Source organism: Nocardioides sp. NPDC127514 (assembly GCF_040302125.1).
In the GTDB taxonomy this organism is placed as follows: Bacteria; Actinomycetota; Actinomycetes; order Propionibacteriales; family Nocardioidaceae; genus Nocardioides.
This window is the reverse complement of record NZ_JBEORF010000027.1, coordinates 1-56,161: the sequence shown is the minus strand read 5'-3', so window position 1 is coordinate 56,161 and position 56,161 is coordinate 1. Positions and strand designations below refer to the sequence as shown.

General features: G+C 70.1%; 56 protein-coding genes (1 of these 56 cut by a window edge). 32 read left to right on the top strand and 24 right to left on the bottom strand.

Features of this window, described 5'->3' with window-relative positions; all coding sequences use genetic code 11:
- The 8 genes from ABTX24_RS21030 to groL form a co-directional block, all read left to right on the top strand.
- Positions 1-190: the end of a GNAT family N-acetyltransferase gene (locus tag ABTX24_RS21030; RefSeq protein WP_350842323.1), read on the top strand. 332 nt of this gene lie to the left of the window's left edge; 190 of the gene's 522 nt are visible here — the last part of the coding sequence; the start codon falls outside the window, past its left edge; it ends in the stop codon at positions 188-190.
- A 72-nt stretch (positions 191-262) separates the two neighbouring features.
- Complete coding sequence (locus ABTX24_RS21025; protein WP_350842321.1) at positions 263-961, top strand: response regulator transcription factor; 699 nt, start codon at positions 263-265, stop codon at positions 959-961.
- Positions 958-2,373, top strand: a complete 1,416-nt coding sequence (locus ABTX24_RS21020; RefSeq protein WP_350842320.1) for a sensor histidine kinase — start codon at positions 958-960, stop codon at positions 2,371-2,373. The genes ABTX24_RS21025 and ABTX24_RS21020 overlap by 4 nt, the downstream gene beginning before the upstream one ends.
- A gap of 109 nt (positions 2,374-2,482) precedes the next feature.
- Positions 2,483-3,055 (top strand): hypothetical protein, encoded by a 573-nt coding sequence (locus ABTX24_RS21015; protein WP_350842318.1) that lies wholly within the window; start codon positions 2,483-2,485, stop codon positions 3,053-3,055.
- Entirely contained in the window at positions 3,052-4,218 is a 1,167-nt protein-coding gene (locus ABTX24_RS21010) for an efflux RND transporter periplasmic adaptor subunit (RefSeq protein WP_350842316.1), read from the top strand. Before ABTX24_RS21015 ends, ABTX24_RS21010 begins: the two co-directional genes overlap by 4 nt.
- Entirely contained in the window at positions 4,211-4,900 is a 690-nt protein-coding gene (locus ABTX24_RS21005; protein WP_350842314.1) for an ABC transporter ATP-binding protein, read from the top strand. The genes ABTX24_RS21010 and ABTX24_RS21005 overlap by 8 nt, the downstream gene beginning before the upstream one ends.
- Positions 4,897-6,108 carry an ABC transporter permease gene (locus ABTX24_RS21000; protein WP_350842312.1) on the top strand — a complete coding sequence of 404 codons (1,212 nt, stop codon included), beginning with the start codon at positions 4,897-4,899 and terminating at the stop codon, positions 6,106-6,108. Before ABTX24_RS21005 ends, ABTX24_RS21000 begins: the two co-directional genes overlap by 4 nt.
- Before the next feature lie 207 nt (positions 6,109-6,315).
- Positions 6,316-7,950, top strand: a complete 1,635-nt coding sequence (gene groL / locus ABTX24_RS20995) for a chaperonin GroEL (protein WP_160026878.1) — start codon at positions 6,316-6,318, stop codon at positions 7,948-7,950.
- 180 nt (positions 7,951-8,130) lie between these two features.
- On the opposite strand, the gene ABTX24_RS20990 is transcribed toward groL, so the two are convergent.
- Positions 8,131-8,322, bottom strand: a complete 192-nt coding sequence (locus ABTX24_RS20990) for a hypothetical protein (RefSeq protein WP_350842310.1) — start codon at positions 8,320-8,322, stop codon at positions 8,131-8,133.
- On the opposite strand from ABTX24_RS20990, the gene ABTX24_RS20985 reads away from it, so the two are divergent.
- The 6 genes from ABTX24_RS20985 (at position 8,312) to ABTX24_RS20960 (ending at position 13,775) form a co-directional block, all read left to right on the top strand.
- A complete protein-coding gene (locus tag ABTX24_RS20985) occupies positions 8,312-9,184 on the top strand; it encodes an alpha/beta hydrolase family protein (protein ID WP_350842308.1) in 873 nt (290 codons plus the stop codon). The two genes, ABTX24_RS20990 and ABTX24_RS20985, sit on opposite strands and share 11 nt — an antisense overlap.
- Positions 9,185-9,471: 287 nt before the next feature.
- Positions 9,472-10,047, top strand: a complete 576-nt coding sequence (locus tag ABTX24_RS20980) for a hypothetical protein (RefSeq protein WP_350842306.1) — start codon at positions 9,472-9,474, stop codon at positions 10,045-10,047.
- Between the two features lie 10 nt (positions 10,048-10,057).
- A complete protein-coding gene (locus ABTX24_RS20975) occupies positions 10,058-10,600 on the top strand; it encodes a nucleotidyltransferase family protein (RefSeq protein WP_350842304.1) in 543 nt (180 codons plus the stop codon).
- A 73-nt stretch (positions 10,601-10,673) separates the two neighbouring features.
- Positions 10,674-11,552, top strand: a complete 879-nt coding sequence (locus tag ABTX24_RS20970) for an AAA family ATPase (protein WP_160026884.1) — start codon at positions 10,674-10,676, stop codon at positions 11,550-11,552.
- A complete protein-coding gene (locus ABTX24_RS20965) occupies positions 11,549-12,652 on the top strand; it encodes a vWA domain-containing protein (protein ID WP_350842302.1) in 1,104 nt (367 codons plus the stop codon). The genes ABTX24_RS20970 and ABTX24_RS20965 overlap by 4 nt, the downstream gene beginning before the upstream one ends.
- Positions 12,645-13,775: an XdhC family protein gene (locus ABTX24_RS20960; RefSeq protein WP_350842300.1), complete on the top strand. Its 1,131-nt coding sequence runs from the start codon at positions 12,645-12,647 to the stop codon at positions 13,773-13,775. Before ABTX24_RS20965 ends, ABTX24_RS20960 begins: the two co-directional genes overlap by 8 nt.
- A gap of 19 nt (positions 13,776-13,794) precedes the next feature.
- On the opposite strand, the gene ABTX24_RS20955 is transcribed toward ABTX24_RS20960, so the two are convergent.
- A complete protein-coding gene (locus tag ABTX24_RS20955; RefSeq protein WP_350842298.1) occupies positions 13,795-14,253 on the bottom strand; it encodes a GNAT family N-acetyltransferase in 459 nt (152 codons plus the stop codon).
- 151 nt (positions 14,254-14,404) lie between these two features.
- Here ABTX24_RS20955 and ABTX24_RS20950 point away from each other — a divergent pair, with 151 nt between their 5' ends.
- From ABTX24_RS20950 to ABTX24_RS20920, 7 genes are all read left to right on the top strand, one after another.
- Positions 14,405-15,631, top strand: coding sequence for a helix-turn-helix domain-containing protein (locus ABTX24_RS20950; protein WP_160026892.1), 1,227 nt, complete (start codon positions 14,405-14,407; stop codon positions 15,629-15,631).
- Between the two features lie 114 nt (positions 15,632-15,745).
- Positions 15,746-16,261 (top strand): (2Fe-2S)-binding protein, encoded by a 516-nt coding sequence (locus tag ABTX24_RS20945; RefSeq protein ID WP_160026894.1) that lies wholly within the window; start codon positions 15,746-15,748, stop codon positions 16,259-16,261.
- The gene (locus ABTX24_RS20940; RefSeq protein ID WP_350842296.1) at positions 16,258-18,735 is read left to right on the top strand and encodes a xanthine dehydrogenase family protein molybdopterin-binding subunit; all 2,478 of its coding nucleotides are present in this window, start codon (positions 16,258-16,260) and stop codon (positions 18,733-18,735) included. The genes ABTX24_RS20945 and ABTX24_RS20940 overlap by 4 nt, the downstream gene beginning before the upstream one ends.
- Entirely contained in the window at positions 18,732-19,586 is an 855-nt protein-coding gene (locus tag ABTX24_RS20935) for an FAD binding domain-containing protein (protein WP_350842294.1), read from the top strand. The genes ABTX24_RS20940 and ABTX24_RS20935 overlap by 4 nt, the downstream gene beginning before the upstream one ends.
- A gap of 3 nt (positions 19,587-19,589) precedes the next feature.
- On the top strand, positions 19,590-20,279 hold the full coding sequence (locus ABTX24_RS20930) for an SRPBCC family protein (protein WP_350842292.1): 690 nt from the start codon (positions 19,590-19,592) through the stop codon (positions 20,277-20,279).
- Between the two features lie 126 nt (positions 20,280-20,405).
- Positions 20,406-21,887, top strand: coding sequence for a flavin-containing monooxygenase (locus tag ABTX24_RS20925; protein ID WP_350842290.1), 1,482 nt, complete (start codon positions 20,406-20,408; stop codon positions 21,885-21,887).
- A gap of 164 nt (positions 21,888-22,051) precedes the next feature.
- Positions 22,052-23,020: an AraC family transcriptional regulator gene (locus ABTX24_RS20920; protein WP_350842288.1), complete on the top strand. Its 969-nt coding sequence runs from the start codon at positions 22,052-22,054 to the stop codon at positions 23,018-23,020.
- A 3-nt stretch (positions 23,021-23,023) separates the two neighbouring features.
- Here ABTX24_RS20920 and ABTX24_RS20915 read toward each other — a convergent pair whose 3' ends face one another.
- From ABTX24_RS20915 to ABTX24_RS20890, 6 genes are read right to left on the bottom strand one after another with little or no spacing between them, the layout of a single operon-like run.
- Positions 23,024-23,755: a tetratricopeptide repeat protein gene (locus tag ABTX24_RS20915; protein WP_350842286.1), complete on the bottom strand. Its 732-nt coding sequence runs from the start codon at positions 23,753-23,755 to the stop codon at positions 23,024-23,026.
- Positions 23,752-24,654, bottom strand: a complete 903-nt coding sequence (locus tag ABTX24_RS20910) for a vWA domain-containing protein (protein ID WP_350842284.1) — start codon at positions 24,652-24,654, stop codon at positions 23,752-23,754. Before ABTX24_RS20910 ends, ABTX24_RS20915 begins: the two co-directional genes overlap by 4 nt.
- A complete protein-coding gene (locus ABTX24_RS20905) occupies positions 24,651-25,724 on the bottom strand; it encodes a VWA domain-containing protein (RefSeq protein ID WP_350842283.1) in 1,074 nt (357 codons plus the stop codon). Before ABTX24_RS20905 ends, ABTX24_RS20910 begins: the two co-directional genes overlap by 4 nt.
- Complete coding sequence (locus ABTX24_RS20900; RefSeq protein ID WP_350842281.1) at positions 25,715-26,218, bottom strand: hypothetical protein; 504 nt, start codon at positions 26,216-26,218, stop codon at positions 25,715-25,717. The genes ABTX24_RS20905 and ABTX24_RS20900 overlap by 10 nt, the downstream gene beginning before the upstream one ends.
- Positions 26,205-27,092, bottom strand: coding sequence for a DUF58 domain-containing protein (locus tag ABTX24_RS20895; RefSeq protein ID WP_350842279.1), 888 nt, complete (start codon positions 27,090-27,092; stop codon positions 26,205-26,207). The genes ABTX24_RS20900 and ABTX24_RS20895 overlap by 14 nt, the downstream gene beginning before the upstream one ends.
- A 25-nt stretch (positions 27,093-27,117) precedes the next feature.
- On the bottom strand, positions 27,118-28,131 hold the full coding sequence (locus ABTX24_RS20890; protein ID WP_201451222.1) for an AAA family ATPase: 1,014 nt from the start codon (positions 28,129-28,131) through the stop codon (positions 27,118-27,120).
- Positions 28,132-28,319: 188 nt separating this feature from the next.
- Here ABTX24_RS20890 and ABTX24_RS20885 point away from each other — a divergent pair, with 188 nt between their 5' ends.
- Entirely contained in the window at positions 28,320-28,757 is a 438-nt protein-coding gene (locus ABTX24_RS20885) for a hypothetical protein (RefSeq protein ID WP_350842277.1), read from the top strand.
- A 12-nt stretch (positions 28,758-28,769) separates the two neighbouring features.
- Here ABTX24_RS20885 and ABTX24_RS20880 read toward each other — a convergent pair whose 3' ends face one another.
- Complete coding sequence (locus tag ABTX24_RS20880) at positions 28,770-29,381, bottom strand: alpha-ketoglutarate-dependent dioxygenase AlkB (RefSeq protein ID WP_160026920.1); 612 nt, start codon at positions 29,379-29,381, stop codon at positions 28,770-28,772.
- Between the two features lie 89 nt (positions 29,382-29,470).
- Between ABTX24_RS20880 and ABTX24_RS20875 the strand changes: the two genes are divergently transcribed.
- Positions 29,471-30,241 carry a GntR family transcriptional regulator gene (locus tag ABTX24_RS20875; RefSeq protein WP_350842275.1) on the top strand — a complete coding sequence of 257 codons (771 nt, stop codon included), beginning with the start codon at positions 29,471-29,473 and terminating at the stop codon, positions 30,239-30,241.
- Positions 30,242-30,254: 13 nt separating this feature from the next.
- On the opposite strand, the gene ABTX24_RS20870 is transcribed toward ABTX24_RS20875, so the two are convergent.
- The gene (locus ABTX24_RS20870) at positions 30,255-30,605 is read right to left on the bottom strand and encodes a DUF8819 family protein (RefSeq protein WP_160026922.1); all 351 of its coding nucleotides are present in this window, start codon (positions 30,603-30,605) and stop codon (positions 30,255-30,257) included.
- 64 nt (positions 30,606-30,669) lie between these two features.
- Between ABTX24_RS20870 and ABTX24_RS20865 the strand changes: the two genes are divergently transcribed.
- On the top strand, positions 30,670-30,927 hold the full coding sequence (locus ABTX24_RS20865; RefSeq protein ID WP_350842274.1) for a DUF4031 domain-containing protein: 258 nt from the start codon (positions 30,670-30,672) through the stop codon (positions 30,925-30,927).
- Positions 30,928-30,969: 42 nt separating this feature from the next.
- Here ABTX24_RS20865 and ABTX24_RS20860 read toward each other — a convergent pair whose 3' ends face one another.
- The 8 genes from ABTX24_RS20860 to ABTX24_RS20825 all read right to left on the bottom strand — a co-directional run bounded on the left by ABTX24_RS20860 (position 30,970) and on the right by ABTX24_RS20825 (position 37,648).
- A complete protein-coding gene (locus ABTX24_RS20860; RefSeq protein WP_350842272.1) occupies positions 30,970-32,211 on the bottom strand; it encodes an MFS transporter in 1,242 nt (413 codons plus the stop codon).
- Between the two features lie 40 nt (positions 32,212-32,251).
- Complete coding sequence (locus ABTX24_RS20855; RefSeq protein ID WP_350842270.1) at positions 32,252-32,869, bottom strand: HD domain-containing protein; 618 nt, start codon at positions 32,867-32,869, stop codon at positions 32,252-32,254.
- A 17-nt stretch (positions 32,870-32,886) separates the two neighbouring features.
- Positions 32,887-34,083 (bottom strand): phosphoglycerate dehydrogenase, encoded by a 1,197-nt coding sequence (serA, locus tag ABTX24_RS20850; protein ID WP_350842268.1) that lies wholly within the window; start codon positions 34,081-34,083, stop codon positions 32,887-32,889.
- A gap of 74 nt (positions 34,084-34,157) precedes the next feature.
- Positions 34,158-35,009 carry a L,D-transpeptidase family protein gene (locus ABTX24_RS20845; RefSeq protein ID WP_350842266.1) on the bottom strand — a complete coding sequence of 284 codons (852 nt, stop codon included), beginning with the start codon at positions 35,007-35,009 and terminating at the stop codon, positions 34,158-34,160.
- 138 nt (positions 35,010-35,147) lie between these two features.
- Positions 35,148-35,804, bottom strand: a complete 657-nt coding sequence (locus tag ABTX24_RS20840; protein ID WP_350842264.1) for an exonuclease domain-containing protein — start codon at positions 35,802-35,804, stop codon at positions 35,148-35,150.
- A gap of 57 nt (positions 35,805-35,861) precedes the next feature.
- The gene (locus tag ABTX24_RS20835) at positions 35,862-36,281 is read right to left on the bottom strand and encodes a hypothetical protein (protein WP_350842262.1); all 420 of its coding nucleotides are present in this window, start codon (positions 36,279-36,281) and stop codon (positions 35,862-35,864) included.
- Between the two features lie 37 nt (positions 36,282-36,318).
- A complete protein-coding gene (locus ABTX24_RS20830) occupies positions 36,319-36,615 on the bottom strand; it encodes a DUF2087 domain-containing protein (RefSeq protein WP_160026936.1) in 297 nt (98 codons plus the stop codon).
- Positions 36,616-36,619: 4 nt separating this feature from the next.
- Complete coding sequence (locus tag ABTX24_RS20825) at positions 36,620-37,648, bottom strand: TIGR01777 family oxidoreductase (protein ID WP_350842260.1); 1,029 nt, start codon at positions 37,646-37,648, stop codon at positions 36,620-36,622.
- Positions 37,649-37,739: 91 nt separating this feature from the next.
- On the opposite strand from ABTX24_RS20825, the gene ABTX24_RS20820 reads away from it, so the two are divergent.
- The gene (locus tag ABTX24_RS20820; RefSeq protein WP_350842259.1) at positions 37,740-38,369 is read left to right on the top strand and encodes a hypothetical protein; all 630 of its coding nucleotides are present in this window, start codon (positions 37,740-37,742) and stop codon (positions 38,367-38,369) included.
- Complete coding sequence (locus ABTX24_RS20815; RefSeq protein WP_350842257.1) at positions 38,366-38,989, top strand: TetR/AcrR family transcriptional regulator; 624 nt, start codon at positions 38,366-38,368, stop codon at positions 38,987-38,989. Before ABTX24_RS20820 ends, ABTX24_RS20815 begins: the two co-directional genes overlap by 4 nt.
- A 6-nt stretch (positions 38,990-38,995) precedes the next feature.
- Here ABTX24_RS20815 and ABTX24_RS20810 read toward each other — a convergent pair whose 3' ends face one another.
- The 3 genes from ABTX24_RS20810 to ABTX24_RS20800 form a co-directional block, all read right to left on the bottom strand.
- A complete protein-coding gene (locus ABTX24_RS20810; RefSeq protein ID WP_350842255.1) occupies positions 38,996-40,237 on the bottom strand; it encodes an HNH endonuclease signature motif containing protein in 1,242 nt (413 codons plus the stop codon).
- Positions 40,238-40,653: 416 nt separating this feature from the next.
- A complete protein-coding gene (locus tag ABTX24_RS20805) occupies positions 40,654-41,556 on the bottom strand; it encodes an aminoglycoside phosphotransferase family protein (protein ID WP_350842254.1) in 903 nt (300 codons plus the stop codon).
- A gap of 53 nt (positions 41,557-41,609) precedes the next feature.
- Positions 41,610-41,906: a DUF1905 domain-containing protein gene (locus ABTX24_RS20800; RefSeq protein WP_160026948.1), complete on the bottom strand. Its 297-nt coding sequence runs from the start codon at positions 41,904-41,906 to the stop codon at positions 41,610-41,612.
- Positions 41,907-41,980: 74 nt separating this feature from the next.
- Between ABTX24_RS20800 and ABTX24_RS20795 the strand changes: the two genes are divergently transcribed.
- The 3 genes from ABTX24_RS20795 to ABTX24_RS20785 are packed head-to-tail and all read left to right on the top strand — an operon-like array spanning position 41,981 to position 43,388.
- Positions 41,981-42,445, top strand: coding sequence for a pyridoxamine 5'-phosphate oxidase family protein (locus tag ABTX24_RS20795; protein WP_350842252.1), 465 nt, complete (start codon positions 41,981-41,983; stop codon positions 42,443-42,445).
- Positions 42,435-43,088, top strand: coding sequence for a hypothetical protein (locus ABTX24_RS20790; RefSeq protein ID WP_350842250.1), 654 nt, complete (start codon positions 42,435-42,437; stop codon positions 43,086-43,088). Before ABTX24_RS20795 ends, ABTX24_RS20790 begins: the two co-directional genes overlap by 11 nt.
- 42 nt (positions 43,089-43,130) lie before the next feature.
- The gene (locus ABTX24_RS20785; RefSeq protein WP_160026954.1) at positions 43,131-43,388 is read left to right on the top strand and encodes a hypothetical protein; all 258 of its coding nucleotides are present in this window, start codon (positions 43,131-43,133) and stop codon (positions 43,386-43,388) included.
- 3 nt (positions 43,389-43,391) lie between these two features.
- Here the strand turns inward: ABTX24_RS20785 and ABTX24_RS20780 are convergent, their stop codons facing one another.
- From ABTX24_RS20780 to ABTX24_RS20770, 3 genes are all read right to left on the bottom strand, one after another.
- Positions 43,392-48,041, bottom strand: a complete 4,650-nt coding sequence (locus ABTX24_RS20780; RefSeq protein ID WP_350842249.1) for a family 78 glycoside hydrolase catalytic domain — start codon at positions 48,039-48,041, stop codon at positions 43,392-43,394.
- 108 nt (positions 48,042-48,149) lie between these two features.
- Positions 48,150-49,799, bottom strand: a complete 1,650-nt coding sequence (locus tag ABTX24_RS20775; protein WP_160026956.1) for a DNA repair helicase XPB — start codon at positions 49,797-49,799, stop codon at positions 48,150-48,152.
- A 9-nt stretch (positions 49,800-49,808) separates the two neighbouring features.
- A complete protein-coding gene (locus tag ABTX24_RS20770) occupies positions 49,809-51,803 on the bottom strand; it encodes a helicase-associated domain-containing protein (protein ID WP_350842246.1) in 1,995 nt (664 codons plus the stop codon).
- Positions 51,804-52,085: 282 nt separating this feature from the next.
- On the opposite strand from ABTX24_RS20770, the gene ABTX24_RS20765 reads away from it, so the two are divergent.
- From ABTX24_RS20765 to ABTX24_RS20755, 3 genes are read left to right on the top strand one after another with little or no spacing between them, the layout of a single operon-like run.
- Positions 52,086-52,913 (top strand): PP2C family protein-serine/threonine phosphatase, encoded by an 828-nt coding sequence (locus ABTX24_RS20765; protein ID WP_141795102.1) that lies wholly within the window; start codon positions 52,086-52,088, stop codon positions 52,911-52,913.
- Positions 52,910-54,829, top strand: a complete 1,920-nt coding sequence (locus ABTX24_RS20760) for an FHA domain-containing protein (RefSeq protein WP_350842244.1) — start codon at positions 52,910-52,912, stop codon at positions 54,827-54,829. Before ABTX24_RS20765 ends, ABTX24_RS20760 begins: the two co-directional genes overlap by 4 nt.
- Before the next feature lie 46 nt (positions 54,830-54,875).
- Positions 54,876-56,027, top strand: a complete 1,152-nt coding sequence (locus ABTX24_RS20755) for an RDD family protein (protein ID WP_350842242.1) — start codon at positions 54,876-54,878, stop codon at positions 56,025-56,027.
- The last annotated feature ends 134 nt before the right edge of the window (positions 56,028-56,161 follow it).

Genomic DNA, 56,161 nt, shown 5'->3' with positions numbered 1-56,161 from the left:
CGCGCGCGAGTGGGGTGCGGAGGAGATCCGGATGACCGTGATCCGCCAGCGCGAGGACCTGATCGCGTTCTACGAGCGGCGCGGGTTCGGGCGTACGGGACGCTTCGAGCCGTTCCCCTACGGCGACGAGCGCTTCGGCCGCCCGCTGCGTGACGACCTCGAGTTCGCCGAGCTGGCGAAGCCTCTCTGACCCGGCCCCGACCAGGCTCTGCCGAGCTGGGGCTTTCATGTCCTCTCAGGATCCCGAGGGATCCTGAATCGCGTGACCACGACCTCAGCCGAACCTGTCCGGGTGCTGCTCGTCGACGACGAGCCGGACGTGCGCGCGAGCCTGAAGGGCGGCCTCGCCTTCGAGGGGTACGCCGTGACCACCGCCGCGGACGGGGGCGAAGCGCTCGGGCGGCTCTCCGAGGACGTACCCGACCTGGTGATCCTCGACATCGGGCTGCCCCACATCGACGGCCTGGAGGTGTGTCGGCGGGTGCGCTCGCGGCACCTCGACGTACCGATCCTCCTGCTCACCGCCCGCGACGGCACCGAGGAGCGGGTGACCGGACTCGATGCCGGGGCCGACGACTACCTGGTCAAGCCGTTCGCCCTCGAGGAGCTGCTGGCCAGGATGCGCGCGCTGCTTCGCCGTCGAGGCGGCGCCGGGGACAGGCTGCTCCGCTTCGCCGGGATCGTCGCCGAACCTGCCCTGCGCGAGGTCACCGTGGACGAGCGCCGCGTGGACTTGACCCGCACCGAGTACGACCTGCTCGAGCTCTTCCTCCAGAACCCGCGCCGCGTGCTCTCCCGCGACACCATCCTTCGCGAGGTCTGGGGGCTGGACTTCGACTCCGGCTCCAACACGCTCGATGTCTTCGTCGGCTGCCTGCGCCGCAAGACCGAGGCCGGCGGCGGGCCCCGCCTGATCCACAACGTCCGCGGTGTCGGGTACGTCCTGAAGGAGCCGTCGTGAGGCAGTGGCCGATCCGGGCTCGGATCGCGCTGCTGTCGGCGGTGGTGGTGGCGCTGGCGATCGTGCTGGCCAGCGTGTTCGCGTGGACCGCCACCCGAGCGACCCTGCTGCGACAGATCGACAGCTCGCTCGGCGACCGGCTGCTCATCCGGGGCTCGATCGACGCGAACGGAACCCGGATCACCGCGCTCAGCGAGGGCCTGACCGAGCGGATGTGCGAGGACCCGCCGGCGCTGCCGCCGGAGCTGGAGGCGGAGGACGCACCGGTGCCGCAGGTGCAGCTGCTCAGGGGTGACGGATCGATCTGCCTGCTGGGGAAGAAGGAACGGCTGGTCGAGCCCGACGCCGAGGAGCTGGTGGTCGCCGAGTCCGGTCGCGGCGAGGTCGTCCGCGACACGACCACCGACCAGGGCACCCGGGTCAGGGTGCTGACCAAGGCGGTGGAGCCGGGGCTCGCGGCCCAGTCGGTGCGCTCGCTGGAGGAGGTCGACGCGACCCTGCGGAGCCTGGCCGGGCTGCTCGGCCTGGCCAGCCTGCTCGGGGTGCTGTTCGCGGCGTTCGCCGGCATGCTGCTGGCCCGCTATCTGGTGGGCCCGATCGAGCGGCTGACCACGGCCGCCGAGTACGTCGCCGCCACCGACGACCTCGACGTACCGCTCGACGTCGACAGCGCCGAGGGCTCCCGCGACGAGGTGGCCAGGCTGAGCACCGCCTTCCGCGCCATGATGACCCGGCTGGCCGGATCCCGGCGGCGTCAGCAGCAGCTGGTCGTCGATGCCGGACACGAGCTGCGGACCCCGGTGACGAGCCTGCGTACCAACGTCGAGTGGCTGATGCGGCTCGACGACAGCGGCCGCCCGCTGCCGCCCGAACAGCGGCGCCGGGTGGCGCAGGCCGTGCTGGGCCAGGTCGAGGAGCTCGCCGACCTGGTCACCGAGCTGAGCCACATGGCCCGGGGCAACGGCGACAACGGCGACGATGCGGCGACGGGCCCGGTCCAGGTCGACGAGGTCGTGCTGCGAGCCGTCGAGCGCGCCCAGCGCCGCGACCCGGCGCGCCGTTTCGATCTCGACCTCGAGCCGCACCGGATCACCGGCGATCCGGCGGCCCTCGAGCGGGCGGTGGTCAACCTGCTCGACAACGCGCTGAAGTTCTCCGACGGGCCGGTCTCCGTCGTGGTTCGCGACGAGGAGGTGTACGCCGCCGACCGCGGCCCGGGCCTCTCGGACGCCGAGGCGACGCACGCCTTCGAGCGCTTCTGGCGCGCCGAGACCGACCGCGAGCTGCCCGGTTCGGGCCTGGGGCTGGCGATCGTCGCGGAGGTCGCCGCGCGCCACGGCGGCACGCCGTTCTTCCGCGCTCGCGAGGGCGGCGGGAGCGAGGTCGGCATCCGGTTCTCCGGCCGTCGCTGAGCTCTCTGAGTCTCTTCACGGACCTCTCAGGTTGCCCAGCGAAGACTCACAAAGCGGACTCCTAGCGTCGTCTCATCCGAAGGACGGATGAGACGACCAGGAGGACGAGATGCGACGGATGACCGTGGCGATCGGTGCCGCGTTGTTGGCGATCACGCTGGCTGCGTGCGGCGGCGGCGGCGCCGACGACGGTGGCGTGGCCACCCTCAGCGACAAGGACGCCGGCAGCTCGGCGAGCCCCTCGGCGAACGCCGAGGACGTCGAGCAGCAGTGGCTCGACTTCGCGGCCTGCATGCGGGAGAACGGCGTGGACATGCCCGACCCGGAGTTCACCGAGGACGGCGGCGTGCGGATCCAGGGGCAGGGCGGCAAGGGTGCGATGCCCGACCCCGAGGTCCGCGACAAGGCGATGAAGGCGTGCGAGGACAAGCGCCCCGAGGGCGGCATCGGAGGTCCGCGTGATCCCGAGGAGGTCCAGGAGATGCAGGACCGGGTGCTCGAGTTCGCCGCGTGCATGCGGGAGAACGGCGTGAACGTGCCCGACCCGGACTTCAGCGGCGGCGGCGTGATGATGCGGATGCCCGAGGGCATCGACCCCGAGGACCCGAAGGTGCAGGCCGCGGAGAAGAAGTGTGCCGAGGAGTCCGGCATGGACGAGATGCGGAAGGGCGGTTCCCAGTGAGCGCCACCCAGAAGGACGTCGACACCGAGACCAACGCCGCGGGGACGGCGCCGGAACCGAGGCCGGCCGCGTCCCGTCCGCCGCGTCGCCGCGGCCGGGGCCGCACGGTGCTGGTCGGCGCCACCGCGCTGCTGGTGGTCACCGGGCTCGGGGTCGCCGGCTTCGCGGGCTACACCCGCCTCCTCGCCCCTGCCGAGGGGGCGGCGGAGGAGGCGCCGGCCTCGAGCACGGCGACCGTGGAGCGGCGTACCCTCGCCGACACCGAGCAGGTCAGCGGCACGCTGGAGTACGACGACTCCTTCGACGTCGTCAGCACCGCCCAGGGCACGCTCACCGAGCTGCCGGAGGAGGGCAGCGTCCTGGAACAGGGCGATGTGGCGTACCGCGTCGACGACGTGCCGGTCATCCTGCTCACCGGGGCCACCCCGATGTGGCGGCCCCTCGACCTGGGCTCCGAGGACGCCAAGGACGTACGCCTCCTGGAGCGCAACCTGAAGGAGATGGGCTACGACCCGGGCACCGTCGACAAGGACTTCACGGAGTCGACCCAGTCGGCGCTCTACGACTTCCAGTCCGACCACGGCCTGGAGGAGACCGGTACGGCCGACCCGGCCGACTTCGTGATCACCCCGGGAAAGATCCGGATCGGGGCGCACAAGGCGACGCTCGGCCAGCAGGTCGGGCCGGGCGGTGGCGCGGGGCTCTACCAGGCCGCCAGCACCGATCAGGTCGTCGCGGTCGGTCTCGACCCCGACTCCGAGGCGCTCGCCAAGGTCGGCGCCGCGGCGACCGTGACCCTGCCCAGCGGCAAGGAGGCGAAGGCGAAGATCACCTCGGTCGGCGCCCTAGAGCAGTCGACGGGCAACGAGGGCGAGACGACGTCGGTCATCCCGATCACCCTCACCCTCGATGATCCGAAGCTCGCCGAGGGGATGAGCCTGGCCACTGTGTCGGTCGACCTGACCAGCGAGACGAAGAAGGACGCCCTGGCGGTGCCGGTCACGGCCCTCGTTGCTCTGGCCGAGGGCGGGTTCGGAGTCCAGAAGGTCACCGGAGACACCGAGACGCTCACCGGCGTCGAGGTCGGGCTCTACGCCGACGGCTACGTCGAGATCACCGCAGGGCTGGCCGAGGGCGACACCGTGGCGGTGCCCGATGAGTGAGCGCACGAGCGTCCTGGAGATGCGCGACGTCCGCAAGAGCTACGGGGACCTGGAGGTCCTCCATGGTGTGAACCTGCAGGTCAGCGCGGGGGAGCAGGTCGCCATCGTCGGCCCCTCCGGGTCGGGGAAGTCGACCCTGCTGCACATCGTCGGCACCCTGGAACGCCCCACCAGCGGAGCGGTGGTGATCGACGGGTACGACACCACCGAGCTCTCCGAAGCCGAGCTGGCCGGGCTCCGCTCGCACCGTGTCGGGTTCGTCTTCCAGAGCTTCCACCTCATCGACGGGCTCTCCGCGACCGAGAACGTCGCCCAGGGTCTCCTCTACAGCGGCGTACGCCGCCCCGAGCGCATGCGCCGGGCCCGCGAGGTGCTGGAGCGAGTGGGCCTCGGCCATCGGCTCGACCACGACCCGCGGATCCTCTCCGGTGGCGAGCGACAGCGGGTCGCGGTCGCGCGGGCGCTGCTCAACCGGCCGGCCATCGTCTTCGCCGACGAGCCCACCGGCAACCTGGACAGCCACTCCGGCGAGGAGGTGCTCAACCTCTTCGACGAGCTTCACCGCGACGGCACCACGATCGTGGTGATCACCCACGAGCACGAGGTCGCCGCCCGGATGGCCCGCCAGGTCGAGATCCGTGACGGCCAGATCACGCACGACTCCCAGGTGGTGGCCGCATGAGCCGCCTGCGTACGCGGGTCGAGCCGTCCCGGGTCTCGATCGCCGACCAGGCCCGCGCCGGAGGAAGGGCGCTGCGGGCGCGCAAGCTGCGCAGCCTGCTGTCAGCCTTCGGCATCGCGATCGGCGTGGCGACCGTCGTGGCCGTGCTCGGTATCTCCCGCTCGTCCCAGGCCGACCTGCTCGAGCAGCTGGACTCGCTGGGGACCAACCTGCTGGAGGCCAAGGCCGGGGAGGGGTTCGGGATGGGCGGTGACACCGCGATGCCCCAGAGCGCAGCCACCCAGGCGCGCAACATCGAGCCCGTCGAGGACGTCGCCCAGGTCACCGACCTGTCGGCGGTTCCGTTGCGCAGCTCGCTGGCCGACCCCTACCGCACGAACGGACTCTCGGCGAAGGCCGCTACCCCCGACACCCTCGCCACCCTCGCGGGAGAGATGGCCGAGGGCCGGTTCATCGACGCAGCGGTCGACGACTTCCCGGTCGTCGTGCTGGGATCGGTGGCCGCGGAACGGCTCGGGATCACCTCGGTCGGGAGCGGGGTCTCGGTCTGGATGGACGGACGGGCCTGGCAGGTCGTCGGCATCATGGAGCCGCTGCCGCTCTCCCCGGACCTGGACCGGGCGGCCCTCGTCGGCTACGACGCCGCGGAGGTCTATCTCGACGACGAGCTGGACCCCTCGCTGCTCTATGTGCGTACGGCTCCGGACGCGGTGGACGCGGTCAGCGGCGTACTCGCGGCCCAGGTCAATCCCGAGGCGCCCGAGAACGTCGACGTCTCGCGGCCCTCCGACGTGATCGCCGCCAAGGCGGCGGCCGAGGACGCCTTCACCTCGCTCTTCCTGGGCCTGGGCGCGGTCGCATTGCTGGTCGGCGCGGTCGGCACGGCCAACGTGATGGTGATGTCGGTGCTCGAACGGCGCCGCGAGATAGGCCTGCGCCGGGCACTGGGTGCCACCGGACGCCACATCCGTACGCAGTTCCTGGTCGAGGCGGTGCTGCTCTCCCTGGCCGGCGGGGTACTGGGGGTGCTGGCCGGCGCCGTGGTCACCTTCGGGTACGCCCGGTGGAAGGCGATCACCTTCGCGATGCCACCGGAGTCGGTCGGCTACGGCCTGGCCGCGGCGCTCCTCATCGGCGTTCTGGCGGGCGTCTACCCCGCCGCGAGAGCCGCGCGGCTCTCGCCGACGGAGGCGTTGAGAGCGGCATGACCGGCACCCGTCGGCGCTTGCACTCGCAGGGGTCGAGTGCTAAACATGAGGCTGGCACTCTTACCATGAGAGTGACAACAACCGGACCGGTGACGTTGAGGCGTCGCGAGCGGCAGGGAAGGGTTCTGCCGGGAGTGGCGTCGTCCGTCGCGGGCAACCCATCGGACCGGATCCAACGAACTTCCCAAGTGAAGGATCGCAGGAGCAATGCCGAAGCTCATCGCTTTCAACGAGGAGGCCCGTCGGGGTCTGGAGAAGGGTCTCAACACCCTCGCCGACGCCGTCAAGGTCACCCTCGGTCCCAAGGGCCGCAATGTCGTGCTCGAGAAGAAGTGGGGTGCCCCCACGATCACCAACGATGGTGTTTCCATCGCCAAGGAGATCGAGCTCGAGGACCCCTACGAGAAGATCGGTGCCGAGCTGGTCAAGGAGGTCGCGAAGAAGACCGACGACGTCGCCGGTGACGGCACGACGACCGCGACCGTTCTCGCCCAGGCGCTGGTCCGCGAGGGCCTGCGCAACGTCGCCGCGGGTGCCAACCCGGCCGGCCTGAAGCGCGGCATCGAGGCGGCCGTCGACGCCGTCTCCGAGCAGCTGCTCGCGCAGGCCAAGGACATCGAGACCAAGGAGCAGATCGCTGCTACCGCCTCGATCTCCGCTGCTGACACCACCGTCGGCGAGATCATCGCCGAGGCGATGGACAAGGTCGGCAAGGAAGGCGTCATCACCGTCGAGGAGTCGAACACCTTCGGGCTCGACCTCGAGCTGACCGAGGGTATGCGCTTCGACAAGGGCTACATCTCGGCCTACTTCGTGACCGACCCGGAGCGTATGGAGACCGTCCTCGACGACCCGTACATCCTGATCGTCAACTCGAAGATCTCCAGCGTCAAGGACCTGATCCCGGTCCTGGAGAAGGTCATGCAGACCGGCAAGCCGCTGGTCATCCTGGCCGAGGACGTCGACGGCGAGGCTCTCTCGACGCTGGTCGTCAACAAGATCAAGGGCACCTTCAAGTCCGTCGCCGTCAAGGCTCCGGGCTTCGGTGACCGCCGCAAGGCCATGCTGCAGGACATCGCGATCCTCACCGGTGGTCAGGTCATCTCCGAGGAGGTCGGCCTCTCCCTGGAGACCGCCGGCATCGAGCTGCTCGGCCAGGCCCGCAAGGTCGTCATCACCAAGGACGAGACCACCATCGTCGAGGGTTCGGGCGACCAGGGTCAGATCGAGGGCCGGGTCAACCAGATCCGCGCCGAGATCGAGAAGTCGGACTCCGACTACGACCGCGAGAAGCTCCAGGAGCGCCTCGCCAAGCTGGCCGGCGGCGTGGCCGTCATCAAGGTCGGCGCGGCCACCGAGGTCGAGCTCAAGGAGCGCAAGCACCGCATCGAGGACGCCGTCCGCAACGCCAAGGCTGCTGTCGAGGAGGGCATCCTCGCCGGTGGTGGTGTCGCGCTGATCCAGGCCGCTGCCGCTGCCTTCGAGAAGCTCGAGCTCGACGGCGACGAGGCCACCGGTGCCTCGATCGTCAAGGCCGCCATCTCGGCGCCGCTGAAGCAGATCGCCATCAACGCCGGCCTCGAGGGCGGCGTCGTGGCGGAGAAGGTCGCCGGCCTCCCGCAGGGCCACGGCCTCAACGCCGCCACGGGCGAGTACGTCGACCTGCTGGCCGCGGGCATCATCGACCCGGCCAAGGTGACCCGCTCGGCGCTGCAGAACGCCGCGTCGATCGCCGCGCTGTTCCTCACCACCGAGGCCGTCGTGGCCGACAAGCCGGAGAAGGCCGCCGCTGGTGGCGACCCGACCGGTGGCATGGGTGACATGGGCGGCATGGGCTTCTGAGTCCGTCCCGCTAGCGCCACAAGAGGGCCCCTCCTTCGGGAGGGGCCCTCTTGCGTTTTGGTGGTGAACGTTCCTTCGTCAAGGTATGCAGGGAAACGACCGCTTCCCCGGCGGACCTCCGCAGGGGAAGCGATCCTTCGGCTGCATACCTTGACGAAGGAACCGCACGCTGCCCCAGGATCACCGGGCTACTCTCGACGGCATGAGGCCGAAGGCGATGGCGGCGCTGGCGATCTCGGCCGTGCTTCTCGCCGGGTGTGGTGGTGAGCCGACCGCCGCGCCCTCGTCTCGGGCAGCGAGCCCGACGGCCTCGTCGGCGACTGCGACGCCGTCACCGAGCCCGTCGGAGACGCTGCCGCCAGTGACCGACAAGGTCTCGCTCCCGCAGCTGATGCGAGAGGACTTCCCGGGCGGGGAAGTGAAGATGCTGCGGGAGTCGGGGAGCACGGATGCCTACCGGCGCTTCGAGGTCAGCTACCCGAGCGGTCCGCTGACGATCACCGGGGTGCTCTTCCGGCCACGGGGCGCCGGGCCGTTCCCCGGAGTCGTCTTCGCGCACGGCCACATCGACACCGACATCTACGTCACCGGCCAAGGGCTGATGCGGGAGCAGGACCGGCTGGCGCGGGAGGGCTACGTCGTCCTGCACACCGACTACCGCGGCCACGCCGGATCGTCCCCCATCCCGGAAGGAACCGAGGAGGACGAGAGCCGGCTCGGCTACACCCGGGACACCATCAACGCCGTCCAGGCGATGAAGCGACTTCCGTACGTCGACCCCGACCGCACCGCGCTGCTCGGCCGCTCCATGGGCGGGGGAGTGGTGATGAACGCGCTGGTCGCCCAGCCGGGGGTGGTGCGGGCCGGGGTGACGTACGCGTCGGTCTCCTCCGACATCGTCGACAACATCAACCGGTGGGCGGTGCCGTCGCGGCCCGACGAGGTGGCCCGGCTCTATCGGCAGTACGGCGATCCCGAGACGGAGCCGGAGTTCTGGGAGGGGCTGTCGGCGCGGACGTACTTCGACCGCATCGAGGTCCCGGTCCAGATGCATCACGGGACCAATGACGAGTCCTGCCCGATCCGGTGGGCCTACACGACCCGGGACCTGATGGAGACCGCAGGTGTGCGCCAGCGGCTGTGGGTCTACCCCGGGGAGCAGCACGCCTTCGGGCCGCAGTGGGACCTCTCGATCCGGCGGGTCATCGGGTTCCTCGATCGTCATCTGGCATGACCTGACCAGGCGATCAGGAGGGGCCCAGCGGTCCCATCCTTTTGGGGACTTTCGACACTGTCTCGACAACAGCTCGGTAACGCAACATTGGTGCTCCACACAGTGGCCGACTGCGGGGAAGCGTCTGGATCTGGGGGGCTTTGAAGCCCAAGGGAATATCCGGGTGAAGTTCTGCAGCGGCGGGCGGGGTCAGGGCTCTTCGAAGCCAGGGCCCCGCCTGCGTGTGTCGACCCGAGTGTGTCCGACGGGTCCACGACTGGCACCCAGTGATGGGGCATGATGTTGGCATGAGCGTCGACCTCGGACAGAAGACCGGGATGCAGCCGCCGCGGTCACCGTGGCGATGGGTCGCAGCCGTGATCGCCGCCGCGGTCGTGCTCGTCGCCATCGTCGCTTCCTTCGGCCTGCTCAGCTCCGATGACACCGCTGAGGACCCCGACGCCGCACCTCCGTCGCCGACCGCGACGGTCACCGAGACCGCGCCGGTCCCCTCGTCATCCGCTCCTGCCGGAGGCGCCGGGGCGACCGAGCTGACCGTCGTCGCGGACGCCGCCCGATGCATCCCGCCGACCTCGAAGTGGCTCTCCCAGAACGCCGCGCTCGCCTTCGAGGGCACCGCGGAGAGCGTGACCGAGAGCGAGGCCGTGCTGCGGGTGAAGACGTGGATGTACGCGGACGGCGTCGGTGGCACCGACACCGTCCGGATCACGCTGCCCGCGCCGAGCACGATCCCGATGCCGGAGTTCGAGAAGGGCAAGAACTACCTGGTCGCGGCCAAGGGTGATGCCAAGGTCATCGGCTGTGGCTACAGCGACGTCAAGAGCGCGAAGCTGCAGAAGCTCTACACCGCCGCGTTCAAGTGACGCTCGGCGGATGATCGCGGGCGTACTGCTTGCTGCCGGCGCCGGTCGGCGGATGGGCATGCCCAAGGCGCTGGTCGACGACTGGCTGGTGCGGTCGATCGAGGTGCTGCGGGAGGGCGGCTGTGACGACGTACTCGTCGTGCTCGGCGCCGCCGCCGACGAGGCGCGGGCGTTGCTCCCGGCCGATCAGCGGGTCGTCGTCGCCGAGGACTGGGACGAGGGGATGGGAGCGTCGCTGCGGGTCGGCCTGGGTGCGCTCGGGCCGGATGTCGAGGCGGCCGTGGTTCATCTCGTGGACCTGCCGGACGTGGGGCCTGATGTGGTCTCTCGGGTGCTCTCGACAGCCTCGACAACCGGCTCGACCGCGGGTCTGGCGCGGGCGGCGTACGCCGGGGTTCCGGGTCACCCGGTGCTGATCGGGCGCGACCACTGGGCAGGGGTCATCGAGGCAGCCGTCGGGGACCAGGGCGCCCGGGGCTACCTGAAGACCCACGACGTACGTCTGGTGGAGTGCGGCGACCTGGCGGGCGGGAACGACATCGATCGGCGCTGAACGAAAATTCGTTCGTCCCCTCATAGGAGGTTGTCCAACCCTGAGCCAACGCTTCGCGTTCTAGGCTCAGGTCATGGACCTGACGCCCCAGGAGATCGCTGACCGCCTGGCGGCGACCGGATACCTGGCCGACCCGGAGCTGGCGACGGTGACGTTCCTCGCGCTCCGGATGCAGCGGCCGCTGCTGCTCGAGGGTGAGCCCGGGACCGGGAAGACCGCACTCGCGGAGGCCGTCGCCGAGGCGCTCGACCTGCCTCTGGTGAGGCTGCAGTGCTACGAGGGGATCGACGCCACCCAGGCGCTCTACGACTGGGACTTCGCCCGCCAGATCCTGCACCTGCGTGCCCTGGAGGCCGCCGGAGGCGCGGGGGAGGTGGAGGAGGCCGAGAAGTCCCTCTACGACGAGCGGTTCCTGCTCGCCCGCCCGGTGCTGGCCGCGCTGCGCCAGGCACCGTCCGTACTGCTCGTCGACGAGGTCGACCGGGCCGACGACGAGTTCGAGGCGTTCCTGCTCGAGGTGCTGTCCACCTACCAGGTGACGATCCCGGAGTTCGGGACCGTCGCGGCAACGGTCCCGCCCGTCGTCGTGCTCACCTCCAACCGCACCCGCGAGCTCCACGACGCCCTCAAGCGCCGCTGCCTCTACCACTGGATCGACCACCCGGGCCTGGCCCGCGAGGTCGAGATCGTACGCAGCCGGGCCCCCGAGGTCGCCGACGAGCTCGCCCGCCAGGTGGTCACCGTCGTCCAGCAGCTGCGCGGCGCCGAGGGCGCGAACGCCCTGCTCAAGCCCCCAGGCGTCGCCGAGACCCTTGACTGGGCCCGAGCCCTGCACCACCTCGGAGTCGCCGAGATGGACCTGGAGAGCGCCGCCGCGACCCTCGGCGCACTCGTCAAGCACCGCGAGGACGCCGACCGCGTCCGGGCGGCACTGGACCGGCTGCTGGCATGACAGCACACGAGGCTCCCGAGATCCTGCTCGGCTTCACCCGAGCGCTCAGAGCGGCCGGGGTGCAAGTGACCCAGGACCGCACCCACGGCTTCCTGCACGCGACCGCGATCCTCGACGCCGGCGACCCGACCGCCACCTACACCGCCGGACGGGCCACGCTGTGCGCCGGACCCGATGACCTGCGCCGCTACGACCAGGTCTTCGAGGCCTGGTTCGGATCGACCGCGACGCTGCCGGGACCGCAGGGGCCACCGCGTACGGTCTCGGTCACCTCCACCCTCCCCGAGACCGAGCCGCAGGAGGGCGAGGGAGAGGGCGAGGAGACCGACGACCTCATCAGGGCACGCGCCAGCGAGATCGAGACCCTGCGTCATCGCGACGTCGCCGACCTGAACCCGGCCGAGCAGGAGCGAGTAGCAGCGCTCATCGCCCGGCTGAGGCCCCGGGCGCCACGACGGAGGACGCCGCGGCAGGACCCCTGGCGACGAGGGCGCGTCGACGCCCACCGCACCCTGCGGGCCAGCCTGCGGCACCTCGGCGAGCCGGCCGGGATCCACTACCGCAGGCGTGGCGAGCGGCCGCGGCGGGTCGTGTGGCTGATCGACGTGTCCGGGTCGATGAGCTCCTACGCCGACGTGCTGCTGCGGGTCGCCCATCGGGTGAGCTCGACGACCGGGAGTGGCGCGGTGTTCACGATGGGGACCAGGCTCACCAACGTCACCCGCGCGCTGCGCCACCGTGACCCCGACCGTGCGCTCGTCGCGGCCGGCGAGACGGTGCCCGACTGGTCGGGCGGGACCCGGCTCGGTGACAACCTGCAGGCGTTCCTGCGGCGACATCAGGGTCTGGCCAGAGGCGCGGTGGTGGTCATCGCGAGCGACGGCTGGGAGCGCGGCGACACCGCGCTCCTGGAGGAGCAGGCGGCGAGGCTGCATCGCCTCGCCCACCGCGTGGTGTGGGCCAACCCACACCGTGGCAAGGTTGGATATGAACCACTGCAGCGAGGCATCGTCGCGGTGCTGCCGCACGTGGACGACTTCGTCGCCGGACATTCCCTGGCGACGTACGAGGATCTGGTGGAGGTGATCGCGCGTGCGTGACGTACTCGACGATCTGATGAAGTGGTGGGAATCCGGCGAGACCGTGGCGGTGGCCACCGTGGTGGCGACGTTCCAGTCAGCTCCGCGGCCGCCGGGCGCCTCGATGCTCGTCGGCCCCGACGAGAGCGCGGTCGGCTCGGTCTCCGGCGGCTGTGTCGAAGGCGCCGTCTACGAGGTCGCCCGCGAGGTCGCCGAGACCGGCGTCCCGGAGCTCAACCGCTACGGCGTCTCCGACGACGACGCCTTCGCGGTCGGGCTGACCTGCGGCGGCATCCTCGACGTCTTTGTCGAGAAGGTGTCCCAGGAGACGTTCCCGGAGCTCGGCGAGCTCGCCGAGGACGTACGCAGCGGCAGCCCCGTCGCCCTGGCGACCGTCATCGAGCACCCCGACCCCGAGATCCTCGGCCGCCGCGTCCTCATCCGACCCGAAGGGGTCAAGGGATCGCTGGGCAGCGCCCGGATGGACGACGCCGTCCACGACGACGCGCTCGGTCTGCTCGCGCACGGCACCAACCAGACACTGTCCTACGGGATCGACGGCGAGCGCCGCGGCGAAGGCATGCGGGTCTTCGTCTGGTCCTTCGCGCCCAAGCCCCGGATGCTCGTCTTCGGGGCGATCGACTTCGCCGCGGCTGTCGCTCGCGTCGGTGCGTTCCTCGGCTATCACGTCACCGTCTGCGACGCCCGCCCGGTCTTCGCGACCAACTCGCGCTTCCCCTCGGCCGACGAGGTCGTCGTCGACTGGCCCCATCGCTTCCTGACCCAGGAGGTCGAGGCCGGCCGCATCGACCAGCGCACCGTGATCGCCGTCCTCACCCACGACCCGAAGTTCGACGTACCTCTCCTCGAGGTCGCCCTCCGTCTCCCCGACATCGCCTACGTCGGCGCGATGGGCTCCCGCCGCACCCACGACGACCGTCTCGCCCGCCTGGTCGACGCCGGTCTCACCGACGAGGAGATCGCCCGGCTGAGCAGCCCCATCGGCCTCGACCTCGGCGCCCGTACGCCGGAGGAGACCGCCATCTCCATCGCCGCCGAGATCATCGCCGGCCGCTGGGGCGGCTCGGGCGAGCGCCTGGCCACCACCAACGGCCGCATCCACCAGGACGTGGAGTACCGCTGAGTGGGTGTCCGGGGCGGCTCTACAGCTCCTTCTCGTAGTAGAGCGCCCGCGGCCCGGAGCCGCGCCCCTCGTGATTGTCGAAGCCGAACTTCTCGTACAGCGCACGGGCCGAGACGTCGTCCTCGCTCGTCCCCAGGTCCATGTACGTCGCGCCGCGGGCCTTCGCCTCGTCGATGATCGCCTGCAGCAGGATGGTGCCGAGGCCGTGCCCGCGGCGGTCGGGCACGATGTAGAGCTCGGCGAGGTAGGCCTCGAGCTCGTCGGCCGTGGTCTGCAGGCGGAAGCGGGTGATGCCGTGGCCGACCGCGGGGTCGCCCATCAGCATCACCGTCGTGTCCCCACTCTCGACGAGCCGGCTGAAGTGCCGGGCGAGCTCGTCGACGGGCGGGGCGGGGTAGGCGTACTCGGTGTTGAAGTCGACCTGCAGTCTGGCCGCGGTCTCGAAGTCGGCCCAGGTCGTGGCTGTGCGCGTGGTCATGCACCCACTGTGACACCGCCGCCCGAACGCTGTGGCGCCTGTGATCGGAGTGCGTACGGAGCGGGTACCACCGAGGGGATCGTGAGGCACGTCACAGGGTGCTACCTTGGCAGAACCGAGCCTCAATGGGCCGAGCTCCAAAGGGGGAGTGATGGTTCGTAGCGATCTGCAGGAGCGCCGTATCAGCGCGGCGCGGGCGTGGACCGCCTTCGTGGAGAGCGGCGATGCCGCCGAGGACTTCGTCCGGCCCGAGATCCTGAGCAGCTGGACGCGCTCGGCGACGACCGTCAGGACGGACGTACGCGAGGCGCCGCTGGCCGATGAGGACGAGACCCGCGAGATGTGGCGCGGCTCGCCGCTCCAGGTGGCGGTCGAGCGGGTCGAGGAGGAGCTGCGGTGCACCGCCGACGACGGCGACCTGGTCATCGCGGTGACCGACCCCGACACCCGGGTGCTGTGGACGTACGGCGGCCGGGTGATGCGACGGAAGGCGGAGTCGGTCAACTTCGTGCCGGGTGGCCGCTGGGACGACGAGAGCGCCGGCACCAACGCGCTCGACCTCGCCAACCGCACCAACTCGCCGTCGATGGTCTTCGGCCCCGAGCACTACGCCGAGGTCGTGCACAACTGGGTCTGCTGGGCCGCGCCGCTCCACGACCCCGTCACCGGCAAGCACCTCGGTGTCCTCGACCTCTCCACCACCTGGGACCGCACCCATCCGATCGGGCTGGCCACCGCCCGGGTGATGGCGCGGCTCATCGAGAGCGCGCTGCCGAAGATGCCGACCCAGCGTGACAGCGACGAGGCGATCGAGCAGCCGGGGCTGGTGCTGACGCTGCTCGGCACCGCCGAGACCTGGCTCGACGGGCAACGGCTGCTGCTCAACCGCCGCCAGACCGAGATCCTCGCCCTGCTCGCGCTCCACCCCGAGGGCCTCTCGCTGGAGCGGCTGCACGCGATGGTCTACGGCGACCAGGCGGTCACCTTCTCGACGCTCAAGGCGGAGGTCTCCCACCTGCGCCACGCCCTCGGCGGCCAGGTCGCGTCGCGGCCCTACCGCCTGCTGATGCCGGTCGCGACCGACGTCGAGCAGGTGCTCGCCCTGGTCCGGCACGGCCGGGTGGCCGCTGCTGTGGAGGCGTACGGCGGTGATCTTCTGCCCGGCACCAACAGTCCGGCGCTGGCCGAGATGGCCGAGTACGTCGCGGTCGCGCTGCGCGAGGCGCTGATCGCCGACCCGCAGCCCGACGCGGTGCTGAGCTACAGCGAGCTGGCTCCGTACGACACCGAGGTCGTCGACGTCTGTCTGCGCCACCTGGGCGGCAGCGCGCACCCCGCGTTGCCCCTGCTCAGGGCACGCCTGGCTGCCAGCCGCTGACCAAGAACGGGTACGCCACCCGAGCAGCCAACCGACGCCCAACCCTGCGCGTCCTAGTGTGATCTGGCCCACACAGCTTTCCACTAGAACAGTGACGTCTGGCAGGGAGACAACATGGCCCGGATCAGCATGCGCGTCGACGGTATGAAGGTCACCGACGACGTCGAACCACGAACGCTGCTCGTGCAGTACCTTCGCGAAGGACTCGGCAAGACCGGCACGGTGATCGGTTGCGACACCAGCAACTGCGGCGCCTGCACGGTCCATCTCGACGGCGACTCGGTGAAGTCGTGCAACGTGCTCGCGGTCCAGGCCGACGGATGCGAGGTGACCACGATCGAGGGCCTCGCCGACACGGTCGAGAGCGACCTCCACCCGGTCCAGGAGGCGTTCCGTGAGTGCCACGGCCTGCAGTGCGGATTCTGCACGCCGGGCATGATCATGCAGTCCGTCGACCTGCTCAAGCGCAACCCGCAGCCCAGCGAGGAAGAGATCCGTGAGGGCATCGAGGGCAACCTGTGTCGCTGCACGGGCTACCACAACATCGTCCGCGCGGTGCAGTACGCCAGCGGCCACCTGGCCACGGCTGCCGGCCCCAAGGGCGCGACCGAGGAGGTGGACGCGCTGTGACCGCCGTAGAAGCTCGTCCGGAGCAGACCAACGAGATCGGCCGCGACCGCCGCCGCAAGGAGGACGCGCGCCTGATCACGGGACGGACGCGCTGGACCGACAACATCAACCTGCCCGGGATGCTGCACCTCGCGATGGTGCGCAGCCCGTTCGCGCACGCGCGGATCACCGGCATCGACACCAGCGCCGCGGAGGAGTCCGAGGGTGTGGTGACCGTGCTGGCCGCCAAGGACTTCGACGAGAGCCTCGGCGTCTGCATCAACGCCTGGCCGATCACGCCCGACCAGAAGACGCCGGCCCACCCGCCGGTCGCCACCGACCGGGTCACCTTCGCCGGTGAGATCGTCGCGGTCGTGGCCGCCCGCTCAGCGGCCGCGGCCCGGGACGCCGCCGAGATGGTCGAGGTCGACTACGAGGAGCTCCCCGCGGTCGTCTCCCTCGAGGAGGCGGTCAAGGACGAGGTGCTCGCGCACCCCGACCTCGGCACCAACAAGTCCGCCCTGTGGGTCTTCGACAGCGCCCAGGCCGGCACCGGCGGCAGCGTCGACGAGGCGATCGCCTCCGCGAAGAGCGACGGGATCGTCATCGAGCGCACCTACCGCCAGCAGCGGCTGATCCCGGCGTTCATGGAGCCCCGCAGCGTGGTGTGCGACCCGACCGGTGAGCAGATCACGGTGTGGAGCGCCACCCAGATCCCGCACATCCTGCGGTTCGCGTTCGCCGCGACCACGGGCGTGCCCGAGTCGAAGATCCGGGTGATCGCGCCCGACGTCGGCGGCGGCTTCGGCGGCAAGCTCCAGCAGACGCCGGAGGAGATGATCGTCTTCGCGATGGCTCGCCGGCTCGGCAAGCCGGTGAAGTACACCGAGACCCGCTCCGAGTCGCTGCTCTCCGCTCACCACGGGCGAGACCAGATCCAGAAGCTGACCCTCTCGGCCACCAAGGACGGCCAGGTCACCGGCCTCAAGGTCGAGCTCGACGCCAACCTGGGGGCGTACGTCGCCATCGTCGGCGGCGGTGTCCCGGTCCTCGGCGCCTTCATGTTCAACGCGATCTACAAGTTCCCGGCCTACCAGTTCAACTGCCAGACGGTGTTCACCAACACCACCTGGACCGACGCCTACCGCGGCGCGGGGCGGCCGGAGGCGACGTACGCCATCGAGCGGCTGATGGACGAGCTGGCCGCCGAGGTCGGGGTCGACCCGCTCGAGATCCGGGAGAAGAACTGGATCAAGCACGAGGAGTTCCCGTTCACGACCATCGCCGGTCTGACCTACGACTCCGGGAACTACGAGGCGGCGACCGCCAAGGCGAAGGAGATGTTCGGCTACGACGCGCTCCGGGCCGAGCAGGCCGAGCGCCGCGCCAACAACGACCCGGTCCAGCTCGGTATCGGCATCTCCACCTTCACCGAGATGTGCGGCCTGGCTCCGTCCCGAGTCCTCGGCAGCCTCGACTACGGAGCCGGCGGCTGGGAGCACGCCCAGGTGCGACTGACGCCCACCGGCAAGGTCGAGGTCATCACCGGGGCCAGCGCCCACGGCCAGGGCCACGAGACCGCGTTCAGCCAGATCGTGGCGGACCGTCTCGGGGTGGCCTTCGAGGACGTCGAGGTGCTCCACGGCGACACCCAGATCGCGGCCAAGGGCTACGACACCTACGGGTCCAGGTCGCTGGTCGTGGGCGGGGAGGCGCTCGTGCGGGCTGCCGACAAGGTGCTCGAGAAGGCCAAGCCGATCGCGGCCCACCTGCTCGAGGCGAGCGTCGACGACATGGAGTTCACCGGCGGCAGGTGGACGGTGCGCGGCACCGACCAGGGCATGTCCATCGGCGAGCTGTCCACGGCGGTCTTCGCCGCGCACAACCTGCCCGACGGGGTCGAGGCCAACCTCGACTCCGAGGCCACCTTCGACCCGGAGAACTTCAACTTCCCGCACGGGACCCACCTGTGCGCGATGGAGGTCGACACCGAGACCGGCCAGGTGAAGATGCGGAAGTACGTCTGCTGCGACGACATCGGCAACATCATCAACCCGCTCATCGTCGCAGGTCAGGTGCACGGTGGCCTGGTCCAGGGCATCGCTCAGGCGCTGTGGGAGGACGCGGTCTACGACGACGCCGGGACCCTGGTGTCGGGCTCGTTCGTGGACTACCTGCTGCCGACGGCCGCCGACACGATCAGCTTCGACATCGACCACACCACCTCGCCCGCCACCACCAACACGCTCGGCACCAAGGGCGTCGGTGAGGCCGGCACGATCGCCTCCACGCCCGCCGTGGTCAACGCGGTCGTCGACGCGCTGCGCCCGCTGGGCGTGCACGACGTGACCATGCCCTGCACGCCGGAACGGGTGTGGCGGGCGATCAACGAGGGCTCGTCCGGTGGCGAGACCACCGGCGCGGCCGCAGCACACTTCGATCCGTCGACGGGCATGTCCGGGAACGTCGACCGCACGGAAGGAGAGGTCCAGTGATTCCCGCATCGTTCGACTACGTCGCCCCGACCACGGTCGAGGAGGCGCTGGCCGCCCTCGCGCAGTACGGCGACGAGGCCAAGATCATCGCCGGCGGACAGAGCCTGCTGCCGGTGCTGAGGATGCGCCTCAACGCTCCGGAGTGGGTCATCGACCTCGGTCGTATCGACTCGCTCCGCGGCGTACGCGACGAGGGTGAGTCGATCTTCGTCGGCGCCATGACGCGCCACTGTGACGTCGCGGCCGATCCTCTGGTCGCCGAGCACGCGGCCCTGGTCGCTCGTGCCACGGCGACGGTCGCCGACGAGCAGGTACGCCACCGCGGCACGTTCGGTGGCGCGCTCGCCCACGCCGACCCGGCGGGCGACCTCGGAGCCCCGGCCCTGGCCCTGGACGCCGAGTTCGTCATCGCCGGGCCGGCCGGGGAGCGGGTCGTCCCAGGTGCCGAGTTCTTCCAGGGGCTCTTCGACACGGCCGTCTCCGAGGACGAGCTGCTCATCGGCGTACGCATCCCGAAGCACACCGGATGGACGGCCCACTACGAGAAGTTCGTCCGGGTCGCCCACCAGTGGCCGATCTGCGCGGTCGGCGCGACCCTCAAGGTCTCCGGCGGGGTGATCGAGGGCGCGGCGATCGGTCTCACCAACATGGGCTCCACTCCGTTGCGTGCCGCCGGCGTCGAGCAGGCGCTGGTCGGCCAGCAGGCCACCGAGGAGGTCGTACGCAACGCCGCGGCCCTGGCCGCGGACGGCGCCGAGCCGCCCTCCGACCTCAACGGTGACGCCGACTACCGGCGTCATCTGGTCACGGTGCTGACCCGGCGCGCGATCACGAAGGCCCTCGGGGGCTGAGGCGTGGACCTGACGCACGAGTTCACGGTTCCGACCTCGGTCGAGGAGACCTGGAACAGCTTCCTGGACATCGGCTCGCTCGCCGAGTGCTTCCCGGGAGCCCAGGTCACCTCGGCCGAGGGCGACACCTTCACCGGCACGGTGAAGGTCAAGCTCGGCCCGATCGCCATGGTCTACGCCGGCTCCGGCACGTTCGTCGAGAAGGACGAGGCCGCTCGCCGCCTGGTCGTCGAGGCCAAGGGGCGGGACAAGCGCGGCAACGGCACCGCCGGTGCCAACGCGACCTTGACCATGGCCCCGGAGGGCACCGGCACGAAGGTCGAGATCGTCACCGACCTCGCCGTCACCGGAAAGCCCGCCCAGTTCGGGCGCGGGGTGATGCAGGACGTCTCCGACAAGCTTCTCGGCCAGTTCGTCGCGTGCCTGGAGCAGAAGTCGGCCCCGGCTGCGCCGGAGCCGCCTGCTGTGGAGGAGCCGTCGGGCGAAGGGATCGCTGAGCCCGCGAAGCCTGCGCCGACAGCTGAGTCGCCCGCACCGCAGGCACCGAGGCACGCGGCGACCAAGCAGCCCGAGGCACTCGATCTGGGTGCGACGGTCGTACCGGTGCTGATCAAGAACTACGGCAGGAAGATCGCCGTCGGGGTGGCCGTGATCGCGGCGGTGGTGATCGTCTACAGGCTCCTGCGGGGCTGAGGCCGGTCTGCGCTACGAATCCGTCGCGCAAACCGGATACCTCTCGCGCACCGTGGATAGCGGAGCGCTACGCGACCTCTCTAGCGTTTTGCGTACGCAGACCCTGCTGCGAGAGGAAACAGAAAAGTGAAGATCGCGGTCATCGGTGCCGGGTTCGCGGGCGTTGCCTCGGCGAAGGTGCTCACCGAGCTCGGTCATGACGTCACCGTCTACGAGAAGGCCCCGGATGTCGGCGGCGTCTGGAGCCGGACCCGTCGTTACCCGGGCCTGACGACGCAGAACAACAAGGACTCCTACACGCTCTCGGACCTGAGGATGCCGAAGGTGTTCCCCGAGTGGCTCAGCGGCGAGCAGGTGCAGAGCTACCTCGAGATGTACGTCGAGAAGTTCGAGCTCGCCCCGATGATCAAGCTCTCCACCGAGGTGCGGAGTGCCCAGCCGGCTGGAGGGGGCGGCTGGGACATCACCTTGGCGGGTGACGACGGCGAGACGACCGAGCATCACGACCATCTGGTCGTGGCCAGCGGCGTCTTCTCGGAGCCGTTCGCCCCCGCGTACGACGGGGTCGACGAGCTGGAGGCCGCCGGAGGCAAGATCCTCGCGGCGAGCGAGCTGCACGACCTGGAGACCGTCAACGGCAAGCACGTCCTGGTCGTCGGCTACGGGAAGTCGGCCTGCGACGTCGCCGTCGAGATCGCCAAGGAGGCGGCCTCGACCACCGTGGTCGCGCGCCAGCTGCTGTGGAAGATGCCCCGCAAGATCAAGGGCGTCCTCAACTACAAGATGCTGCTGCTCACCCGCCTGGGGGAGGGGCTGTTCCCCTACCAGAGCATCCGCGGGGCCGAGAAGGCCCTGCACGCGGGGGGCTCGAAGATGGCCGGGTCGATGGTCGGCAGCGTCGAGTCGGTCACCACCAGCCAGCTCAAGCTGAAGAAGCTCGGGCTGCTGCCCAAGGGCCAGTTCACCGACATCGCCCGCTCGACGGTCTCGCTGGCCACCGAGGGCTTCTTCGAGGGCGTCGAGGCCGGGGACATCGCCGTCGAGCGTGACACCGAGATCGCCGCCTTCGTGACCAAGGACGGCAAGCCGTACGCCGAGCTCGCCAACGGGCGCGCGGTTCCCGCCGACGTCGTGGTGACCGCGACCGGGTTCAAGCAGGAGCTCCCGTTCTTCTCCGAGGAGATCCAGGACCAGCTCACCGACGACAACGGCGACTACCAGCTCTACCGCCAGATCCTGCCGCTGAGCGTGAAGGACCTGACCTTCGCCGGCTACAACTCCTCGTTCTTCTCGCCGCTCTCGGCCGAGATGAGCGCCGTCTGGATCGGCTCGCACCTCGGTGGCGGTCACGAGGTTCCGCCCGCGGAGGAGATGGAGGCCCATGTCACCGCGCGGCTGGCCTGGATGCGGGAGCGCACCGACGGCCACCACGCCCGCGGCACCAACATCATCCCGTTCTCGATGCACAACATCGACGAGGTTCTCGGTGACGTCGGCATCGACGTCAGCAAGCGGGTCAAAGCAGTGCAGTGGCTGCTGCCGATCGACCCGAAGGCGTACGCCTCCATCACTCCCAGGCTCGTGGAGAAGCTGGCAGCGAGGAGCTAGTACGGCGAGATGCCGGTTACTCCAGGGTGGGACCGGCATCTCGTTCGGGACCGGGGCAGGACCTCGGCTGGGACCTTAGACAGTGATTGCGCCGTGTTCGCGTTGACGCGGCGCCGGCTCCGCTACGCTCTTCGGTCAATCGAGCCACGCGCCAGGAGCCTCCATTGCCCCGTCCCCTGCTGGGCCGCCACACGGTTGTCGCCACCACTGACGTGGACCAGGCCAGAGAAGCCGTGGCCGAACGATTCTGTGCTCACTACCTGGCGCTGACCAAGGCCGGCTCCCACCTCGACATGGTGCACAACGCCGCGCCGCTGGGTGAGGACGTGATGCTCAACTACATGCGCTACGGCGACGAGGTGCGGATCACTCCCGGCACCTTCGACGACTTCTACCTGATCCAGCTCCCGCTGGCCGGCACCGCCAAGGTCAAGGTGGGGGAGCACGTCGTCCTCGCCGACCGCACTCGCGCCTCGATCGGCTCGCCGACCGAACCGGTCGACATGCTCTGGTCCGACGGCTGCGAGAAGCTGCAGGTGTACATCCGCCGCAGCGCCGTCGAGGAGGCGGCCGCAGGCATCGGCGGCTCCGGGCCGGTGGTCTTCGACCCCACGCTCGACCTCGGCCGGCCCGAGGTGCGCGACTGGCTGAAGATGGTGCGGCTGGCCTACGACAACGTCGAGGCCGGGGGCACGCTGATGAGCTCCCCGCTGGTGGCCGCGCCCTACGAGCAGGCGCTCATCGGGGGACTGCTGACGATCCAGGCCAACACGTCCCTGGAGATCGTCTCCGAGACCGGATCCTCCACCATCTCCCGGGCCGTACGCATGGCCGTGGACCTCCTCGAGGCCCACCCCGAGCGCCCCTGGAAGGTCGCCGAGCTGGCCCAGAAGGTCGGCGTCTCCACCCGCACGCTGCAGGAGGCGTTCCAGCGCGACCTCGACACCACTCCGCTGGAGTACTGGCGTCGTACCCGGCTGGACCGTGCCCACTCGGATCTGCTCGCCGCCGACGCGACCGCCACCTCGGTCACCGCCGTGGCCGCCCAATGGGGCTTCTTCCACCTCGGACGGTTCTCCCAGGCGTACCGGGCACAGTTCCAGGAGCTCCCGTCTCAGACGCTCATGCGCTGAGCGTCACCACTGGGGTTCGTCGCTGAACCCGCCGTAGTCGTCCAGGTCGGCGTCGTCGCGGCGGTAGGCCTCGCCGTCGCCGTTGCGCCGGTCGAGCTTGTCCTCCTTCTCGTCCTGGTTCTGCGGCTCCTCGGGCGGGTCTTCCTGCTCGTTGGGCTTGATCCGCACCTTCGGGGTCAGCTTCTCCTTCAGGCGCTCCTCGACGGACTCGCCCTGCTGGGACTGCTCGGGGCCCTGGCCGGCGTCGGTGGGGCAGTCGCCCTCCTTCAGCGTGGCCAGAGCGTCCTCGTAGGCCGCCTTCGCGCCGGCCTGGTTGCCGGCGTCCCGGGCACGGTCGCCGATCGCTTCCTGGGTCAGTGACATGTTGATGCGTACGGTGCACTCGTGGTCCTCGGGCACGCGCTCCAGCGCCTCGCCGTAGTAGGCGACCGCGCGGGCGTTCTCGCCGAGCAGGAAGGCCGCGTTGCCGGCGTCGAAGTGAGCGATCCACGGCTGCAGGAAGTTGAGGTCGCGGTTGGCCGAGTAGTGCTCCATCGCGGTCGCGGCGTCGCGTACGTCCCAGGCGTCCCGGCCACCGCGGTCGTGGTGACCCATCAGGATCACCTTCCCCAGGAAGGCGAGGCCGATGACCACCGGCACGATCCCGGCGAGGAGCAGCGCGCGCCGCACCTGCTCGCGAGGGGTGCGTAGCGGTTGCGGCTCGGTCGAGTCGACAGGCGTCTCGGTGACGGTCACGACAGCACCTCCTCGGCCTCGTGCGCACGGCGGCGATGGCCCCACAGCTCCCACAGCAAGAGTGCCAGGAGCGGGAAGCCGAAGAGCCAAGCCCGGGACGTCTCGCCGCCGGCGGAGGTCTCCTCGGTGAGCATCTCGGAGTCCCAGGTCGAGGCCTCCGTTGTGACCTCCTTGGTCTCCTTCGTCGTGCGGTGAAGGGTCTGAAGACCCATCTGACCTGCGATCTCGCGCAGGTTGGCGATGTCGATCCGGGACCGGGCGTCCTGGCCGTCGCCGTCCTTGAGGTAGCCATCCTGGGGACGTTCGTCGTCCCACGGCATCCGGCCGCCCTCCTCGGTGCCGTAGCCGAGCACCACACCGCCGGCCGAGAGGTCGTCGACCTCGGCGAACGACTGCTGGTCGACGCCCCCACGGGTGTTCTCGCCGTCGGAGGCGAACACCACGATCCGGCGCCGCTCGGGGTATCGCTCCTGGTCACGCTCCAGGGCCTCGATCATTTCGTCGCGCGGAGCGTCGACCATCGAGCCCGACCCGTCGAAGGCCCGCTCGGCGTAGAGACCGTCGACCCAGGCGTTGAAAGCTGTCGTGTCGTAGGTGAACGGCATCTCGGTGCGGACGACCTCGCCACCGAAGGTGATCGCGCCGAACCGCACGGAGGGCAGGGCCGCGGAGAGCGCCTTGAGGTCTTTCTTGAGCTGCGTCATCCGGGCCTCGCCGCCGGGTGCGTCCTCGGCGACCATCGACCGTGTCCGGTCGACCACGACGAGAACATCGAGATCTGCCGTACGCATCTCGGCCGGCGCCGCGCCCCAGCTCGGGCGCACCAGGACGACGACGGTGAGCAGGACGATCAGCGCGCGGCGTACGAGCGTCAGTATCTGCCATCCCGATGCACTCATCGGGCCACCTCGCTCGGTGGCCGGGTCTGTCGGGGCAACGAGCCTCCCGCCTGCCGGGGTGCCGGGCCCGGGGACAGCCGCCCGGAGCGGACCAGGGCGTAGACCCACCCGGCGATCAGCATGAGGACCCCGAGGACGATCGTCGCGATCGGCCAGCCGGGAGCGTCGCGGATCTGGTACTTCGGCGGCTCGACGACCTCGTCGGCGGAGAGCCGGTCGATGCCGGCCAGGATCGAATCGATCGAACCGTCGTCACCGAGCAGCGAGAAGGTGCCGCCGGTGTCGGTCATCGCCTTGTCGAAGGTGGCGCGCTTGTCCTCCTGGAAGCTGAGGTCGGCGGAGCCGATGCCGTAGAGCTGGACGTCGCGCTCCTTGGCGAACTCGGTGGCCTCGGGCAGCGTGTAGACCGGCGGGCCGCCCTGAGGATCGTTGTCGGAGGCGACGATGACCGCCCGGCCACGCTCGGAGTTGGACAGGTCGAAGCGCTTGACGCAGGAGACGATCCCGTCGCTGATCAGGCTCGCCCGCTCCTTGCCGAGATAGGTTCCGGCGACGTACTCCTGGTCGCCGAGCGCGAAGGCCCGGCCGGCCCGCGCCAGCTCGTCCTGCACCCAGCCGTAGTCGTCGGTGAGCGGGAAGACGGTGACCGCGGCGTCGCTCCACAGCACGAGGCTGACCCGCTCGCCGTTGAGGCCGGCGACGAGCCGGGAGTAGGCCTGGGTGACCTCGGTGTCCTCGTCGAACATCGAGGTCGAGGCGTCCAGGCAGAGCACGATGTCGCGGGTGGAGTAGCGGTTCTGGGTGATGTCGGTGGTCTGCGGCCGGGCGATCAGCCAGATGCACCCGATCACCGCGAGCGCGATCCCCGCGGTCTGCCACCACGACAGCCACCGCTGCTGGGTCGCGAGCTCACGGAACCGGGGGAGCCGCTTGAGGCGCTCGGTGTGGGCGACGAGCACCGCGTCGGCCGGGCGGCGATGCACCCGGGCGGCGAAGACGACGATCGCGGCGATCGCGATGATGGTGAGGACCAGCACGATCGCGCCGAGGACGGGCCATCTCAGATCCATGTCGTCACCACCTGACGGGCACGGTTCAGCGCCTCGGGGAAGCGCTCGGCAGCCTTGCCCTCCTCCTCGGAGGCGAAGGCGGGCGGGTACATCACCTCGACGGCCATCGCCAGCGGGCGGGTGCGAGGGTCGCTGCGTACGGTCGCCTTCAGGTCGGCGAGGACCATCTTGTCGGCCGGGATCTGGCTGACCTCGGCGACGTAGTCGCGCACGGTGCGGCTCAGGTGCTGGTGGCCGACTCGCGCCGGGACGTCACCACGGTGCACCGCCCGCTCGATCCGGTCGATCTCGGCGAGGTGCTCGGCACGGAAGTCACGAGGCGCGGGCACCCAGGGCGTCTCGACCTCGACGACCGGGCGGCGCTTGCGGGTCAGCAGGATGACCGCGAGGTAGTAGAGCGCCACCGCGGCGAGCACCGCGAGCGCGAGCACCAGCCACCAGCCCGAGTGGGCCAGCGGCTGCTGGAACTCCTCGGGGACGCTACCGGCGCGCATGACGGTGCCTCTCCAGGAGATGGAAGACCGCGCCGATGGCGGTGGCGTCGTCCTGGACCCGCTGGTAGGCGATGCCCAGACGGTCCAGGGTGCCGCGCAGGCCGTGCTCCTCGGCAGCGGCCAGCTCGGCGTACTGCGCCTGGAGGACCGCGTCGCCGGTGAGCCATCCCGGCAGGGCGGAGACGGTGTCGACGTCGACGGTCGGTGCGCCGCCGGGCACGGCCGTGGTGGGGTCGAGGTCGTCGATGCCGGCGACCAGGACCTCGTGCTGGACGGTGAGACGGCGCAGGACCGCGGCCATCTCGTCGCTGACCGAGTGCTCGTCGGTGACGACGAGCAGGATCGCGCGGCGGCGTACGTTGGTGGCGATGTGGCGCAGCACGGCGACGATGTCGGCCTCGGCGGAGTCGGGGGTGATGGCCTCGTGGGCCTGCCCGAGCGCCCGCTCGAGCGCGACCTCGGTGTCCGCGGACTTGGTGAGCTTCTGGGTCTCCGAGTCGCCGTAGGCGACCGCGACCTTGTCGCCGTGGCGTACGCCCAGCCAGCCGACCAGGCCCGCGGTGAAGATCGCCAGCTCACGCTTGGTCGTGGTGCCGGTCGCCTGGGCCGCCATGCTCCGGCCGGTGGAGATCGCCAGCAGCACCAGATGCTGGCGCTCGGCGGTGAATCGCTTGACCAGCAGGCTCCGGGACCGGGCCGTCGCCTTCCAGTCGATGTCCTTGACGTCGTCGCCGGGGACGTACTCCCTCAGGTCGTGGAAGTCCATGCTGCGACCGGTCTGGACGCTGGCGTACTCCCCGTCGAGCAGGCCCAGGACCTTGCGGTGGGCATGGATCATCAACCGCGTGCGGATCCGGGGAAGGTACGTCGCCATTCTGTGCCTGACTTCCTGGCGCCACTCAGGGGCTCGGGACAGCGCGGACCAGCGCGTCGACCAGCATCTCGGGCTGGACCTTCTCGGCCAGCGCCTCGAAGCTGAGGTGGAGCCGGTGGCGCAGGATGCTGTGGCGCAGCTCGCGCACGTCCTCGGGAGTGACGTACGAGCGTCCGAGCAGCAGCGCCGCCGCGCGCGACGCCTGCAGGAACGCGATCGAGGCACGCGGGGACGCGCCGATCTCGACGTAGGAACCCGTCTCCGGCCCGAGGAGCTGGCGGGCGTTGCGGGTCGCCTGGACGAGAGCGACGATGTAGCGCTTGATCGCCGGGTCGACGTAGACGCGCTTGGTCAGGTCTTGGAGCCAGATCACGTCGTCGGGGTCGGCGACCGGGCGGGTCACCTCGTGGTCGGGGCCGAGCGTGCCGGCCTCGATGCGCTCGAGGACGACGAGCTCCTCGGCGTCGCTGGGATAGTTGACGATCTCCTTGAGCAGGAACCGGTCCATCTGCGCGTGCGGGAGGACGTAGGTGCCCTCCTCCTCGATCGGGTTCTGCGTGGCGAGCACCATGAACGGGCGCGGCAGCGGGTGGATGTGGCCCGCGATGCTCGTCTGGCGCTCCTGCATCGCCTCGAGCATGGCGCTCTGCGTCTTGGCGGAGCTTCGGTTGATCTCGTCCAGCAGCACGAAGTTGGCGTGCACCGGGCCGAGCTGGGTCTCGAACTCGTGGTTGCGCTGGTCGTAGACCTGGGTGCCGATGATGTCGCTCGGCAGGAGGTCGGGGGTGCACTGGATCCTGGAGAACTGCGCCTTGACGGTCTGGCTCAGCGTGCTCGCGGCCAGCGTCTTGGCCAGCCCGGGAACGCTCTCGAGCAACACGTGACCCTCGGAGAGCAGCGCGATCAGCAGCGCCGTCCTGAGCCGCTCCTGGCCGACCACACGGCTGCTGAAGGCGGTGCTGACCCGCCCGACGATCTCCTTCGCCCTGGCGATCTCCTCAGCGGACGGCGGGGCGATGGGTGGTGCGGTGGTGGTCAAGGCGGCTCCAGAGGCGTCGGCTGTCAGTCCCATCCTTTCCTACCAGCGTACGGAACGCATCTGGGACCCACCTCGGGACGGTTGAGACGGGTGCTGGGGCGGGCTTCGAGGTACGGGAACGGTACGGGTTCGAGGCGAGTGTGGGACCGACCACGATGGGCCGCAAGACTCCCTCAGAAAGGTTCACCGTGCCCCACCTCTCCACCCGGCTACGAGTCATGCTCGTGGCCTTTGCCCTGGTTGCCGGACTCGCGCCGATCGGTGTTGCCGTCGCAACCAAGCCGGTCCCCGCTGAAGCAGGTCCGATCCGGATCGACCTCGCGGCGATCGAGTCGGACACCGCCTCCTTGAGATACCAGCGGAACTACCTCGCCAGGCACCGAACCTGGCGGGCGTGGTCGCCGCGGCTCGCGGACGTGAGCAGCCGGTTCAACTCGATCGAGGCACAGTTGATGGGGCAGGCGAGGACCGCCGTGGCGTCGTACGAGGCGGCCTTCCTGACCCGCGCGAGAGGTCACAGGTACGTCAGTGCGATCAGGGTCCTCGACTCGTTCATCAGCAGGATGGATGCCGCGATCGACAACTACCGGCGCACCGGGGTGCTCGCGATGCGACCCTTCGGCTGATCCCGGCGGAACTCAGAAGACGTTGCGCGGGCGGAACTGGACCGAGATCCGCGGGCCGGCGGAGGCGACCTTGGGGATGGCGTGCTCCCAGGTGCGCTGGCAGGAGCCGCCCATGACGACGAGGTCGCCGTGGCCCATCTGGATGCTCATGCCCTTGCCTCCGCCGTGGGGGCGTAGCGCGAGGCGGCGGGGGTCGCCGACGGAGACGATCGCGACCATCGTGTCGTCGGTGCGGCCCCGGCCGATCTTGTCGCCGTGCCAGGCGACCGAATCGTGGCCGTTGCGGTAGTAGCAGCACCCCGCGGTCACGAACGGCTCGCCCAGCTCGGGCAGGTAGTGGGCGGTGAGGCGCCCGCGGGCTTCGGCGAGACGAGGGTGGGGGAGCGGGTCGCCCTGCAGATAGGTGTGCAGGAGCCGGGGCACGTCGACGACGCGGTCGTACATCTGCCGGCGCTCCTCGCGCCACGGGACGTCGCTGACCAGCGCCGCGAAGACGTCGTCGGGATCGGGCAGCCAGCCGCGGGCGATGTCCACCCAGGCGCCGCGGTCCAGGTGGATCCGCTCGTAGGTCGTCTCGGTGGTCTCGTCGTCTGTGGGGGCGAAGAGTGTTCCCTGGAAGTCCACCCCTTCACCATACCTCGTGATCGAACACGTGTTCTACTCAAATCAGACATTCTTATTTCGTTGCAGCTGGTCTGCCTCATCTCGCTGCAATGTCACAACTTGACGAAACTCCGGACGTACGCGAGGTGTACACCTACGCTCTGCTCATGGTCCGGTCGGTCGAGGGAGAGCGGTCGCTCAAGCACGTCCAGATCCGTGAGTACGTCAGGGAGCTGGTCATCGGCGAAAGCCCTGGTGCCTCCGCGCCCTCCGAGCGCGAGCTGGTCCAGAAGTTCAGCGTCGCCCGAGCCACCGTGCGGCAGGCGCTCGACGCGCTCGTCGCCGACGGTCTGCTGGTCCGGATCCCGGGCCGGGGCACCTTCGTGGCGCGTCCGCCGCGGGCGGCGAGTCCGGTGCTCGGGTTCAGCGAGGAGATGGCTCGCCGGGGGATGCAGGCATCCTCCGAGACGCTGCTGCTCGGCCGGGAGAAGGCCGGGCCCACCATCGCCCGCGCGCTGAACATCAAGGAGGGCGCCGCCGTCGTCCACTGGCGGCGTCTGCGCCGCGGTGACGGGGTGCCGATCTGCATCGAGGACGTCTATCTCGACGAGGCGATCGTGCCGGGGATGCTCGAGCGGACCGCGCCGACCAGTCTCTACGCCGAGCTGGCCAGTCGCCAGATGCGGCCGTCCTGGGTCGACGACACGTTCCGTGCCGATGTGGCCAACATCGAGGAGGCCACCCTGCTCGGCCTCTCGGTCGGTGTCCCCGTGCTCCGCAGGCAGCGGAAGTCGGTCGCGGGGGACCGCTATGTCGAGGTGTGTCGCTCGGTCTACCGTGCCGACCGCTACGCGCTGCACCTACAGCTCGGCCCGTCCTGACCTGCTGAGCTGGTCAGAGATCGCCGAGCGGCGCGACCACGTCGCCGCTCTCCTCGCAGACCCAGATCGGGTCCGGACCTCCCAGGTCGGGAGTGATGTGGAGCGAGTGCACCGGCGACTCCGGCGGACACGTCGTGCACACCGGCCAGCGCGCGGAGGCCTCGCCGTCGAAGAGCAGGTCCTGCACGTCCTGGGCGACCAGGCCGGCGACGTACGCCTTGCCCTCCGGCCACTGCTCCACCCACCAGCCGCGCTCGGTCATCGCGTCCTCGAGAGCGGAGACGGCTGCCGCACCGGCGAGTCCGCGGGCATCGAGGTCATGGAGCACCCTCGCCCGAGCCTCGAACAGCACTGTCGTGTTCATCAGGACCCATTCTTGCCGACCGGTCAAGGCTGTGGCCTCAGGATGGACACGGTAAGAATGGCCCGTGATCCTCATCGACCCGCCGAACGTACCCAGTCGCGGCCGGATGTGGTCTCACCTCGCCAGTGACACCTCCTACGAGGAGCTGCACGCCTTCGCCAGCCGGATGGGCATCCCCGCCCGAGGCTTCGACCGGGACCACTACGACGTACCCGCCGAGGTCTACGACGACATGGTCGCCGCGGGGGCGGTCGAGGTCACCTCTCGGGTCTTGGTCGCTGCGCTCATCGCCGCCGGCCTACGCCGTCGCAAACCTCGCTAGCCCGAGGCGTCACGTACGTCGGCCGAGAGGGCACCACGGTGACTACTCGGCCGGCGCGGCCGACTTCTCGCCCGGCGGGAGTGACGCCTCGGCGGGGGTGGACATCCGTCGCGTGGTGAGCCAGATGGCCGCCGCGATGAGCAGGCCCAGGCCGCCGCCGAGGATGAAGCCGCCCTGCCAGCCGATCAGGTCGATGGCGAACCCGGCGGTGGGGGCGCCGACGGCGCTGCCGAGGGTGATGGCCGAGCCGTGCCAGCCCATCACCTCGCCGCGTACGGTCGAGGGGACGCTGCTGGTGATCGCCTCGAGCGCGGCGGTCAGGGTCGGTGCGCAGAAGAAGCCGCTGAGCAGGAGCAGGACGGCGAAGGAGATCGGGTCCCAGGCGAACGCGGTCAGCACCGTCGTCGCACCCAGCAGGACGAGCATCACCGCGGTGGAGGGGTGGCTGTTGAGGGCGCCGTAGATGAGTGCGCCGAGCAGCGATCCGAGCGCCCAGATCGCCATGACGATCCCGAGCAGGGCGGTGCGGTCGAAGTCGCGCATCGCGGCCACGGTGCCGAGGTCCTCGGCGATGAGGATGAGCGAGGCGGTGAAGGTGCCGGCGAGCAGGAGCGTGACGCCCGGGTTCACCCACGAGGGGAGCCCGAAGCGGCGCTTCGGAACGGCGTCGCTCGGGACGGCGTCGCTCGGAAGGGTCGGCTCGCCCTCGGTGATCACCGGGTTGAACAGCCACAGCACGACGGCCGCGGCGATCCCGAGCCACTGGATCAGCAGCATCGCCCAGGCCGTGCCGAAGTAGCTGGCGCCGAGCACGCCGATCACCGGACCGACCATGAAGCCCAGCTCGGTCATCATCGCATCGGCGCTCAGCGCCGCGGTGCGCTGCCCGGGACCGACCGAACGGATCATCACCTGGCGTACGACCGAGAAGGACGGGACCGTGAAGAGCCCGGCGACGGCGACCAGCGCGAGCAGCGGGAGGTAGCCCACCCAAGGAGCGATCGACCAGGCGATCGGGAGTACGGCCAGCGGCAGCAGGAGCGTACGCCGCAGGCCGAGTCGGTCGAGGAGCCGGCCGAGCCAGGGAGCGGAGATCGCCATCGCGATCGCGAGCACCGTCGAGACCAGGCCCGCCTCGGCGTAGGAGCGATCCAGCGGGCCGACCACGTGGAGGGTCACGATGACCGAGGACGCCGGCATCGGGATCCGCAGGAACAGGCCCAGCACGAGGATGCGGCGCACGTCGGGGATCCGCCACAGGTCGGCGTACGTCTGGAAGCTCACCGATGAATTCTGTCACCGGAAAGCGGTTCTTTACGAATTGTTATCGATCGCGTGACAGGTATGTGTCCAGGGTCTCCATCTCGGCCGAGATGTTGGCCCGCGCGGCGGCCTCCCAGCTGATTCTCGCGAAGGGTGTCGAGAAGAGCGACTCCTTCTCCAGCAGCCGCTCGAGGACCTGGGCGCGACCGACGCGAAACTCCTCGTCGGAGAGGTGCTGGTACTCCTCGCGGACGGTCGCGGCGTACTCCGCATAGCGCTCCGCCGGCGCTGCCAGGATCGCCAGATCGGCATCGGAGAGCACCCGGCCGCTGTGGTCGTCGGGGGCGGGATCGTGGGTCTCGGTCAGCCGCACCAGCCGGGCGACCTCGGCCACGGCGTCTTCCTCCAGGTAGGCGCCCAGCGCGTCCTCGGCCCAGGCGGCCGAACGCTCCTCGGCGTCCCGCTCCCCGTCGTAGACGGAGTCGTGGAAGAACGCCGCCAGGGTGACCGTCAGCGGGTCGAAGCGCTCTCCCTCCGCCCGCAGCTCCTCGATCCGGTCCAGCACCTCGGTGAGGTGCCGGCGGTCGTGATAGCGGCGGGTCGGTTCGTCGTACGCTGCCAGGACGTCTTCGAGAAGGTCGGTCGCCTCTGGCAGCGGCCAATGTTGCGGGAGCTCCATGAGCCAGAACGCTAGCGTCAGGCGTGGTAGGCGCGCACCCACCTGGTGTGCGGGTTGGCTGTGATCTTCTCCAGCGTCGTCGCAGGTACGTTGGTCACGTCGGTGACCACGAAGCCGGTCTCACCGGCGGTGGCGAGGTACTGGCCGGTCACGTTGACACCCTCGGCGGCGAGCAGCGCGTTGAGCTCGGCGAGTACGCCCGGGACGCTGTCGTGCAGCAGCGCCAGGCGCGCACCGGCGGCCAGCGGCGGCGGCTGGACGGCCGGCAGGTTGACGCTCAGGGCGGTCGACCCGGCGCGGATGAAGTCGCGCAGCTTGCCGGAGACGAACCAGCCGATCTCCTCCTGGGCCTCCTGCGTCGAGCCGCCGACGTGCGGGGTCAGGATGACGTTGTCGAGACCCTGCAGCGGGCTCTCGAAGGCGTCGCCCTGGGCCTTGGGCTCGATCGGGAAGACATCGAGCGCGGCGCCGGCGATGTGGCCGGACTCGATGTGCTTGCGCAGCGCGTCGTTGTCGACCAGGAAGCCGCGCGCGGCGTTGATGAACAGCGAACGCGGCTTCATCTTCGCGAACTGCTCCTCGCCGAACATGCCCAGGTTGCCCGGGCGTCCGTCGATGTGGATGGAGACCACGTCGGCCTCCTCCAGGAGCGCGTCGAGGGACTTCATCCGGCGCGCGTTGCCGTGGGCCAGCCGGTCGGCGATGTCGTAGAAGATGACGTACATCCCCAGCGCCTCGGCGATGTTGGAGAGCTGAGTGCCGATGTTGCCGTAGCCCACGATGCCCAACGTGCGGCCGCGGATCTCGTGGGAGCCCTTCGCGGACTTGTCCCAGACGCCGGCGTGCATCTTCTCGGTCTTCTCCGGCAGCCGTCGCGCCAGGGAGATGATGTAGCCGATGACCAGCTCGACGACCGAGCGGGTGTTGGAGTAGGGGGCGTTGAAGACGGCCACGCCGCGCTCGGCGGCTCCGGCCAGGTCGACCTGGTTGGTGCCGATGCAGAAGCAGCCGATCGCCTTGAGGTCGGTGGCCGCGTCGAGCACGCGCGGGGTGATGTGGGTGTTGGACCGGATGCCGAGCAGCGTCACGCCCGGGAGGTCGGCCACCAGCTCGTCCTCGGAGAGAGACTTGCTGCGCAGCTCGACCTCGAAGCCGGCCTTCTCGAGGTTCTCGACAGCGACAGGATGGATGTTCTCCAGGAGCAGCGCCTTCATGGCTCAAGCCTAAGACGCGGGACGTACGCCTCCTCAATCCTGCCCGAGGGCCGGACGGCCGCGCGCGGCGGTTCTCAGGACCAGTAGATGACCACGCCGTCGCCGATGTTGACCTGGTCGTAGAGCGAGGTGATGGCGCCGTTGTCGCGCACGTTCACGCAGCCGTGGGAGGCGCCGTTGTAGCCGTTGGCGGCGAAGTCGGGGGAGTAGTGGACCGCCTGGCCGCCGGAGAAGAACATCGCGAACGGCATCGGGGTCTTGTAGATGGAGGAGACGTGGTCGCGGCTCTTGGCGAAGACCGAGAACTGGCCCTCACGGGTGGGCAGCTCCTGTGAGCCGAACCGCACCTCGACGCTCAGCTGTACGGTCCCGCCGACGACCCAGCGCAGCACCGAGGTGGACTTGTCGATGCACATCACCCGGCCGGTCAGGCAGCGCGGGTCGAGCTTGCCGGAGGGCACCGGCGGGGGAGCGTCGATCAGCTCGGCCTCGGTGGGCTCGCGGGTCATCGCATGCAGCCGGTCGAGCGAGGTCTGGTCCACGAAGCCGGTGACCGCGATGCCGCGCTTGCCCTGGAAGCCGGAGACGGCCTCGGTGGTGACGTTGCCGTAGAACCCGGTCACGCCCGCGTTGAACCAGCCGATCTGCTTCAGGCGCGCCTGCAGGTCACGTACGTCGTCACCGCTGTCACCCTTGCCGAAGAGCCGCGGGCCCGAGGTCGGGGACGGCTTCGGCTCGGGCTTCGGCTTCGCGCTGGGCGACGGTGTCGGCGTGGCGCTCGGCGATGGGCTCGCTGAAGAGGAGGGCGCGGCTGACGCGGTCGTCGCCCCGGACCCAGGTGCGGCGGCCGGCTCCACGGAGCAGGCCGCGAACGTCGTTGCCAACAGAGCGGCGAGCGCCCCGGCGACCAATCCCCGGATGACCATCTTCATCGCCTCACTTCGGAGCAGGGCCCTCAAGGTGCTGTTACTCCAAGTAACGCGGGGCCGACGACATGGTGATGTCCGAACCGGGTTCTCCGGTTGCATTTCTGCGGGAAATGTCCCGGATGATGGGACGATCTCTCAGCGAAGCGGTCGCCGGATGCGGCTGAACCAACGGCGTACGGTCCGTTTCAGCCGGTGTCGGGAGGTGTTGCACTCCACCAGCGGCAGGGTGAGACCAACCCGGTCGGCGTCGGCCAGCTCGCGCAGCAGGATCTCCGCGGCGACCCGGGTGTCGTCACCGGCGTCGTGGGCCTTCAGCTGCTCGACCGCGTAGTAGGCCGCGATGGTCGCCAGGGACTTGTCCGGCACCTCCAGCGCGAGCGCCTTGGCGAACCGCATCGTGCACAGCCACTCCAGGACCTCGAGGCGTACGCCGGCACGGTCCGACTCCACGGCCACGAACGTCCAGTCGAACGCGGCGTTGTGGGCCACGAAGACCCGGCCGGCGAGACGCTGGGCGATCGCGGCGGCGACGTCCCGGAAGAGCGGGGCACCGGCGAGGTCGGCGCTGGTCAGGCCGTGCACCTCGACCGGCCCCGGGTCGACGCCGACGCCGGGATTGACCAGCGTCTCCCACTCCGACTCGGCGGTGCCGTCGGCGGCGATCTGGCGGATCGCCACCTGGATCACGCGGTCGCGGTAGGGGTCGAGCCCGGTCGTCTCGACGTCGAGGACCGCGTAGCCCCGGCCATGGCGCCGGGCTTCGCTTCGGCCGCGTGATTCGGTGGTGGTCACAAGGCTGACGGTATCGGTGAGCACCGACAGTCCGAGCCGGTGTCCCCGCGGGTGGAGCTAGCCCGACGCCACGCCCAGGGCCACGATGCCGACGATGAAGAGCAGCAGCACGACCATCAAGAGGACGAATCCGAGGACGCCGGGCTTGCGCTGCTTCTCGTGCCCGATCGCACCCTTGCTGAAGCCGGTCAGCGGCGAGGCGTAGAAGACCGGAACGGTCTGGCCCTCGGCGACGTCGAAGCTCATCGACGCCTTGCCGAACTTCCAGGTCCACTGGGCGTACATGTCGACGTTCCAGCGCCCCGGCGGCACCGGGAAGACGTTCCGGCCGTACTGCGTCGGCATCTGGTGGCCGTTGAGCAGCACCGTCGGCACGATCATGTTCGAGGTCATGTGGCTGCCCTGGATCGTCAGGTCGATCCACCCCACGGGCGGCTGTCCGGGCACTGGCTGGCCCGACTGGTCCGGCATCGTCATGGGCCGAATCATGCCCGACGGGCGAGACCCTTGCCGCTCAGACCTCCACGCTCCCACCGTCGCGCCAGTAGTAGCCGTCCTCGCGCATCATGAACCCCTCTTCGAAGAGGTAGCGGCGCAGCGCGGCGACGTCCTCGTGGAACCGCCCCAGGATCTCGTTGACCTCCCGCTCGGGGTAGACCTTCCCCGGCTCGAAGGCCTGCGCGAGCTGGTTGAGCACCACCAGCTTCTTGACGTGCTTCGAGGGGATGGTCAGCAGCCGGCCGTCCTTGCCGAAGAACCGCCTCAGGGTCTCGGCGTCGTCGGGTCGGGGCTGCCAGGTCGCGCGAGTCACCTTTTCATCGTGGCCGATCCGGCTCGGCGATGCGACTGGTTTCTCTGCTGCGCCCTTCTCTGCGGTTCCTTCTCTGCGGGGTCCGCCGCCGGGCCCGGCTGACCAGGTCATGGGCGGCGGAGGCCCAGTCGGCGTACTCGAACTCGAAGCCCGCCTCGAGCAGCCTCCCCGGTGTGACACGACGGCTCTTGAGGAGCAGCTCGGTGTCCGTACGCAGCACCCACGCTCCGATCTCGGCCATCCAGCGGGCGGCGGGCAAGCCGATCGGCATCCCGGCCTCCGCCCGCAGCGTGCGCATCAGGTCGCGTTGGGGCAGTGGTCCTGGCGCTGCCAGATTCACCGGCCCTGCGATGTCGTCGCGCCCGATGAGCAGATCGCAGGCGCGTACGAAGTCGGCCTCATGGATCCAGGAGACGAACTGGTCGCCCCCTGCGACCGGCCCGCCGAGACCGAGGCGCGCCATGGTGAGGAGTACGTCGAGAACGCCGCCCTCGTCGGGGCTCATCACCATCGCCGAGCGGAGCGCCACCTTGCGGGTGTGCGGTGTCGCCGCCGCGGCCTGCTCGGCCTCCCAGCTCTTGGCGATCCTCGTGGAGAACTCCCAGTAGGCCGGGGTGTCGGGTTCGCTGCCGCCGATGATGCCGGTCGCCTCGTCGTTGGGCGCGTCGAAGCGGTGGGCGTAGATCGTTGCGGTGCTCATCTGCAGCCAGGTGCTCGGTGGGTTGGCCGCCCTCGCGATCGCCTCGCCGACGACCCGGGCCGACTCGACGCGCGAGTCCATCATCTGCTTCAAGTTGGCATCGGTGTAGCGACAGCTGACCGTCCGGCCCGCGAGGTTCACCACCACGTCCGCGCCGTCGATCTCCTCGACCCAAGGACCGATCGTCCGGCCGTCCCAGACCTGATGACGTACGCCTTCCTCCAGCTGTTCCGGGCGGCGCGAGAGCACCATGACCTCATGTCCTCGCGTGCTCCAAGCACGCCGCAGGATGCTTCCGACCTGGCCGGTTCCGCCGGGGATGACGATCTTCATGTGGTGACTGTAGATCCAATTTGAGCGATCGCTCAAGAGTTGCGCTACCTTGAATTTGAGCAATCGCTCAAATCGGTTGAAGGAGGCGTACGTGGTGGGTCTGGTGCGGATCTTTTTCGGAGCGTTCCTCCGAGCATGGTTGTTCGGCGTGGTGCTCGGGTTGGTGCTGGGCGGTGCTCTCGGGAGCCTTCTCATGCCTGTCCTGGGGGCGGTCCTCGGCGGAGTGATCGGCGGAGTGATCGGCGCCGTCATGGGTGCGATGACCGGGTTGCCGTTTGCCGTTCTGGTGGCGCCGGTGTCGCTGTTTCGGCGCTCGGCTGTCGTGGATCGGGCGTGGCCGGCGATCGTCGCGGCAGGGCTGACGTTCGTGCTGCTCAGTCAGGTCATGTTCTCGGGGGCGAGCCTGGATGCGTCTTCGGAAGACCTCGCCATCTTCGTCGGCCTGGCTGTCGCTGCCGGTCTGATCGCGGGATTCTTCGGTCGTGCGATCACCCGCCGTGCGCGGATCCGTGGGCTGCGTACGCCTGAAACCTTCGTCTACTTTGCGTTGGCGGGAACGGTGGTGTCGACCGTGCGACTCGTGATGGCGGAAGGATGGATTCATGCCGGGCCGTGGATCGCCCTGCTCGGCGCGTTCGTGGGCTTCATCGGTGGCGGCATACTCGGTCTCGTCCTGATCGGCTACAGCCTGCTCGTCACGAAGGAGCCCGCCGCAGAATGAACCCCACCAAGGCCAAGCTGATGTCGGCGGTCACCGACCTGCTCAAGCAGGAGGGGATCGCCGGTCTCTCGGCGCGGTCGGTCGCCGACCGGGCAGGGGTCAACCAGGCGCTGGTCTTCTACCACTTCGGAACCGTCATGGATCTCGTCGACCAGGCATGCCGAGCGGCGACGGACGAGGCGGCGGAGTCCTACCGGGCAGAGCTCGCGGAGGTGACCTCGCTGGGTGAGCTGCTGGAGCTCGGGCGCGGGCTCCACGAGCGGGAGCGAGCCGCCGGCAACATCACGCTGATGGCTCAGCTCCTGGCCGGTGCGCAGCGCGACGAGACGCTGGCCGAGACAGCGCGCTACGCGTTGGGTCGGTGGAACGACGAGGTCGAGGCCGCCGTCGCTCGCGCCTTGAAGGGAAGCCCGGTCGAGGGTGTGGTGGACGCGCCTGGGCTGTCGCGCGCGATCAGCTCGGCGTTCATCGGACTGCTCATGTACGACGGTGTCGACCGCCCCGGCGCGGATTCGGCCTTCGCCTCGCTCGAGCAGCTCGGCGCGCTCGTCGAGGTCATCGAGGATCTCGGACCGGCGGCCCGGCTCGTCCTTCGCTCTCGGCTCAAAGCCCGCGGCTAGCGCCGTCTACGTTCGTCGCGTGAAGCGGATGTCGCCGTTGGGGAGGCGTTCGTGCAGGTAGGTGGCGTCGTGGGCGCGGTGGTGGTGATGGCTGCAGAGCAGGGCGGCGTTGTCGAGGTCGGTGGCGCCGCCTTGGGCCCATTCGATCCAGTGGTGGGCCTCGGCCCAGGTCCCGGGAATGTCGCAGCCCTCGGCCTCACAGGTCGCTGACCTGAGGAGGAGGGCGCGGCGTTGGGCGGCGGTGAAGAAGCGTTCCTTGCGGCCGAGGTCGAGGACCTCGGACTCACCGCCGAGGACGGCGGGGAGGATGTTCGCGGTGCAGGCCAGCCGCCGGGCTTCGGCGGCGGTGATCGGGCTGCCACCGACGATCTGGGCGATGCCGGCCTCCTTGCGGAGCTGGTCGAGGTCGATGGTCACGATCACCGTGGTCGCATCGCCGCCGTGGATCGGCAACCGGGTCGGGTCGAGGGTCTCCAGCAGCTGGCACAACGCCCGTCCCAGGCGGCGGTCATAGGGCAGGTAGTCGCCGGACTCGGTGCGGACGCCGTCATCGCGACGGGGTGAGGCGAAGGCCTCCAAGGTGGTGGCCAGCCGGTCCGCGGTCGCATCCGGGACCACCGCCGTGATCCGGGTGGTGCCGTCCCCAAGCCGCCGCATCGCGAGGCGGGTCTTCTTCCGCGCGTGGGCCTCCTCGGCCGCCAGCCGTTTCGCCTCTTCCGCCTCGGCGATCTCAGGCGCGATGACGTCGAGGATCCGGCGCCCCAGGCGACGCAGCTGGGTGGGGTCGAACCGGGTCGCGTAGGCGACCAGGGCCTGTTCGGCCTTGGTCTTGATCTCTGGGTCGAGGTCGGTCGGCAGGTCGTCGAGGGCGTTCACGATGACGTGGGCTTGGGCCGGGTTGCAGTTCCCGGCCCGCATCGCGGCCCCAACCAGCCCATACGAGCGGTCCAGTGCCTCGGCGAGCCGGAGGTCGGCGCGCAGGGTCTCGGGGCGCTGGTGGGTGTGGTGATGCAACCACGCCGCGACATCCCGCGCCGCGGACTCGGCGGCCACATCCTCTGCGGTGGCGAGCACCCGCAGCTCGAGCTCGGCCAGCTGCGCCTTCGCGTGGGCGATCTCGAGCAGGGTGGTGGCCTTCTGGTCGGTGACCATGAACGAGGGGTTCGCCTGAGCAACTGCGTCGAGCGAGGCGGTGACCGCGACCACCGCCCCCAGCACAGGGTGCTGGGGCTGTTGCAGCGTGGTCATCGAACCGGTCACCTCCCGACGTACGAACTCTCCACACCCGCTGGCACGGGTGTGTGTTGGTTCGCTGGTCTCGGAGGCCCGGAGTACGGGCTATTACTTACCCTCGCAGCTCAGCGTGCACGCCCCTGGTTCCCCTGGATTACCCCACCTCCGTTGTGTCTCGGGTGGATGGGGCACGCCTCTTTCGAGGTGGTCGGCCTTCACGTTTACGCCTGCGCCGAGCCTACCACACAAGACCAAGCCAAGCCATGGGAAAAGCGGACAAACGCAATCAGGGACAGGTATCCCAAACCCAAATCCAGACCGCTGCTGGAAGCCCGCAAGACACCCGAATGGCACCCAACCCAGACCCCCTGCTTCTAAATCTCCCAACCCAATCCCGGTATTGGCCCCACCCACGCTGGAAGGCAAACCATTCAGCCCCCCAGAGCAGCCCTAGCCATCACAAGCCGGTCGGCGCAGCGTACGGGCATGGTCTGCCAGTAGTAGGGAAAGGTCATCACGGCGATGAAGAGCGCCCAGCCGCGACTGCGCAGCCAGGTGGCGTCGTCGAGGTCGAGAAGCGTGCGGAACTCGTCGCGGCCGGCGGCGTCGAGGAGCTCCCAGGCGCAGATCAGATCGACGGTGGGGTCGCCGACGGAGAGGGCGCCGAAGTCGAGTACGGCAGTGAGGCGGCCGTCGCGGGCGAGGAGGTTCTCGGCGAGCAGGTCGCCGTGGAGCCAGTGCGTCCCGGTCTCCGCCGGGGGCAGGGCCATCACCTCGTCCCAGACCGCCTCGACCGCGTCCAGGTCGAGCTCGAGATCGGCGAGTTCGCGACACTCCTTGAGGCGGAACCGGACGTCGGAGTCGAAGCCGGCGATCGGCTCGCCGCGATACCAGCGCAGCTCGGGGTCGGCGAGCGCCTCCTGGGGCACCTCGGTCCGGCGGAGCCCGGTCACGACCGAGGCCAGGTCCGCGGCGGTGACGTCACTCGCGCCGGGGGCAGGCTTCTCGCCATCGAGCCAGCGCACGACGCTCCAGTTCTCGGGATAGCCGAAGCCCGGCTCGCCGACCGTCACCACCTCGGGCGTGGCCACGGCGAGGTTGGCCGCGAAGCCGGGCAGCCAGCGCGCCTCCTGCGTGATCGCAGCGGATCCGCGGGGCTGGCGGGGGAGGCGTACGAGATGCTCCTCGCCCAGTCGGAAGAGCCGGTTGGTCGACCCGGTCGAGTCCAGAGGGCGGAGGGGAAGCTCTGCGTACGCGGCGAGATCCCGCCTCAGCAGGGACCGCACCAGGTCCGCATCGATCATCAGCTCGTCGTCGTGCATTCGGGCGCTCATCGTGGCCGAGCCAACCATGCCGGCGGCTGGCTCGCGCGGGATTTTCGCGAAGGTCAGACGAGGGTGATCGAGACGAGCGCACGGTCGCCGACCTGGAGGTCCTCGCGGCGGCGTACGTCCTTCTTGATCGGCAGCGCATAGCCTTCCTGGCCTGGGAAGACCGACGTCCTCCAGGTGGTCGTGCCGATCCGGGCCTCGACCCTGACCGACCCGAAGCCGCGCGGCGGGCCGGTCGCGATCGATGCCTCGCGGATCTCCTCGGTGACCTCGGGTGGCGCGGTCACGAAGATCCAGGCATCGGTCTCGTCCTTCCACGGCCACAGATCGGCCTCGAACTCCCAGGTTTCCATGTGCCCATTCTTCCCCCACAGCCTCATCCGGAAACCGCTACTCCGCCGGGACGACCGCGGATTAGGGTGCGGCCATGGCTGCCGACCCTCGCTCCCTCGCCCAGAGACTCTCCGACACCCGCGCCCGTCTGGAGAACGACATCGACCTGTGGATCGCCTCCGCGCATGACGACCAGCCGTGGCTCGTGCCGATCTCGTTCGTGTGGTGGGAGGGCGAGATCTGGATCGCGAGCATGGGTGGTGCGCGCACCCAGCGCAACCTGTCCGCGTCCCCGGTCGTACGCCTGGCGCTCGGCGAGCTGCGCGACGTCGTGATCATCGACGGTCGCGCGGAGGTCGAGCCGATGGAGCGTACGCCGAAGCGGGTCCTGGAGATCTACGCCGAGAAGCAGGGCGGCGACCCGAGCAGGTGGGCGGACAGCCTGATCCGTGTCCGGCCGACGAAGGTCCAGGCGTGGCGAGAAGAGAACGAGCTCGAGGGACGCCACCTGATGCGGAACGGCCGTTGGCTGGACGAGGGTGGGTCCGATGGAAGCTGAGATCCCGCTGACCGAGGACACCTTCCGGGCGCTCGCCCGATCGTCGCCGTGGCGCTTCTCCGCGCTGCACTTCACCTGGCGGACGCGGGGCGACGGCGACGTCGAGTGCTGGTTGCGGAGACCTGGCTGGCTCCGAGTGCGCGACGCCAGCGGGGATCGCGTGGAGAGGGGCGAGGCTCCGGTGTTCGATCCGGAGCCGGTCCTGCGCGCCGACGGTCTCGTGGAGAGCCGGTCGCGGGCCTACACCCACGACATCGACGACCCGATGTGGAACAACTACCTCTTCGTGTCGATGCTCGATCCCGAGGAGCTCTCCGCCGACGTCGTGCTGAGCGACCTGCGCTCGGCGGAGCGAGCAGGCCGGCAGACCTGGTGGGCGAGGGCGGTGCCCGGGGACGAGTACGAGCCGCGGTGCGGGTGTTGTCCGCTGCTGTGGTCCTGGGTCTCCGACCGCGACGAGTACGGCGACGGTGACCCGGGCTGGGAGCCGTCCCCGGGGACGGTCTACCCCGAGGCGTACGACATCGCGCTGGACCTGGCGACCGGGGTCCTCGTGCAGCTGACCCCGGTCGGAGGCTCACGGCCCGATCTCGGCTTCGAGACCACGATCCATGACGCAGAACTGTCGGTGGTCTCTGTTTAAGTGGTGGTGAGGACGACATCCGATCCAGACGGAGGAGATGTCATGACCATCAGCACGACCATCGATGAGGAGATCGAGCGGCTCGAGGAGGAGCTCGGCGAGCGGCCTGCCTGTGAGTGCAAGTGCGGCAGCCCGGACAGCGACGCGGAGCCTTGTGGCGAGGTGGCGGCATACGCGGTGACCGTGCTCTGTCCCGACGACCGCTGCACCCACACCTATCTGTTGTGCCGGGAGTGCCGGGATCAATGGGTGCAGAACTGTCCACCACCTCACCAGCTGCGCGTCGTTGCGCTCGGGTGAGGCTCATGCCGCCGGCACCACCCACACGTCGGCGACCGACGGGTCGTAGTCGGCGCCGGTGTCCCGGAACCGGATCCGCACCGAGCCGTCAGCGGTCATCGCCGAGGGCTCGACCAGGAACTGGTGGGTCATCGTGCCCTGCCCGCCGCTGGTGCGGGTCAGGTCGACGCTGTGTGCGACCTGACCGTCGAGCTCGACGTCGTAGGTCTTGCGCCGCGCGCCGTCGAACGTCTCGACGATGCGGACCACGAACGATCCATCCGTCGGCACCGCGGCGTCGAACTCGAACCAGCCGCCCGGGTAGGAGGAGTGCGTGTAGCGGCGGGTCAGCCCGGCCTCCTGATTGGTCCCCGACCGCTCGGAGGCGGTCAGTCCATGCGCTGTCTCCGAGGTCGCCTCGCCGAGGTCGACATGATCGGTCGACGACGACGGTGGAGTCGCGAGTCCGACGGTCACGGTGGCCGCCGCCTGCTCCGCCGGCGTCGCTCCGGTTGCCACGGTCAGGGAGGCCGGGCCGGCCACGACCGTCCGCGGCACGACGACCACGACGTCCACATCGGCGTCCTGACCGGCCGGGATCTCGTAGCCCACCGGCTCCGCGGACCAGCCGGTGGGACCGGTCAGTGACAGCTCGCCGCGCTGGGTGACGTCGCTGCGGTTGTGCAGTGTGGCGGTGATGGTCGCGGTCTGTCCGCCGTCGACCGATGCCGGGGCACTCGATGTCGCGGTGATCTGCACGCCGGGCCCGACCATCAGGGTTCCTCCCACCGGGAGCCTGGCGGTGCCACCCGAGCGGCTGTAGGACAGCTCACCGCTGAGCTCCGCGGGACCCACGGCCGCATCCTCCGGCACCGTGACCTCATAGGCGTGCTCGATCTGTCCGCCGGCGGGCACGGTGCCGGCGGGCGCGCCGACCGCCTCGGCGGTCCATCCGTCCGGCACCTCGAGCGACGAGGTCACCTCCTGCAGCGACTGCTTGCCCGAGTTGTCGACCCGCACCGACACCTCGACGACATCGCCGGGGAGGACCTCCTCGTCGGGCACCTGCAGGACGGCGACGGCTCCGACCAGCCGGGCCGAAGCGCGCGAGAGACTCTTCTCGATCGCCGTGAGCCGATCACGCAGACCTGCCGCGGTCGCCTCGGTGAGGGTGCCGTTCTCGGCGTACATCTGGACGGCGCGGTCGAGGTACGCGGCCGCTGCGAGGGAATGGTGGACCGCCTCGGCGATCCGCTCCTCCTCGGCGTCACCAGCGGCGAGCTCCCACGCATCGTCGATCTGGCCGCGCAGCAACGCGGTCCGCTTCTTGAGGTCGCGCTTGGCGGCACTGCCCGCCGGGCCGGCGAGGTCGAGGGAGGAGACCTTCGCGGCTGTCGCGGCAGCCTCCGCCCGAGCCGCGCCGAGGTCCCCGAGGGCGGGAGCGACCGCGAAGCTGTAGTCGCCGGATCCGACCTCGAGGACGACCACGTCCTCGTCCTCACGCACGAACTCGACGTCGGACGAGTCCTCGATCGGCGAGCCGCCCTCGGTGACCGCCCACCGGTTGGCGGCGGGGATCCGCACCTCGGCGGTCGTGTTGGCCGGGACGGTCACGTCGAGGGTCATCGGCCCGTCGTGGGTCGCCCAGGCGCTGCGTACGGTGCCGTACGGGGTCTGCAGGCTGTAGTCGACGTCGTCGACACCGTCTCCGGGCTCGGGGGCGATCGTGATCTTGCGGTAGCCGGGCTCGGCGGCCGAGACGCCGGCCATGGTGCGATACATCCACTCGCCGACGGCGCCGTAGGCGTAGTGGTTGAAGGAGTTCATCCCCACGTCGTTGAACGTGCCGTCCGGGTTGATCGAGTTCCAGCGCTCCCAGATCGTGGTGGCACCCTTGCCGATCTCATAACCCCACGACGGGTAGTCCTCGTGCTGCAGCAGCCGGTAGGCGATGTCGGTGCGTCCGGCCTTGGTCAGCGCGGGGAGCAGCCCGTCGACGCCGAGGAACCCGGTCGAGAGGTGGTAGTCACGCCGCTCGAGCGTCTGCACGAACTGCTCGTAGACCGCCTCGCGCCGGTCCGCGGGCTCGAGGTCGTTGGTCAGGGTGAGGATGTACGCCGTCTGGCTGTCGCCCTTGACGGACCCGTCGGCGGCGATGAACGCCTGCTGGTACGCAGCCCGGATGGCCTCGTAGCGCGCCTGGTAGGCAGCGGCGTCGGCGTCCTTGCCGATCGCCTTCGCCATCTGTGCGAACTCCCGGGTGCTCTTCGCGACGAAGGCGGTGTCCAGGACGTCCGCGGGTGTCGGGTCGTCGAGGTTGAGCCAGTCCAGGTAGCCGCCGGCGGACCGGATGTGCCCGGTCGAGTCGGCGTCGAGGAAGTCGACGTAGCGCTTCATCATGTCGTAGTTCTCGGTGATGACGCCGGTGTCGCCGTAAGCCTGCCACAGCGTCCAGGGCACGTGCACCCCCGCGTCCATCCAGCCGGCCGACTCGTAGCCGCCGTCGAAGCGGCCCGGGACGACCGGGGCCACGCCGGGGAGCGATCCGTTGGGTCGCTGGGTGTCACGCAGGTCCTGCAGCCACTTGGTCAGGAACGACTCGGAGTCCATGTTGTAGACCGCCGTCCGGGCGAACACGTTGATGTCGCCGGTCCAGCCCATCCGCTCGTCGCGCGCCGGGGTGTCGGTCGGGATGGAGAGGAAGTTGCCGCGCATTCCCCACACGATGTTGCTCTGCAGCTGGTCGACCAGGTCCGAGCTGGTGTCCAGCGTGCTGGCCAGGTCGCCGTCGGTCCCGACCACGACACCCACGATGTCGGAGGCGTCTGGCGCCTCGTCCAGCCCGGAGATCTCGACGTAGCGGAAGCCGTGGAAGGTGAAGGACGGCTCGTACGTCTCGGGCTCGTCCGACCCGAAGGTGTAGGTGTCGGTGGCCTTCGCGCTGCGGAGGTTGGCGGTGTAGAGGGTGCCGTCCGGGTTGAGCACCTCGCCGTGGCGGATCGTGACCGTTCGGCCCTTCTCGCCCTGCAGGGTGAGACGGACGTGACCGACCATGTTCTGGCCGAGGTCGTAGAGGTAGACACCCTCGGTCGGGGAGTCGATCCGCTTCGCGGTGTCGAGCTCTTCGGTGACGCGTACGTCGACGGCCGTCTGGGGCTCGAGCACGTCGGTCGGCTCGTCCCTGACGGCGACGGCGGCCCAGTCCTGGTCGTCATATCCGGTCCGGTCCCAGCCTTCGACCTCCGTTGCGCGGCGGGCGTCGTACCACTCGCCGTCGAGGAGATCGGCCTCGCGAGTCGGTCCGCCGGTGGTGCGCCAGGTGTCGTCGGTGCGTACGACCTCGCTGGTGCCGTCGGAGTAGTCGACGACGAGCTCTGCGATCACGGAGTTGTCGGTGCCGTAGACGTCGGTGCCGAACATCGCGACCTTGCCGGAGTACCAGCCGGGTGCGACCTCGGCCCCGAAGACGTTCGAGCCGGAGCGCACCAGCTCGGTCACGTCGTAGGTCTGGTAGTCGATGCGCTTGTCGTACGCCGTCCAGCCGGGTGCCAGCTCGGCGTCGCCGACCCGCTCGCCGTTGAGGCGCAGCTCGTAGACACCGCGTGCCGAGGCGTAGACGCGGGCGCGGGTGATGCTCTTCTCGCCCAGGTCGACCTCCTTGCGCAGCAGCGGCACCGCGTCGTCGCCGCGCAGCCACGCCTCGCCGCCGGCGTTGTCGACCCGGAGCCCGTCGGCGGTGACGGTTCCGGCGGTGAAGGTGCGGTCGCCGGTCGGGAAGTCGGTGTCCACGAGGGTGGTGCCACCGGCGCTGGTGACGGTCACGTCGTGGACCAGCCCGTGCTCGGCGCCGTTGGTGCGGAAGCCCATGACGCCAGGCCCGGCGAAGGTGGCATCGGTGCGCTGGTCGAGCTGCTGGCCGTCGATCGTGGTCGTGATCGTGTCGCCCGCGACGGTGATCGCGTAGTCGTGCTCGGCGGCGAAGTCGAAGCCGCTCGGGACCGGCTTCGCGGGAAGCACGGAGTAGCCGCCGTTGCGCTTCACGTGCGGACGGAGCGCGTCGTCGGACTCGCTGAACTGCCACATGTAGGCGTTCTCGGTGTTCTCGCCACGGAAGTAGACGCCCAGGGCTCCGCCGATGTCGGAGGCGGTGAACTCGATCGTGTAGTCGGTCCACTCCGCGCCCAGCTCGGGAGTCTCCGCGCCGATCCAGTCCGCGGTCCACGCCTCCTTGCCCAGGCCGGTGGTGAACGTCGCCGGCTCGCTCCAGGCGGAGGCGACGCCGTCGTCGTCCCAGACCCGCACCGACCACACGTAGTCGGTGCGAGGCTTCAGCGCCGGCCCGGCGTACCGGACGTCGACGGACTGCCCGGACCTCACCTTCCGGCTGTCCCACACATCGGGGGAGCTGAGCCGTCGCTCCGAGGACGCGACCCGGATCTGGTACGCCGTCTGGGTCACGCCGCGGCGGTCGGAGTCGAGCTGCCACCCGAGCGTGGGGGCGGTCGTCGCGATGCCGAGAGGATCGGCCAGCGCATTCGTACGCAACTCTCCGACGACAGGGACGGAGCCCCCGTCTTCGGTCGATGGAACGGCGCTGGCGGCGAGTGGGGGCAGTGCGGGGGAGAGGACGACGGCGAGGGTGGCCGTGACCAGCCCGGCGATGTGTCGGCGCACGCGGACTCCTGGGGTCGAGGAATTGAAACGCTTCACCGAGTATGGCGTGCGTCACATTCCACGTGCAGCGACTTGGCCGCATCCGGCCACGGCCAACGATTCAACCGGTCAGGACGTGAGGTCACCGAGGGAGTCGGCGTCGACGATCCGGTAGGCGTAGCCCTGCTCGGCCAGGAATCGCTGGCGGTTCTGGGCGAAGTCGGCGTCGACGGTGTCGCGGGAGACGATCGTGTAGAAGTGCGCGGTCTTGTTGCCGTCGCCGGGGCGCAGCAGCCGGCCGAGCCGTTGCGCCTCCTCCTGGCGCGAGCCGTAGGCCCCGGAGACCTGGATCGCGACCTCGGCCGAGGGCAGGTCGATGGAGAAGTTGGCGACCTTGGAGACGACCAGCAGGTCGATCTCGCCGGAGCGGAAGGCGTCGAAGAGCCGCTGGCGCTCCTTGACCGACGTCTTGCCCTCGATCACCGGGGCGTCGAGAGAGGCGGCGATCTCGTCGAGCTGCTCGAGGTACTGCCCGATCACGAGCGTCGGCTTGCCGGCGTGGGAGGCGACGATCTCCTTGACCACGTCGATCTTGTGGTGGGTGCACGACGCGATCCGGTAGCGCTCGTCGGGCTCGGCGGTGGCGTAGACGAGACGTTCGCCGGCAGGCAGCGTCACCCGCACCTCGACGCAGTCTGCCGGCGCGATCCAGCCCTGCGCCTCGATGTCCTTCCAAGGAGCGTCGTAGCGCTTGGGGCCGATCAGGGAGAACACGTCACCCTCGCGCCCGTCCTCGCGCACCAGCGTGGCGGTCAGGCCGAGCCGGCGGCGGGCCTGCAGGTCGGCGGTCATCCGGAAGATCGGGGCGGGAAGAAGGTGCACCTCGTCGTAGACGACCAGCCCCCAGTCGCGGGCGTCGAGCAGCTCCAGATGGGGATAGGCACCCTTCCGGCGCATGGTCAGCACCTGGTAGGTGGCGATCGTGACCGGCCGGATCTCCTTGACCGACCCCGAGTACTCGCCGATCTCGTCCGGGGTCAGCGAGGTGCGGCGTACGAGCTCGTCCTTCCACTGCCGCGCGGAGACGGTGTTGGTGACGAGGATCAGCGTGGTCGCCTGGGCGTGCGCCATGGCGGCGGCGCCGACCAGCGTCTTGCCGGCGCCGCACGGGAGCACGACGACTCCGGAGCCGCCGTGCCAGAACGACTCGGCCGCCTCCGACTGGTAGGGGCGCAGCGTCCAGTCGGTGGTGTCCAGCGCGATCGAGTGCGCCTCGCCGTCGACGTAGCCCGCGTAGTCCTCGGCCGGCCAGCCGAGCTTGAGCAGCGCCTGCTTGAGGTTGCCGCGCTCGGAGGGGTGGACGACGACGGTGTCCTCGTCGAGCCGTTCGCCCAGCATCCCGGCGACCTTCTTCGCCCGGATGACCTCCTCCAGCACCGCCCGGTCGGAGGAGACCAGCACCAGGCCGTTCACCGGGTTCTTCTCCAGACGGAGCCGGCCGTAGCGGGCCATCGTCTCGGCAACATCGACCAGCAGGGAGTGCGGTACGGGATAGCGGGAGAACTCGAGCAGCGTGTCCACCACCTGTTCGGCGTCGTGGCCGGCCGCGCGTGCGTTCCACAGCCCCAACGGCGTCAGCCGGTAGGTGTGGATGTGCTCCGGCGACCGCTCCAGCTCGGCGAACGGCGCGATCGCCTTGCGGCACTCACCTGCCCGGGCATGGTCGACCTCGAGCAGCAGCGTCTTGTCCGACTGGACGATCAGGGGGCCGTCGTTCACCGGACCAGCCTACGGCGAAGTCGGGCGCACACTTCTGATCCGGGACAGCGCGAAGGAACGTACGTCGTCCTCGACCCGGGCCGCGAGAGCGCCGCCGTCGATCCCCAGCGGCTCGACGCGCGCCTCGCCGCCGACGCCGCGGCCGTCGACGTAGGAGATCACGACCTGTTCCCCGGCATCGATGGCCTCGTGGAGGATCGCCATGGTGGAGGCCGGCTCGGCCGGAGCCGGGCGGGCGGCCGCGGTCTCGTCGCCCGCCTTGATCCTGGCCGCCACCGCGGTCGCGCGCGCGGCGAGGTGTGCCTCCTGAGCGCCGGCCGGACGCGCGCCGTTGCGGGCCTTGGCGCGCTTGGCGTCGGGGCGTGCGACGTGGATGGATCCGTCGGGTGCCTCGACGACCGGGGCCAGGCCCAGCTCGCGGAGCCGGGGGAGGAGCGAGTCGAGCGCGACGGTGCTGACGACCACCGTCGGCGCCAGTCGTCGTAGTCCCAGGGACTCGGCGGCCGGGTGGGCCAACAGCTCGGCCAGCGCCGCCTCGTCGTCGCTGCGCAGGTACGCGGCGGCGAACCCGACCCGGACCGTCCCGAACGTACGTGCCGTGTCGTCCACCAGGTAGGTCAGCGCCTGCGGGACCGGGGTGCGGGAGGCGGCGGTGAGGAACGCGTGGATCTCGGTGGCGGTCCAGCCGCGGTCCATGGCTCGACGTACCGACTCCTTGGTGAACCGGTAGACCGTCGCCCCGCCGTGCGACTCGACCGTGGCCACCACGGCCAGGGTGCGTGCCAGCGCGGGCTCCAGCGGCCCCGGTGCGACCGCGGTCAGATCGCCCTGGAGCAGCACGTGGTCGACCGGCTCCGGCAGCAGCCCGGCCAGGGTCGGGACCGGATCCTCGCCCGCCACCAGCTGCCGACCGTACGCAGCCAGCCCGCCGAACGCGGTGAGCCCGAGCGTCTCGGCCTCGGTGAGCGTCCAGTCCACCAGGGCTTCGCGGGACTCGGTGCGGGTGCGCGGCCGGCGCGGTCGCTCCCAGGCGAGGCGGGTGACGACCGCGGCGGGGCCGGTGCCGGCGGCGAGGACCTCGCCGTCCGGCAGGGCGGCGAGCAGGCCCAGGGTCTGCCGCCGCGTCGCCACGGCCGAGGCTCCGGCCAGATCGGGGGCCAGCGCGTTCCAGGTCTTCCCGGCGGGGTCGCGCTGACCGACGAGCCCGGGCAAGCGGGGCGAGGCCAGCCAGGCGCCGGCGACGTGCGACCAGCGGGCCGCCAGGGGCTGTTGGAGCCACTGGTCGAAGAGCTCGGTCGGCATCCAGGCCGGATCGCCCTCCTCGTCGGCGCCCAGCGCGAGCAGCCCCGCGGCCCAGGCGACCTCGATCAGCAGCGCCGCGGTGGGCTCGGTGACATGGAGCCGCTCGGCCGTCGTCTTCAGGTCCCGGACCGTCAGACCCGCTCCGCCGCGCAGCGACCGGGGCGGCGTGACGCTCCAGCCGTCGAGGAGCAGCTCGAGGTTGCGTACGAGCTCGAAGGCGGCGCCCGCGGCCGCTCGGTCGACCAGCGTGGATGCCCGCGAGGAGGTCGGCAGGGGTGGTGGGACGTCCACGGGGGCGATCGTCGTCCGCCCACCCCGCAGCGCGAGCCCGACCTCGCCGGGCAGGGTCAGCATGCCGTCGCCCGAGGAGACCAGCAGCCCGTGGGCGATGAGCTCCTCGGCCGGTCCGGCCGCCTCGGCCACGGATACGCCCGGGCGCGCGCGTGAGGAGGAGGCCTGCCCGCCGCCGGCGTCGACGGCCTCCAGCATCGCGCGTGCCTCGGCGGACACGGCCGGCAGGCTGCGTACGACTTCTTCCTGGTCAGCGGCGAACGGCTGCAGCCCGGAGGTGCCGGGCGAGCCCCGCAGCAGGGCGGCGACACCGGTCACCGCGCGCAGGCCGTCGAGGGAGTGCCACACCAGGCAGGTGTCCTCGAGATGAGAAAGTGCTCGTGTCGCGGCGTCCACTTCAGCGTTCACCATGGAAGATAAGTGGGCTTTGGTGGTTTGATTCGCGAGGGCAACGGCATCAAGCACGATCAGCTCGAGATGGTTAAGGTCATCCATCGCGTAGTGCAAGGATGTGCGAGTGGCTGCTCGGGCGGCGAGTTGGCCGGAGTCATGAGGGGACGGCGTGGCGAGATCAGGACGAGCAAGAAGCAGGCGTGAGATGCGCTCTGTGGGCCAAGAGCGCAACTGGTCTGCGAGTGAGCGGAAGCCTGTGTCCATCGGCATCACGCTATCCCGGCAGGCCTAGGGGGCGAGATGTCCAGGAAAGTAGTGATCGCGCACGGGGCCGCGACAGATGTCGGCCAGGTGCGGAAGGTCAACGAGGACTCCCATGTGGCCGAGCCACCGGTCTTCGTCGTGGCGGACGGTATGGGCGGCCACGACGGTGGTGACATCGCCAGCGAGATGGTGATCCAGGAGTTCGCCAAGCTCGGCGGCACCCATTACGTGTCCGAGTCCGGCAGCCAGGCGATGGTCGAGGCCCTCCAGGCCGCACAGGACCGGATCGTGGCCTTCGCGCTCGAGCAGCGCTCGCGCGGGGCCTCGGACTACCAGTCCGGCACCACCTGTGCCGCGGCTCTGATCGCCGACGGCGGAAGCAGCCCGTTGTGGATCCTGCTCAACGTCGGCGACTCGCGGATCTACCGATACTTCGACGGCACGCTGAGCCAGCTCAGCCGCGACCACAGCCTGGTCCAGGAGCTGGTCGACTCGGGGCAGATCACGCGTGAGCAGGCCGAGCACCACCCGGAGCGCAACGTGGTGACCAGGGCGCTGGGCGGGATGGCCCCGGCGGTCCCGGACATCTTCCAGGTGACCCTGCCCGTGGGGGCCCGGCTGATGCTGTGCTCCGACGGCGTGAGCGGGATGATCTCGGATGCTGAGATCGCCGACATCCTCGCGGCGGAGGACACCGACGCCCGCGACACGGCCGAGAAGCTCGTCGCCGCCGCGGTCGAGGCGGGTGGCCGGGACAACGCCACCGCGATCGTGGTCGATGTGATGGGATTGACCGAGGAGAACCCGTATGACTCGGAGCAACAAAGGGTGAGTATGGAGCAGAAGCTAGGAGTGCTGCCATGAGTGAGCAAGGAACCATCGCAAGCACGTCCTACATGCCGGGCACATGGTTCGGCATCATCGGTGAGAGCGCCACGGTGTTGCTCCCGCCCTCGGAGAAGAGCCGTGCGGGCGCGCTGTGGGCGCTCGTCGATGACGGTGCCGGGTTCGACGAGGTGCTCGACGCGCTCGTCGCGACCGGGCTGAGCTCGTTGCCGGGCTTCGTCCTCATCTCCGGGGACGTGACGCCCGACGGCGGCAGCGTACGCACGGTCGTGCGCGGCCCGTCCGTGGTCTCGTTCGAGGCCGGCGAGGGCACCGTCGAGGTCGACGGCTCGTCGTCGAAGACGTGGGTCGAGCGCACTCTCGAGGGTGTCACCAGGATGTCCGTCTCGCTCGGCGAGGAGGGCGCGACCGGTGAGCCGATGACGGCGCTCGGTGGCCTGCTGCGGGTCTCGGGTCTCGAGGTTCCGCCGCCGGTCCCGGAGTCCGCCCAGGACGACTCGCCGGAGAGCCGCGCCGGTTTCGTCGCTGCCCCGGTGGCCGTCGAGGAGGGCCCCGACGAGGGCGTCGATGAGCCTGCCCCGGGTGACCCGCTCACCGATCCTCTTCCCGAGGACAGCTACGCCGACTCCGCCGACGACCTGGACTCCGCCGAGGAGCAGGGTCTCGACGAGGACGAGCCGGTCGCGGCTCCGCCCTCCCTCTCGGTCGTTCCGCCGATCCCGGTCTCGGGTGACCTCCCCGGTCTCGGGGCGGCCGCTGAGTCGGACTCCGGCGCGGAGGCAGACCTCGGCCCGGACTCCGACTTCGACGAGGATGCCGAGGCGGACGAGCCGATCTCGGTCAACCGTGGCGACGAGTCCGGCGAGGCGTCGGCACCGCGCCACGACGACCTGACCGAGCCGACCGAGGCGTTCGAGATGCCGGCCGCCTCCCAGGACGCCGACGACCAGGACTTCCCGGAGCCCGCTTCCGGCGGCTACGAGGACGACTACGCCAGCGACGAGCACGCTGCTGCCGTGGCGTCCTCCTTCGGTCCCTCCGCGGTCTCCCCGGAGCCCGTGTCCGACATGAACGCCGCTCCCGACGCCGAGACCGAGGTCCTTCATGCCGTCGACGAGCAGGCCTACGACGGGCCCGAGTCCTACGACGAGCCTGAGTCCGCCCCGGCGCCCGGCTTCGGCCCGCCGTCGATGCCGCCTCCGCCTCCGCTGACGACGCCTCCTCCGCCTCCGGTGGACGCGCCGCCCGCTCCCTACGAGGAGTCGCGGGCCGAGGGCATGATCGACGCTGTGCCGAGCGACGCCCCGATCGAGGCACCGTCCTTCGACAGCGCTCCTGCCGACGCGCCGGTGACCGAGATCCCTCCGGCACCCCCGGCCCCTCCGGCGTTCCCGGCCCCGCCCGCGCCGCCGGCTCCGCCCGTGGCGCCGATCCCCGAAACCCACGACGAGCCGGTCTGGGAGGAGCCCAACCCCGATGAGGACGACCACGACGGTCTGACCCGCATCGGCGTAGGCGAGGACCTCAACGCCGGTCTCGCCGGCATCCCCGGCCAGCCCGAGGCCCCGAAGGTGACCGCCTACCCGGTCGCCCGCCTGGAGTTCTCCAGCGGCGACCGCGTCGAGGTCGACCGGGTCGTCCTGGTCGGCCGCGCGCCGGAGGCGAGCCGGTTCACGCCCACCGAGCAGCCGATGCTGGTGACCGTGCCGAGCCCGCACCAGGAGATCTCCTCGACCCACTGCGAGATCCGTCCCGGTGCCGGTGTCGACCACGGCGCAGCGGTGGTCACCGACCTCGGCTCGACCAACGGCACCGTGCTGGTCCAGCCTGGTCTCGGCCCGGAGGACCTGCGTCCCGGCGTACCCGTCCAGCTCATGCCGGGTGCTGTCATCGACCTCGGTGACAGTCTGACGATCCGGGTGACCAACCCATGATCGAGCGGCTTTCGCTCATGTCGCCGGCCTCTGTGGAGGCGGCGGCATGAGCGTGGCCGGCCTGCCGGCTCCAACCGTCGAAGCTGCGATCGCGGAGCCGGACCGTCGGTTCTACGCGTTCGCCATCGACCGGGTGATCGCCTGGGCGATCTTCGCCGCGGCCGGGTTCGCCGCCTGGCTGATCTTCTTCCGCAACGACAACCCGCTTGCCGGCGTCGGCCTGATCGCCAGTGTGGTCCTGGGGGTCTGGCTGGTCGGCACCGTGCTCACCGGCTCCGGGGGCAAGACCCCCGGGAAGATGGCCCTCGGGCTCCGTGTGGTCAGCGATGACTCCGGAGCCGCGGGCCGCCCCATCGGCGTCGGCAAGGCGTTCGTACGCCAGGCCCTGCTCGGTCTCTGCACGATCCCGACGCTCGGCATCGGCACCGCCACCTTCGCCTGGGTCGCCGCGATGGACGACCGCGGCCGTCGCCAGGGGTGGCACGACCGCCGTGCAGGCTCGGTCGTGGTCGACGTACGGCCTCCGGCGGTCGTCGAGGCCGAGGAGGAGGCGCCCGCGCCGCGTCGCATCGTCAACCTGACCACCATGCGCCTGAAGCAGGCCGAGGCGACCCCGGAGCGGGCCGAGCGGCCGCAGACCCCCGCCGCGCCGACCCAGAGCCCCGCGGCTCAGGCTCCTGCCGCTCAGGCCGCGGCCGAGGCCCAGGCGGCGCAGACCATCGTGCCGGGAATGGTCCCCCGTCAGGCACCCCCGGCTCCGGTGCCGCCAGCTCCCGCCCCACCGACTCCGGCCCCTCCGGCCCCGCCGTTGGCGCAGCCCGCCCCTCCGCCGCCTCCCGTGCCTGCCCCGCAGCCCGCGGCGACGGCTCGCTGGCGGGTCACGTTCGACACCGGCCAGAGCTTCGTGGTCGAGGGCCTCGCCATCGTCGGTCGCGGCCCCGAGCCGCGTCCGGGCGAGGAGGTCGCCCACCGGGTAGCCCTCTCCTCGAGCGACATGTCCCTGTCCAAGACCCACGCCCAGTTCCAGATCGCGGCCGACGGCACCCTCGTGGTCATGGACCGTGGCTCCACCAACGGCACCACCCTGATCCGCCAGGGCGCCGCACGAGCCCTCGGTGCCCGCCGCCCCGCGGCTCTCATCGACGGCGACAAGGTCAAGTTCGGCGACCGCACCATGGACGTGGTTCGCGAAGCCTGACCCCTCCCGCCGAATCTGCAGTTGTGGCGGGTCGAATCTGTAGTTGTGGGCGACGAAACTCTGGCCAGCAGCGGCGCCTTGCCCTGCTCCTTCAGCCACAGCGCGAGCTTCGCGGCCAGGGTGGTCTTACCGGC

Coding starts and splice junctions, on each gene's coding strand:
- ABTX24_RS21015 (WP_350842318.1), top strand. CDS start 2,483: ATGCGACGGATGACCGTGGCGATCGGTGCCGCGTTGTTGGCGATCACG.
- ABTX24_RS21005 (WP_350842314.1), top strand. CDS start 4,211: ATGAGTGAGCGCACGAGCGTCCTGGAGATGCGCGACGTCCGCAAGAGC.
- ABTX24_RS21000 (WP_350842312.1), top strand. CDS start 4,897: ATGAGCCGCCTGCGTACGCGGGTCGAGCCGTCCCGGGTCTCGATCGCC.
- groL (WP_160026878.1), top strand. CDS start 6,316: ATGCCGAAGCTCATCGCTTTCAACGAGGAGGCCCGTCGGGGTCTGGAG.
- ABTX24_RS20980 (WP_350842306.1), top strand. CDS start 9,472: ATGAGCGTCGACCTCGGACAGAAGACCGGGATGCAGCCGCCGCGGTCA.
- ABTX24_RS20975 (WP_350842304.1), top strand. CDS start 10,058: ATGATCGCGGGCGTACTGCTTGCTGCCGGCGCCGGTCGGCGGATGGGC.
- ABTX24_RS20970 (WP_160026884.1), top strand. CDS start 10,674: ATGGACCTGACGCCCCAGGAGATCGCTGACCGCCTGGCGGCGACCGGA.
- ABTX24_RS20965 (WP_350842302.1), top strand. CDS start 11,549: ATGACAGCACACGAGGCTCCCGAGATCCTGCTCGGCTTCACCCGAGCG.
- ABTX24_RS20955 (WP_350842298.1), bottom strand. CDS start 14,253: ATGACCACGCGCACAGCCACGACCTGGGCCGACTTCGAGACCGCGGCC.
- ABTX24_RS20950 (WP_160026892.1), top strand. CDS start 14,405: ATGGTTCGTAGCGATCTGCAGGAGCGCCGTATCAGCGCGGCGCGGGCG.
- ABTX24_RS20945 (WP_160026894.1), top strand. CDS start 15,746: ATGGCCCGGATCAGCATGCGCGTCGACGGTATGAAGGTCACCGACGAC.
- ABTX24_RS20910 (WP_350842284.1), bottom strand. CDS start 24,654: ATGAGTGCATCGGGATGGCAGATACTGACGCTCGTACGCCGCGCGCTG.
- ABTX24_RS20905 (WP_350842283.1), bottom strand. CDS start 25,724: ATGGATCTGAGATGGCCCGTCCTCGGCGCGATCGTGCTGGTCCTCACC.
- ABTX24_RS20900 (WP_350842281.1), bottom strand. CDS start 26,218: ATGCGCGCCGGTAGCGTCCCCGAGGAGTTCCAGCAGCCGCTGGCCCAC.
- ABTX24_RS20895 (WP_350842279.1), bottom strand. CDS start 27,092: ATGGCGACGTACCTTCCCCGGATCCGCACGCGGTTGATGATCCATGCC.
- ABTX24_RS20875 (WP_350842275.1), top strand. CDS start 29,471: ATGTCACAACTTGACGAAACTCCGGACGTACGCGAGGTGTACACCTAC.
- ABTX24_RS20870 (WP_160026922.1), bottom strand. CDS start 30,605: ATGAACACGACAGTGCTGTTCGAGGCTCGGGCGAGGGTGCTCCATGAC.
- ABTX24_RS20855 (WP_350842270.1), bottom strand. CDS start 32,869: ATGGAGCTCCCGCAACATTGGCCGCTGCCAGAGGCGACCGACCTTCTC.
- serA (WP_350842268.1), bottom strand. CDS start 34,083: ATGAAGGCGCTGCTCCTGGAGAACATCCATCCTGTCGCTGTCGAGAAC.
- ABTX24_RS20845 (WP_350842266.1), bottom strand. CDS start 35,009: ATGGTCATCCGGGGATTGGTCGCCGGGGCGCTCGCCGCTCTGTTGGCA.
- ABTX24_RS20835 (WP_350842262.1), bottom strand. CDS start 36,281: ATGACGATGCCGGACCAGTCGGGCCAGCCAGTGCCCGGACAGCCGCCC.
- ABTX24_RS20825 (WP_350842260.1), bottom strand. CDS start 37,648: ATGAAGATCGTCATCCCCGGCGGAACCGGCCAGGTCGGAAGCATCCTG.
- ABTX24_RS20815 (WP_350842257.1), top strand. CDS start 38,366: ATGAACCCCACCAAGGCCAAGCTGATGTCGGCGGTCACCGACCTGCTC.
- ABTX24_RS20810 (WP_350842255.1), bottom strand. CDS start 40,237: ATGACCACGCTGCAACAGCCCCAGCACCCTGTGCTGGGGGCGGTGGTC.
- ABTX24_RS20805 (WP_350842254.1), bottom strand. CDS start 41,556: ATGAGCGCCCGAATGCACGACGACGAGCTGATGATCGATGCGGACCTG.
- ABTX24_RS20800 (WP_160026948.1), bottom strand. CDS start 41,906: ATGGAAACCTGGGAGTTCGAGGCCGATCTGTGGCCGTGGAAGGACGAG.
- ABTX24_RS20795 (WP_350842252.1), top strand. CDS start 41,981: ATGGCTGCCGACCCTCGCTCCCTCGCCCAGAGACTCTCCGACACCCGC.
- ABTX24_RS20790 (WP_350842250.1), top strand. CDS start 42,435: ATGGAAGCTGAGATCCCGCTGACCGAGGACACCTTCCGGGCGCTCGCC.
- ABTX24_RS20785 (WP_160026954.1), top strand. CDS start 43,131: ATGACCATCAGCACGACCATCGATGAGGAGATCGAGCGGCTCGAGGAG.
- ABTX24_RS20770 (WP_350842246.1), bottom strand. CDS start 51,803: ATGGTGAACGCTGAAGTGGACGCCGCGACACGAGCACTTTCTCATCTC.
- ABTX24_RS20765 (WP_141795102.1), top strand. CDS start 52,086: ATGTCCAGGAAAGTAGTGATCGCGCACGGGGCCGCGACAGATGTCGGC.
- ABTX24_RS20760 (WP_350842244.1), top strand. CDS start 52,910: ATGAGTGAGCAAGGAACCATCGCAAGCACGTCCTACATGCCGGGCACA.
- ABTX24_RS20755 (WP_350842242.1), top strand. CDS start 54,876: ATGAGCGTGGCCGGCCTGCCGGCTCCAACCGTCGAAGCTGCGATCGCG.